47 protein-coding genes (1 of these 47 only partly in view) are annotated in these 57671 nt (G+C 69.6%); 25 read left to right on the top strand and 22 right to left on the bottom strand.

The features are described 5' to 3' along the window. The first annotated feature begins 130 nt into the window (after positions 1–130). The gene (locus tag ACIQ7Q_RS26290) at positions 131–1048 is read left to right on the top strand and encodes an endonuclease/exonuclease/phosphatase family protein (RefSeq protein ID WP_403866911.1); all 918 of its coding nucleotides are present in this window, start codon (positions 131–133) and stop codon (positions 1046–1048) included. A 142-nt stretch (positions 1049–1190) separates the two neighbouring features. Here the strand turns inward: ACIQ7Q_RS26290 and ACIQ7Q_RS26285 are convergent, their stop codons facing one another. The 3 genes from ACIQ7Q_RS26285 to galU all read right to left on the bottom strand — a co-directional run bounded on the left by ACIQ7Q_RS26285 (position 1191) and on the right by galU (position 7665). Next, a complete protein-coding gene (locus ACIQ7Q_RS26285) occupies positions 1191–5132 on the bottom strand; it encodes a CDP-glycerol glycerophosphotransferase family protein (RefSeq protein ID WP_403866908.1) in 3942 nt (1313 codons plus the stop codon). A 331-nt stretch (positions 5133–5463) separates the two neighbouring features. Continuing rightward, positions 5464–6621: a hypothetical protein gene (locus ACIQ7Q_RS26280; protein WP_403866905.1), complete on the bottom strand. Its 1158-nt coding sequence runs from the start codon at positions 6619–6621 to the stop codon at positions 5464–5466. A gap of 141 nt (positions 6622–6762) precedes the next feature. Further along, a complete protein-coding gene (gene galU, locus ACIQ7Q_RS26275; RefSeq protein WP_403866902.1) occupies positions 6763–7665 on the bottom strand; it encodes a UTP--glucose-1-phosphate uridylyltransferase GalU in 903 nt (300 codons plus the stop codon). A gap of 213 nt (positions 7666–7878) precedes the next feature. Here galU and ACIQ7Q_RS26270 point away from each other — a divergent pair, with 213 nt between their 5' ends. Then, a complete protein-coding gene (locus ACIQ7Q_RS26270) occupies positions 7879–8976 on the top strand; it encodes an LCP family protein (protein ID WP_403866900.1) in 1098 nt (365 codons plus the stop codon). Positions 8977–9063: 87 nt separating this feature from the next. On the opposite strand, the gene ACIQ7Q_RS26265 is transcribed toward ACIQ7Q_RS26270, so the two are convergent. Next, positions 9064–10137, bottom strand: a complete 1074-nt coding sequence (locus tag ACIQ7Q_RS26265; protein ID WP_403866897.1) for a hypothetical protein — start codon at positions 10135–10137, stop codon at positions 9064–9066. Between the two features lie 113 nt (positions 10138–10250). Here ACIQ7Q_RS26265 and ACIQ7Q_RS26260 point away from each other — a divergent pair, with 113 nt between their 5' ends. After that, on the top strand, positions 10251–10637 hold the full coding sequence (locus tag ACIQ7Q_RS26260; RefSeq protein ID WP_403866894.1) for an NTP pyrophosphohydrolase: 387 nt from the start codon (positions 10251–10253) through the stop codon (positions 10635–10637). Positions 10638–10642: 5 nt separating this feature from the next. Here the strand turns inward: ACIQ7Q_RS26260 and ACIQ7Q_RS26255 are convergent, their stop codons facing one another. The 9 genes from ACIQ7Q_RS26255 to ngcE form a co-directional block, all read right to left on the bottom strand. Then, positions 10643–12160 (bottom strand): amino acid permease, encoded by a 1518-nt coding sequence (locus ACIQ7Q_RS26255; protein WP_403866892.1) that lies wholly within the window; start codon positions 12158–12160, stop codon positions 10643–10645. 193 nt (positions 12161–12353) lie between these two features. Continuing rightward, complete coding sequence (dxs, locus tag ACIQ7Q_RS26250; RefSeq protein ID WP_403866889.1) at positions 12354–14267, bottom strand: 1-deoxy-D-xylulose-5-phosphate synthase; 1914 nt, start codon at positions 14265–14267, stop codon at positions 12354–12356. A gap of 199 nt (positions 14268–14466) precedes the next feature. After that, a complete protein-coding gene (locus ACIQ7Q_RS26245; RefSeq protein ID WP_403866886.1) occupies positions 14467–15756 on the bottom strand; it encodes a sugar ABC transporter permease in 1290 nt (429 codons plus the stop codon). Further along, positions 15753–16541, bottom strand: a complete 789-nt coding sequence (locus tag ACIQ7Q_RS26240; RefSeq protein ID WP_403866883.1) for an ATP-binding cassette domain-containing protein — start codon at positions 16539–16541, stop codon at positions 15753–15755. The genes ACIQ7Q_RS26245 and ACIQ7Q_RS26240 overlap by 4 nt, the downstream gene beginning before the upstream one ends. 213 nt (positions 16542–16754) lie before the next feature. Next, entirely contained in the window at positions 16755–17867 is a 1113-nt protein-coding gene (locus ACIQ7Q_RS26235; RefSeq protein WP_403866880.1) for a substrate-binding domain-containing protein, read from the bottom strand. Positions 17868–17989: 122 nt separating this feature from the next. Then, on the bottom strand, positions 17990–19198 hold the full coding sequence (locus ACIQ7Q_RS26230; protein ID WP_403866877.1) for an ROK family protein: 1209 nt from the start codon (positions 19196–19198) through the stop codon (positions 17990–17992). 267 nt (positions 19199–19465) lie between these two features. After that, a complete protein-coding gene (locus ACIQ7Q_RS26225) occupies positions 19466–20398 on the bottom strand; it encodes a carbohydrate ABC transporter permease (protein WP_403866874.1) in 933 nt (310 codons plus the stop codon). Between the two features lies 1 nt (position 20399). Then, complete coding sequence (locus tag ACIQ7Q_RS26220) at positions 20400–21341, bottom strand: carbohydrate ABC transporter permease (RefSeq protein WP_403866871.1); 942 nt, start codon at positions 21339–21341, stop codon at positions 20400–20402. A 49-nt stretch (positions 21342–21390) separates the two neighbouring features. Continuing rightward, positions 21391–22839 (bottom strand): N-acetylglucosamine/diacetylchitobiose ABC transporter substrate-binding protein, encoded by a 1449-nt coding sequence (gene ngcE, locus ACIQ7Q_RS26215; protein ID WP_403866869.1) that lies wholly within the window; start codon positions 22837–22839, stop codon positions 21391–21393. Positions 22840–23416: 577 nt separating this feature from the next. Between ngcE and ACIQ7Q_RS26210 the strand changes: the two genes are divergently transcribed. From ACIQ7Q_RS26210 to ACIQ7Q_RS26195, 4 genes are all read left to right on the top strand, one after another. Next, positions 23417–27190 (top strand): GH92 family glycosyl hydrolase, encoded by a 3774-nt coding sequence (locus ACIQ7Q_RS26210; RefSeq protein ID WP_403866866.1) that lies wholly within the window; start codon positions 23417–23419, stop codon positions 27188–27190. A gap of 194 nt (positions 27191–27384) precedes the next feature. Next, on the top strand, positions 27385–27648 hold the full coding sequence (locus tag ACIQ7Q_RS26205; RefSeq protein WP_403866863.1) for a CopG family transcriptional regulator: 264 nt from the start codon (positions 27385–27387) through the stop codon (positions 27646–27648). Continuing rightward, positions 27645–28058 (top strand): type II toxin-antitoxin system VapC family toxin, encoded by a 414-nt coding sequence (locus ACIQ7Q_RS26200; RefSeq protein WP_403866860.1) that lies wholly within the window; start codon positions 27645–27647, stop codon positions 28056–28058. The genes ACIQ7Q_RS26205 and ACIQ7Q_RS26200 overlap by 4 nt, the downstream gene beginning before the upstream one ends. A 223-nt stretch (positions 28059–28281) precedes the next feature. Then, positions 28282–29214: an FG-GAP repeat domain-containing protein gene (locus ACIQ7Q_RS26195; protein ID WP_403866857.1), complete on the top strand. Its 933-nt coding sequence runs from the start codon at positions 28282–28284 to the stop codon at positions 29212–29214. Between the two features lie 86 nt (positions 29215–29300). Here ACIQ7Q_RS26195 and acnA read toward each other — a convergent pair whose 3' ends face one another. Continuing rightward, positions 29301–32015 carry an aconitate hydratase AcnA gene (gene acnA / locus ACIQ7Q_RS26190; RefSeq protein WP_403866854.1) on the bottom strand — a complete coding sequence of 905 codons (2715 nt, stop codon included), beginning with the start codon at positions 32013–32015 and terminating at the stop codon, positions 29301–29303. A gap of 255 nt (positions 32016–32270) precedes the next feature. Between acnA and ACIQ7Q_RS26185 the strand changes: the two genes are divergently transcribed. Further along, positions 32271–33149 (top strand): aminoglycoside phosphotransferase family protein, encoded by an 879-nt coding sequence (locus ACIQ7Q_RS26185; protein ID WP_403866851.1) that lies wholly within the window; start codon positions 32271–32273, stop codon positions 33147–33149. A 148-nt stretch (positions 33150–33297) separates the two neighbouring features. On the opposite strand, the gene ACIQ7Q_RS26180 is transcribed toward ACIQ7Q_RS26185, so the two are convergent. Then, positions 33298–33957 carry a response regulator gene (locus tag ACIQ7Q_RS26180; protein WP_403866847.1) on the bottom strand — a complete coding sequence of 220 codons (660 nt, stop codon included), beginning with the start codon at positions 33955–33957 and terminating at the stop codon, positions 33298–33300. Then, complete coding sequence (locus ACIQ7Q_RS26175) at positions 33930–35219, bottom strand: sensor domain-containing protein (protein ID WP_403866845.1); 1290 nt, start codon at positions 35217–35219, stop codon at positions 33930–33932. Before ACIQ7Q_RS26175 ends, ACIQ7Q_RS26180 begins: the two co-directional genes overlap by 28 nt. A gap of 221 nt (positions 35220–35440) precedes the next feature. On the opposite strand from ACIQ7Q_RS26175, the gene ACIQ7Q_RS26170 reads away from it, so the two are divergent. Further along, a complete protein-coding gene (locus tag ACIQ7Q_RS26170) occupies positions 35441–36970 on the top strand; it encodes a helix-turn-helix domain-containing protein (RefSeq protein WP_403866842.1) in 1530 nt (509 codons plus the stop codon). A 708-nt stretch (positions 36971–37678) separates the two neighbouring features. On the opposite strand, the gene ACIQ7Q_RS26165 is transcribed toward ACIQ7Q_RS26170, so the two are convergent. Beyond that, on the bottom strand, positions 37679–38110 hold the full coding sequence (locus tag ACIQ7Q_RS26165; protein ID WP_403866839.1) for a Tn3 family transposase: 432 nt from the start codon (positions 38108–38110) through the stop codon (positions 37679–37681). 58 nt (positions 38111–38168) lie between these two features. After that, the gene (locus ACIQ7Q_RS26160) at positions 38169–39116 is read right to left on the bottom strand and encodes a DUF5937 family protein (protein WP_403867147.1); all 948 of its coding nucleotides are present in this window, start codon (positions 39114–39116) and stop codon (positions 38169–38171) included. Between the two features lie 112 nt (positions 39117–39228). On the opposite strand from ACIQ7Q_RS26160, the gene ACIQ7Q_RS26155 reads away from it, so the two are divergent. Further along, positions 39229–40140: an oxidoreductase gene (locus ACIQ7Q_RS26155; RefSeq protein ID WP_403866836.1), complete on the top strand. Its 912-nt coding sequence runs from the start codon at positions 39229–39231 to the stop codon at positions 40138–40140. A 576-nt stretch (positions 40141–40716) separates the two neighbouring features. On the opposite strand, the gene ACIQ7Q_RS26150 is transcribed toward ACIQ7Q_RS26155, so the two are convergent. Beyond that, positions 40717–41097: a winged helix-turn-helix transcriptional regulator gene (locus tag ACIQ7Q_RS26150; RefSeq protein WP_403866834.1), complete on the bottom strand. Its 381-nt coding sequence runs from the start codon at positions 41095–41097 to the stop codon at positions 40717–40719. Between the two features lie 121 nt (positions 41098–41218). Between ACIQ7Q_RS26150 and ACIQ7Q_RS26145 the strand changes: the two genes are divergently transcribed. From ACIQ7Q_RS26145 to ACIQ7Q_RS26100, 10 genes are all read left to right on the top strand, one after another. Beyond that, positions 41219–41626 carry a RidA family protein gene (locus ACIQ7Q_RS26145; RefSeq protein ID WP_403866831.1) on the top strand — a complete coding sequence of 136 codons (408 nt, stop codon included), beginning with the start codon at positions 41219–41221 and terminating at the stop codon, positions 41624–41626. 753 nt (positions 41627–42379) lie between these two features. Further along, positions 42380–42901, top strand: a complete 522-nt coding sequence (locus ACIQ7Q_RS26140) for a hypothetical protein (protein ID WP_403866828.1) — start codon at positions 42380–42382, stop codon at positions 42899–42901. A 507-nt stretch (positions 42902–43408) separates the two neighbouring features. Then, entirely contained in the window at positions 43409–44236 is an 828-nt protein-coding gene (locus ACIQ7Q_RS26135) for a serine hydrolase (RefSeq protein ID WP_403866826.1), read from the top strand. Between the two features lie 57 nt (positions 44237–44293). Next, on the top strand, positions 44294–44596 hold the full coding sequence (locus ACIQ7Q_RS26130; RefSeq protein ID WP_403866823.1) for a hypothetical protein: 303 nt from the start codon (positions 44294–44296) through the stop codon (positions 44594–44596). Positions 44597–44693: 97 nt separating this feature from the next. Beyond that, positions 44694–45302, top strand: a complete 609-nt coding sequence (locus tag ACIQ7Q_RS26125; RefSeq protein ID WP_403866820.1) for a helix-turn-helix domain-containing protein — start codon at positions 44694–44696, stop codon at positions 45300–45302. 118 nt (positions 45303–45420) lie between these two features. Further along, positions 45421–46626, top strand: coding sequence for an NAD(P)/FAD-dependent oxidoreductase (locus ACIQ7Q_RS26120; protein WP_403866818.1), 1206 nt, complete (start codon positions 45421–45423; stop codon positions 46624–46626). A 24-nt stretch (positions 46627–46650) separates the two neighbouring features. After that, positions 46651–47127, top strand: coding sequence for a (2Fe-2S)-binding protein (locus ACIQ7Q_RS26115; protein ID WP_403866815.1), 477 nt, complete (start codon positions 46651–46653; stop codon positions 47125–47127). Further along, positions 47124–48686, top strand: a complete 1563-nt coding sequence (locus ACIQ7Q_RS26110; RefSeq protein WP_403866813.1) for an FAD-dependent oxidoreductase — start codon at positions 47124–47126, stop codon at positions 48684–48686. The genes ACIQ7Q_RS26115 and ACIQ7Q_RS26110 overlap by 4 nt, the downstream gene beginning before the upstream one ends. Continuing rightward, the gene (locus tag ACIQ7Q_RS26105) at positions 48683–49615 is read left to right on the top strand and encodes a dihydrodipicolinate synthase family protein (RefSeq protein ID WP_403866810.1); all 933 of its coding nucleotides are present in this window, start codon (positions 48683–48685) and stop codon (positions 49613–49615) included. The genes ACIQ7Q_RS26110 and ACIQ7Q_RS26105 overlap by 4 nt, the downstream gene beginning before the upstream one ends. After that, entirely contained in the window at positions 49615–50616 is a 1002-nt protein-coding gene (locus tag ACIQ7Q_RS26100; RefSeq protein WP_403866807.1) for a proline racemase family protein, read from the top strand. The genes ACIQ7Q_RS26105 and ACIQ7Q_RS26100 overlap by 1 nt, the downstream gene beginning before the upstream one ends. A 53-nt stretch (positions 50617–50669) precedes the next feature. Here the strand turns inward: ACIQ7Q_RS26100 and ACIQ7Q_RS26095 are convergent, their stop codons facing one another. Beyond that, positions 50670–51584: a serine/threonine dehydratase gene (locus ACIQ7Q_RS26095; RefSeq protein ID WP_403866804.1), complete on the bottom strand. Its 915-nt coding sequence runs from the start codon at positions 51582–51584 to the stop codon at positions 50670–50672. Between the two features lie 78 nt (positions 51585–51662). Between ACIQ7Q_RS26095 and ACIQ7Q_RS26090 the strand changes: the two genes are divergently transcribed. Both ACIQ7Q_RS26090 and ACIQ7Q_RS26085 read left to right on the top strand, forming a co-directional pair. After that, the gene (locus ACIQ7Q_RS26090; protein ID WP_403866801.1) at positions 51663–52604 is read left to right on the top strand and encodes a LysR family transcriptional regulator; all 942 of its coding nucleotides are present in this window, start codon (positions 51663–51665) and stop codon (positions 52602–52604) included. A 231-nt stretch (positions 52605–52835) separates the two neighbouring features. After that, positions 52836–53297 carry an SPW repeat protein gene (locus ACIQ7Q_RS26085; RefSeq protein WP_403866798.1) on the top strand — a complete coding sequence of 154 codons (462 nt, stop codon included), beginning with the start codon at positions 52836–52838 and terminating at the stop codon, positions 53295–53297. Positions 53298–53391: 94 nt separating this feature from the next. On the opposite strand, the gene ACIQ7Q_RS26080 is transcribed toward ACIQ7Q_RS26085, so the two are convergent. Together ACIQ7Q_RS26080 and ACIQ7Q_RS26075 are read right to left on the bottom strand one after the other, a co-directional pair. Beyond that, the gene (locus tag ACIQ7Q_RS26080) at positions 53392–53790 is read right to left on the bottom strand and encodes a RidA family protein (RefSeq protein ID WP_403866796.1); all 399 of its coding nucleotides are present in this window, start codon (positions 53788–53790) and stop codon (positions 53392–53394) included. Beyond that, positions 53787–54911, bottom strand: a complete 1125-nt coding sequence (locus ACIQ7Q_RS26075) for an acyl-CoA dehydrogenase family protein (RefSeq protein ID WP_403866793.1) — start codon at positions 54909–54911, stop codon at positions 53787–53789. Before ACIQ7Q_RS26075 ends, ACIQ7Q_RS26080 begins: the two co-directional genes overlap by 4 nt. 99 nt (positions 54912–55010) lie before the next feature. Here ACIQ7Q_RS26075 and ACIQ7Q_RS26070 point away from each other — a divergent pair, with 99 nt between their 5' ends. The 3 genes in view from ACIQ7Q_RS26070 to ACIQ7Q_RS26060 are tightly spaced (at most 4 nt apart) and all read left to right on the top strand, a layout consistent with a single transcriptional unit that may run on beyond the window. Then, complete coding sequence (locus ACIQ7Q_RS26070) at positions 55011–56627, top strand: AMP-binding protein (RefSeq protein ID WP_403866790.1); 1617 nt, start codon at positions 55011–55013, stop codon at positions 56625–56627. A 4-nt stretch (positions 56628–56631) separates the two neighbouring features. Further along, entirely contained in the window at positions 56632–57450 is an 819-nt protein-coding gene (locus ACIQ7Q_RS26065) for a PaaX family transcriptional regulator C-terminal domain-containing protein (protein WP_403866787.1), read from the top strand. Further along, positions 57447–57671, top strand: partial view of a hypothetical protein gene (locus tag ACIQ7Q_RS26060; protein WP_403866784.1) — the 5' portion only. Its footprint extends 210 nt past the window's final position; the window shows 225 of its 435 coding nt (coding positions 1–225); it begins with the start codon at positions 57447–57449; its stop codon lies beyond the right edge, outside the window. The genes ACIQ7Q_RS26065 and ACIQ7Q_RS26060 overlap by 4 nt, the downstream gene beginning before the upstream one ends.

Below are 57671 nucleotides of genomic sequence, written 5' to 3'. Positions count from 1 at the left end.
ATGACGGTTCTTCGGAGCCGGCCGGGCGGGCACAGCCAGGGCGCAGGCGCTTCGTGGACGGGGGCGGGGCGAAGACAGGGGCGGATCGGCACATTTGCGGCCGGATCAGCGGATCGGACATGATGTCGGGATGCTTCTGGTGGCCTCCCCGCTCCAGGCCGCCCTGCGCCGGCACCGCCGCCTGCTCACCGCGGCCTCGACTCTCGCCCTGTCGGTGGCCCTCGCCGCCGTGACGTATGTGCGAAGCGCCGCCGATCCGACGGGAACCCTCTCCACGAGCCGCACCCTGACGGTGGCGACGTGGAACATGTGCGGCGTCCAGCGGTGGGGCTGCGCGGACACGGGAAGCGACGACGCCAAGAGGCAGGCGGTGCAGCGGCTCGCCGACGCCGGGGCCCACGTCGTCCTTCTCCAGGAGGCCTGCGCCGATCAGATCGAGGCGGTACGCCGGGAACTCGGCCGGTCCTGGCACGTGTCCTTCCGGCCCTACGCCTGGCGGGACGGCACCGGGCGCTCCAGCACGGCCCGGTGCGACGGACGCGGCGCGGGCGCGGCCGGCTTCGCGATTCTCTCGGCCCACCCGCTGTCCTCGGTACGCGTGGTGCCCGCGCCGCAGCCCCTGGTGGGGCTCCAGCGCGGCATCCTGTGCGCGACGGTCGAGGCCCACGACGTCCGGGTGTGCAACGCCCACCTGAGTGTGCCGGACAGCGACAAGGCCCATCCCGGTCGTGAGTACCGCGACGACCAGTTGAGGGCGCTGATGGCGGCGGTGCCGAAGCGGCGCACCGTGTTCGGCGGCGATTTCAACGTCACACCGCCGGGGGGCCGCAAGCCCTCCGCCTGGGTGTGGCCGGCCGACGCCTACCGCACCCACCGGGAGTGCGCCCAGGATTCCGGCTCCGACCGGTCCGGGCGCCCGACCCACGTGTCCGGCCACAAGCTCGACTATCTGTTCACCGGACTGCGTACGACCCAGTGCTCGGTTCGTGACACGGGCGCCTCGGACCATCGGGCGTTGCTGATCAGCGTGGACGCGGGCACCGGCTGAGGCGACACCGAAGGGACGCCCGGCCGTTCCGCCGGGAGCGGGACGCGGGCCGAGTGCCCGGGGCTTGACCGGCGGCGCGCTCATGGGGTGCCGGGGCCGTCCGACACGGCCGGGCACACCGACGGCCGGGCTGCCTGCGGGGTCACGCGATCACGCCTTCGTGGGTCCGGTCCTCGGTGGGCGGCGTCTGCCCGGCCCGGTCGGTCGGCTGCTGAGCCCGCACCGGCACGATGTGCGGAACCAGCGCGCGCTGCTGCTGCGCCACCGGCTGCCCGGCCGTCTTCTGCCGCTGCGGAGCGGCATCGTGCGCCGGGGCGGGCTGCGTGAACGCCGAACCGGCGAGCGCCGCGGGTGAACGCCTCGCGGTGAACCACGGCCCGGCGCTCGGCCGGATCGGGGTCATGGCCCGCCCCGTGTGCCGGCTGTCGACGCGGCCGACGGCCGGTGCCTGCGCCTGCTCCGGCGCGAGGTCACCGCCCGCGACCAGCAGCCGGTCCGCGAGCCGCGCGGCGGCGTAGCCGTCGTCCAGGTCGCAGAACTCCTCCTGGAACCAGCGGTACCGCTCGGCGTAGCGCTGCTGGATCCCTTCGATGTCGCGGATGGCCGCCACCAGGTCCTCCGAGCTGTAGAGCAGAGGGCCGGGGGCGCTGCGCTCGAAGTCGAAGTAGAAGCCGCGCAGAGTGTCGCGGTAGTGGTCCAGGTCGTATGTGAAGAACAGGATGGGCCGCCCCGTGTTGACGTAGTCGAACATCAGGGAGGAGTAGTCCGTGATCATCACGTCGGTGATCAGGGAGAGGTCGGCCATGTCCGGGTAGTCGGACACGTCGAAGACGAAGCCGTCGCCGGCGCCCGGCACCGGGTCCACGACATTGGGGTGGCGGCGCACCATGAGGACGTGGTCGGGTCCCAGGCGGGCCCGGGCGTCCTCGAGGTCGATACGGAAGTCGAGCTTGTACTTGCCGGGGGCGTAGAACTGGTCATCGCGCCAGGTCGGCGCGTACAGGACGACCCGCTTGCCCTCGGGCAGCCCGATGCGACGGCGGATCTCCTGCTCCCGGCGTTCCATGCCCGGTCGGCGCAGCATGTCGTTGCGCGGGTAGCCGCACTCCACCATCTCGCCGGGGAAGCCGAAGGCGCGCTGGAGGATCGGGGTGGAGAAGCTGTTGGGCGAGACCAGCATGTCCCAGTTCTGCACCTCCTTCTCGACGCGCTCCAGGTAGCGCTGGTCGGCGAAGTGGATGGCCTCGATGTCGTGGCCGATCTTCTTCAGCGGTGTGCCGTGCCACGTCTGCACGACGACCTGTCCGTCCCGCTTGTGGAACCAGTCGGGGAGGTGATTGTTGGCGACGACGTACCGGCTGGAGGCGAGGGCTTCGTACCACTCGGGTGACCACATGCGCACGGGCCTCGCGGTGGGCGGCACCTGGACCTGGTCGTCACGGACCACCCACAGGTGTTCCAGGCCGGCCTGACGCCGCACGAGTTCCTCGTGCAGGGCGCGGGGGCTGTCGGAGTACTGGGTGCCCTTGAAGGCGTCGAAGAGCACGGCCTGGCGGACCGGCTGCCGGCGGGCCGCGGGGTAGGCCTTGGTGCGCAGCAGCTTCTGCCGGTACGGGCCGCGGGCGTCGTCGGGCATCGCCGAGTGGACGAGGAGGGACAGCCGGTCGTAGGCCTCGGCCTGTAGGTCGTAGCGCCGCTCGCCGAGCTCGACTTCTTGGGGCAGCTCCGGGATGACCTCCTGCTCGAGCTTGATCATCAGGTCTTCCTGACGTTCCTCCGGCCGGACCGCGGAGAGGTCCTGCCGGCGCAGGAAGAAGTCCCAGCGCCCGGCGGCGAGCGGGATGCTGCCGGCGACCGTATGTACGGCGGCCGGGGTGACCACGCACCGGAACGTGTCGCCGTTCCACTCGATCGGGAACTCGCGCTCGGCTCCGTGCGCGCGCGAGCGGACGATCATGTGGGCGGCCCGGTATTCCTCCGCCGACAGCCGGTCGGCTGCCGTGTACGTGCCGTGGATCTCCAGCGAGCCGTCCTCGAGCCACGCGACGTCGGTTGCCGTGGGCAGCGTGGCCCGTTCGAAGAGGACCACATAGCCGGAGCCGTTGCGGTGGACGACCACCTCGCGGTCGCCCTCGGGCGCCTGGAGTGCCTGGGGCATCCGGTAGCGGCCGTCCGGGGTCTCCTCCGCCATGACGGGGTAGATGGGGGCCTTGCGGCCCTCGACGTGCAGAGTGGTCTTCCAGCCGTTGCTTCCCATGCCCCAGGAGCGGGGGATGTTGGCGTCCTCGTCGCTGCGTGAACCGGGGACGAGACCGCTGAGGGGGATGCTGGTGGTGAAGGTGCACCAGCCGTCGCCGCCGCGGGTGAAGTGGACCCACGAGTCGTGCTGTGCGGCGCCGCTGAGGCTGCGCACCCGGAACTTGCCCCACTCGGGGACGGTGGGACCGAGGTAGACACCGCCGAGCTCGAGCTGGCTTCCGACGACACGATGACGGGTGATACGGCACCGGACGACTTCCACACGGAGCTTGAGCGTTCCCTGGAGGAACAGCGGCACGATGCGGGTGTTCTTGTCGACGTAGCGATACGGCGGATTGGAGGCGCTGCCCGCGCTTCCGCGAGCCAGCCCCTTGTAGCGGAACAGACCACGGCTCAGCACCCCGGCGGCAACGTCCCAGGTGCCCTCGACCCACTGCCCCTTGCGCTTGAGCCGTGTGGCGTCGAAACGGGTTTCGAAGCCGGACCAGTCGTAGCAGTAGCGGTTCTGGTTCGAGTGCTCGGTGGCCGGCGGGTAGTAGGTGGTCTTCGCCGTGGTGACGAGGGTCCGCCCCTGCTTCTTGTTCCGCAGGGCGAGGGCCTTCACGGACATCCGGCGCTTGTGGACGTTGATGAAGCGGATGTACGCGGCACCTGAGAGGTGCAGCCAGTCGCCCGACCACTGTGCGTCGGCGACCGAGCCGTGCAGGGACAGCTCCTTGTCGAGCCGGTACGCCTTCTTGTCGACGCCGACCTCGCGGTCTCCGAGATAGGGGTAGTTGAGGTAGCGGTGGAAGCGGCGGCGCACCGGAATGGGGCCGCCCTTGCGCTCGAAGGCGATGACTTCGAGGAGTTCGTCGAGCTTCCAGGCGCGGACCAGGTGCCATTTGACCCGGGCTTCGGCCGTGAGGTCGTCGACGATGTCCGGGTCGGCTTCGTCGAGGAACTGGTTGGCCCACTCCAAGAAGGCATGCTGGTACTCCTCGTCCGCGTCGGGCAGCACCTTCAGATGCAGCATGAGGTCCGACTTCAGGCAGGCGAGGTCGTACTTGCGCTTGTGCTCGAGGAAGGCACGGGAGCGGTGGCTGCCCAGGAACCGGCTGACCGACTGCACGGCCGCCACCCGATCGCGGAGGTTGCTCAGCTCGGTGTGCCGCTGAGTGATCGAGGGCGCGGCGGCGCCGTCGCGGCGCCGCCAGAAGTAGACGAAGTCATGGATGACGTCGACCTTGTCCGCCCGGAAGTGGGCGACCATGTTCACCCAGGAGTCCTCGTACAGGACACCTTCGGGGAAGGCGATGAAGTGGTGATCCCAGAACGAGCGCCGGAATACTTTGTTCCATACCGTGCGGTCGTAGATCAACGCCTCGAACCGGGTGATGTGGGTATGCCGCTTGTCCTTCGCCATCGGACCCTTGTGCAGCGGTGACTGCCACTTCGTGGTCGAGTTCATCATCTGCACATTGCCGGAGACGAAGTCCGACTCCGAACCCTCGAGCCGGCGTACGAGCAGTTCGTAGGCATACTCGGGAATGACGTCGTCGCCGTCCACGAAGGCGAGGAACTCGGCCTCCGGGTGAGCGGCGCGGATTCCGGTGTTGCGAGCGTGACCGGGGCCGTGCGACTCCTGCCGGATCAGTTTGAAGCGGGAGTCCCGGGCACAGAACTCCTCCGCGATCCGGGTCGAGGAGTCCGTCGAACCGTCGTCGACGAGAATGACTTCGAGGTCCTTGAACGTCTGCCGCGCGATCGACTCCAGGCACTCGTCCAGGTACTGCTCGACGTCCATGAAGGGCACGACGACGCTCAGCCGAGGTCCACCGGACAAATCGCGCTCCTCCGTTGATTCATGTGCGACGGCCCACGGGCGACGTCGGCCGTCGGCAGACGTCCCCCAACCGGCGCCTCTGCCAACAGCCCCGTAAATAACACGTTGTCCGTCGTTGAACGGAAGTGAACGCTTATCTGTCCTTCACAGGGCCTGCACATAGTAGGACACGATCAGATTCGATAACAGCCTTGGGCCATTACGTGCGATTACAGGAAGGACCTGGTCAACTTCGCAATAAAGCACGGTCATTGAGTGTCCCGGGGCCGCCTCGCCGGGCAGGTCGGAAGCCGGTACGTGAGGCATCCCACTCTCCACCGGACGGTCGCGGTCAGCCGACCTCACGCCACGGCTCGAAGGCCAGGCCCGGATCGAGCATGTCCTGACGGGCCACCCAAAGGGTTCCATCGGGACGAATCACTGCAAGCACGACACGTCCCATGCCGTCGACCTGCACGGCGGGTCGGCCGATGCACGGTTCGCCGACCGGCGCCCACCAAGTGCCGTACACCTCTCCCTCGGTGGGATAGGCCGCGACCTCAGGGGCACCGTCCGCGCCACGCTGGGCCAGGACCGTGCAGTCGTACCCGTTGACCGACGCCCGCACCGCGGCGACGGGCCCTTCGCCCGAACCTCCGCCCAGGGACGTCAGCACGCCCGAAGGACCCGACCTGTCCGTCTGGAGGCGATATGCGACGACTGTGCCGTCGGCCGCGTGACGCCAGTAGAACGTGACACTTCCCGGGCCTGTCTCCAGCCCGGTGTGGGTCAGGTCAACAGCCGGCTGGGCGGGTCGGCCCAGCAGGCGAAACGCCGTGTCCGACGCGTCCCGAGCCCAGTGCACGGCCCCCTTGCTGAACATCGCGAGGGCCTGGACCGAACCCGTGGACGTGGGCACCGCCACCAGGGGCGTACGCACCCATCTGTTGTCCAGGCCCGCCCACGGCTCCCAGTTGCCCTCGGCGTCACGCCTCCGGGTGCGGACCGAGTGCCCGAAACAGTGAATGAAAAGATGGAGCGCACCGGAGGTGTCAGCAGCGACGAACGGGTCTCCGAGCCTTTCGGGCGGAACGTCGTCTCCCCGGAAGGGGTTGCCCAGCACACGCCACTCACTGAGCGGGCGCCCGGTCTGGAACTGCGTGGCGAGGACGATCTCACGGCCGCCCGTGGCGTCTTCGCGGTATCGCATCCCTGCGAAGTAGACATAGCCGTCAGGGCCCTGGCTGAAGGCGGCGCGGCCCGCCCAGTCCTCCACGGGGAAGAGCTCGGGGCCGATCCACCGCGTGGACCCGGGTTCGGTCTCGGTCCATCGGGCTACGCCCTGCGGCACGGAGCAGTACGCGGTCAGCCGGCCGTCGCGGCCGAGGAACAGCCACCGGGCGGCGGGCGTGGATCCCGAAGCGACGGCAGCGGCGATCTCGGCCGGGGACAGGTCCCGGCCGAGGGCAGGAGAACCGGCGCCCACCACCGCACGCCTGCGTCGTGCCATGTCCTCGGACCCACCTCTCCTGCATGAACTGGCAGACAATAACACCGCGTGAAGCCTTACCCTCACGCAGCCGACCAGGGAGTGACGGAAGGGCAAACATGCCTGAATAGCCGCAAATAGACCTTCTGTCGGGCGGCTCGATCAGAGCTCGTCGCGCACCCAGTCCCGCAGCCACGCCCGGAAGTCAGGACCGAGGTCCTCGCGCTCACAAGCGAGACGAACGATGGCCCGCAGGTAGTCCCCACGGTCACCCGTGTCGTATCGCCGCCCCCGGAAGACGACGCCGTGCACCGGCCCGCCCAAGGACGGGTCCAGAGCCAACTCCTCGAGAGCGTCTGTGAGTTGGATCTCACCACCGCGCCCCGGAGCGGTGCGGCGCAGCACGTCGAAGACGGCCGGGTCGAGCACATAGCGGCCGATGACCGCGTAGGAGCTGGGGGCCTCACCCGGTGCGGGCTTCTCGACAAGTCCTGTGATGAGCACCACGTCGTCGTCCGCCGTCGTCTCGACAGCGGCACAACCGTAGAGATGGATCTGGGCCGCCGGCACCTCCATGAGCGCGACGACACTGCCCCCGAGCGCCTTCTGCACCTCGACCATCCGGGCGAGCAGCGGATCGCGGGGGTCGATGAGGTCGTCACCCAGGAGCACCGCGAAGGGCTCGTCACCGACATGAGCGGCGGCCGACAGCACCGCGTGCCCCAGCCCCCTCGGGTCGCCCTGGCGCACGTAATGCACCGTCGCCAGGTCCGCCGACTCCCTGACCATGGACAGGCGTTGGTCGTCGCCCTTGCGGCTGAGCGCGTGCTCGAGCTCGTAGTTGCGGTCGAAGTGATCCTCGAGCGCCCGCTTGTTGCGGCCGGTCACCAGCAGGACGTCGTCCAGTCCGGCCGCCACGGCCTCCTCGACGACGTACTGGATGGCCGGCTTGTCGACGACCGGGAGCATCTCCTTGGGGGTCGCCTTCGTCGCAGGCAGGAACCTGGTGCCCAGACCGGCCGCGGGGATGACGGCCTTGACCACTCCAGGGTTCGCTTCATTCACAGAAGTGTCCTGCTCCTTGTGCGGGTTGTGCGATGCGGCGGCATCGTGAGGGCGATGTGCCCTTCCGGTGAACGCGAAGAATGTAACCGGCGACGGCGCCAAGTCGAAAATTTGTCTATAGTGCACGGTCAGCCACTTGTTTACCGTGGACCGGCGCCCCCCACCCGAGTCCCGACCCGCCCGGCGGACTTCTGAACAGAGGACTCGAGGAGCATGACCGACACCGTGACGACTCCTGCCGCGCGCCCGAGCAGGCGTGCCAAGCCGAGCGGCAGGAAGCGCAAGGAGCGCACCCGCGCGCAGCGTATCCGCCGGGGCATCCTGTGGACGCTGCTCGTCCTGATCCTGGCGGCTGCCGGAACCGGCTACTGGCTCTACAGCCGCCTCGACAGCAACATCGAGTCCATCGACCTCGAGGACGCGATCAACGGCGAGCGGCCCGAGAAGCTCGCGACCGGCGCCAAGGACATCCTCGTGCTCGGGTCCGACTCGCGCTCGGGTGACAACAAGGACCTGGCCGGCGGCAACGTCGGTGGCACCGCCCGGTCCGACACGGCGATGGTGGTGCACATACCCGAGGGCCGGGAGAAGGCCGTCGCGGTCAGCATTCCGCGCGACACCCTGGTGACCCGGCCCGAGTGCACCAAGAAGGACGGCTCCACGCTCGCGCCCGCCGAGCGTGTGATGTTCAACTCCGTCTACACCAGCGCCGGACCGGCGTGTGTGATCAAGACCGTCGAGAAGATGTCCGGCGTCCGGATCGACCACTACATGGAGATCGACTTCTCCGGCTTCAAGGAGCTGGTGGACGCGATCGGCGGCGTGACCGTCAAGGTCGAAGAGCCCATTCACGACAAGGAGTCAGGGCTCGACCTCACGGCCGGCTCCCACAAGCTCAACGGCACCGAGTCGTTGGCGTTCGTGCGGACGCGGCACGGCGTCGGCGACGGCAGTGACCTCGGGCGGATCGGTCTGCAGCAGCAGTTCATGATGGCGCTGCTCACCGAGGTGAAGTCGCAGGATCTGCTGGGCAGTCCGGCCAAGTCGTTCAAGATCGCGGACTCGCTCACCAAGTCGCTGACGACCGACTCCGGTCTCGACTCGCTCACCAAGCTCGGCGAGTTCGCCCGCAGCATGGACGGCGTCGACCCCGCCTCGATGGAAACGATCATGCTGCCGGTCGCCTACGACAAGGTGGACCCGAACCGCGTCGTGGCCGCCGAGCCGCAGGCGGGGCAGCTGTGGAAGGCACTTCGGGACGACACGGAGATCCCGGCCTCCGCGAAGAAGTCACCGGCCACCGGCGGCTGACGGACCAGACGGAAGGAAGCCCCGGCACAACGGTGCCGGGGCTTCTCGCGTCGCTCCCCTCCCCGGCGGCCGTGACCGGCCGCTCCCTCACGTCAGGGGCTTCCAGCGGCCCACTGCGAAGCCGCCTGCCTCCGTCTTCTGACGGGTGGCTATCGGGCGGCCGTCGTCATCGAGGGCAAGAGCGATCAGCCCGCCGTGTGCCTGTTCCCGAAGGACAAGCGGCACCCGCCTCGCGCCGGTCGACGTGTGGGTCCACCAACTGCCCGCCGATTCCACCTCGGTGGGGTAGGCGGCGAAGGCGACCCGACCCTGATCCGCTTCCTGGGCCAGGATCGTGCAGTCGTACCCGTCGATCATCATGCGCGTGATCGCCAAGGACCCGGACCCGGCCGCTTCCATCAGCGGACGGGGGTCCGGCTCCCGCTGCGGCGCCCATACCTGGATGGCCCCGTCCTCGTCGGTGAAGAACAGCGCCACGGAACCGGACGTCGTGGCCAGCGCGGAGAAGGCGCCGGGAGCGGGCCGTACGTCGAGGCGGTCCGCCAGGAAGAACGGGGCGCCCGGCTTCTCCTGGGTGTACCGGGCGATCGACTTCTGGTCCGGTACGAAGACCTCGACGAGCCCCCCGCCGTCCGCGGCGGCCGCCAGGGTCTCCCCCACACCGGAGCCGCCCAGGTCCTGCCAGCGGCCCCAGCCGCCGCGCTCCCCCTGGATCCGGCAACTCACACCGGTGCCTCCGTTGCGCAGGAACAGGCAGAGGCGGCCCGCTCCGTCGACCGCGGTGGCCGGGTGGCCGGTGAAGCGCGCGACCTTGTTGGGGTGGCCGAGCGAGTGCCAGCCGAGCAGCGGGCGGCCCGTCTGGAACTGGACCGCGTGCACCAGTTCGACCTCGTCGCCCTCGCCGAGCCGGCGCATGCCCACGAGGTGGACGTACCCGTCCGCTCCTTGGGCCACGGTGAGCAGCGGCAACAGCCCGGGCGCGGACAGCCGCTCCGGACCGCTCCATCCGGAGGCGGACTCGGTCCAGCGCAGGACGGCACCGTCCCCGGGTGCCCAGACGGTGAGCAAGCCGTCCTTGCCACGGGTCAGCCAGTCGCCGAAGAGCCCTTCGGGGCCCGTCCGATCTTGGTCTCGCGGCGTGGTCGCGCGCGCAGTTGCCATGGGAAATCCAGTGCGTCAGAACGGGTCGGGTGACGATCGTTCAACCCCTGAGCATTCTTTCAGCATAGTGGTGCTGGGCTCCCATGGCCCCCGGCACCTGCGACGCTGATCCCATGGACACACTTCTTGTCGTCGACGGCGCCAACGTCGTCGGTTCGACCCCCGACGGCTGGTGGCGCGACCGGCGCGGGGCCGCGGAGCGGTTGCGTGACCGGTTGGTCGCGGTGGCCCCGGTCGGGGTGGACGGTTGGCCCGGGCCACTGGAGATCGTGCTCGTGGTGGAGGGCGCTGCCCGCGGGGTGAGCTCGGTGCCGGGCGTCAGGGTGGAGGCGGCGGACGGCAGCGGCGACGACCTGATCGTCGAGACCGTGCGGGCGGCGGCGGGCCGTACGTGCGTGGTCGTCACCGCGGACCGGGAGCTGCGGCGGCGTGCCGAGGCGCACGGCGCGCGGTGCGTGGGCCCGCGCGCCGTGCGCCCACCGGACAGCGAGGGGGCATAAGGGCCCTAGAACTCGGCGTCGGCTCCCTGGCGGCCGAGACGGCTGTGGCTGCGGCCATAGATGTAGTACACGACGACGCCGATCAGCATCCAGGTGCCGAACCGGATCCAGGTCTCGGTCGGCAGGTTGAGCATGAGCCAGAGCGAGGCCGCGATCGACAGGATCGGGATCGCCGGTACCCACGGGGTACGGAAGGCGCGGTGCAGGTCGGGCCGGGTGCGGCGGAGGATGATGACGCCCAGCGCCACGACGACGAAGGCGAAGAGCGTTCCGATGTTCACCAGTTCCGCGAGCTTCTCGAGGCTGGTGAAGCCCGCCACGACGGCGATCACCACTCCGAGCACAAGGGTCGCCCGGTAGGGAGTGCGGAACTTCGGGTGGGTGACGGAGAAGAAGCGCGGCAGCAGTCCGTCACGGCTCATCGCGAAGAACACCCGGGTCTGGCCGAGCAGCAGGATCATGGAGACGGTGATGAGGCCGACGGCCGCGCCGACGCTGATGGCACCCGCGAAGAAGGGTTGGTCCACGGACTTGAAGGCGTCGGCGAGCGGGGCGGTCGCCGACATCTCCCTGTAGTGCTGCATACCGGTGACCACCAGCGTCACCGCCACGTAGAGCACCGTGCAGATCAACAGCGAGCCGAGGATGCCGCGCGGCATGTCCCGCTGGGGGTTCCTCGTCTCCTCGGCGGCGGTGGCGACGACATCGAAGCCGATGAAGGCGAAGAAGACGAGGGAGGCCGCGGTGAAGATGCCCATGACGCCGAAGTTGGTGGGCTCGTAGCCGAAGAGCACCTGGATCAGCGGCGCGTGGAGACCGCCGCCGGCGGGCTGCGGCTCGGCCGGGGGAACGAACGGGGAGTAGTTGTCGGCCTTGATGAAGAACAGACCGGCGACGATGACCATGAGCACCACGGTGACCTTGACCGCGACCACGATCGCCGTGATCCGGGCCGAGAGCTTCGTCCCGACGACCAGGATGGCGGTCAGCGCGAGGACGAGCAGGAAGGCCAGCAGGTCGAAGGTTCCGCCTTCGTCGGGCCCCGACAGCGCGACCGGCATGTCCCAGCCGAGGTTGGTCGCCATGAGGTGGCGCACGTACCCGGACCAGCCGACAGCTACCACGGCCGTGCCGAGAGCGAATTCGAGGACCAGGTCCCAGCCGATGATCCAGGCGGGCAATTCGCCGATCGAGGCGTACGAGAACGTGTACGCCGAACCGGCCACCGGCACGGTGGACGCGAACTCCGCGTAGCAGAGTGCGGCGAGGGCGCAGACGACGCCCGCTGCCACGAAGGAGAGGGCGGTGGCCGGTCCGGCGTTGTTCCGGGCCGCGATACCCGTCAGGACGAAGATGCCGGTGCCGATGATGACACCCACGCCGAAGACCGTGAGGTCGACGGCGGAGAGGGATTTCTTGAGTGCGTGCTCCGGCTCCTCCGTGTCCCTGATCGACTGCTCGACAGTTTTGGTACGGAAGACGCCGCCCTTACCGCCCGGGGGCTCTGTATCTGTGCTCACCATTGCACCTCCACGCTTGTCGTCCCCGCAATGATCGGGACGGTAAGTGGTCCATGGGGTGCCGTAACGGATGGGGTTCAACCGAATGGGCCGGAGGGACCACCCTTACAGGGTGACCCTCCGGCCCGGTGTCGGCACTTTCTGCACACGATCGGCCCCCTTTGTTCACGGGGCGCTCGCGTGGGGTGTCGGTGGTTCAGTCGCGCGCGGGCTCGACCGCTTCGCTGTCGATACGGCCGTCGAGCTTGGAGACCAGGCCGGTGACCTGACGGGCGATGTCCGGCGCGGTCAGACCGATCTCCGCCATGACCTCCTTGCGGGAGGCATGGTCGAGGAAACGCGGCGGGATACCGAAGTCCCGCAGCGGCACGTCGACGCCCGCGTCGCGCAGCGCCTGGGCGATCGTGGAGCCCACGCCGCCGACCCTGCTGTTGTCCTCGACCGTGACGACGACGCGGTGCCGCTCGGCGAGCGGCACGAGTGCCTCGTCGACGGGCTTGACCCATCGGGGGTCGACAACCGTGGTCGAGATGCCCTGGGCGTCCAGCAGATCCGCGATCTCGAGGCACATGGGCGCAAGGGCGCCGACGGAGACGAGCAGAACGTCGGGGCGCTCGGCCTCCGCGTGACGCAGGACGTCCATGCCGCCGGCCTTGCCGACGGCCTTGACGGCGGGTCCGACCGCACCCTTGGAGAAGCGGACCACGGTCGGCGCGTCATCGACGTCGACGGCCTCGCGCAGTTGGGCGCGGACCTGGTCGGCGTCGCGCGGCGCGGCAATCCGCAGGCCCGGGACGACCTGAAGGATCGACATGTCCCACATACCGTTGTGCGACGCGCCGTCGGTGCCGGTCACGCCGGCCCGGTCCAGTACGAAGGTCACCCCACACTTGTGCAGGGCCACGTCCATGAGGACCTGGTCGAAGGCGCGGTTGAGGAACGTCGCGTAGACGGCGAACACCGGGTGCACCCCGCCGGTGGCAAGACCGGCCGCGGAGACCGCGCCGTGCTGCTCGGCGATGCCGACGTCGTAGACCCGGTCGGGGAAGGCCTTGGCGAATTTGTCGAGGCCGACGGGCTGGAGCATCGCGGCCGTGATGGCGACGATGTCCTCGCGCTCCTTGCCGAGCTTGACCATCTCCTCGCCGAACACGGAGGTCCAGTCGAGACCGGAGCTGGAGATCGGCAGGCCCGTGTCGGGGTGGATCTTGCCGACGGCGTGGAAGCGGTCCGCGTCGTCCTGCAGGGCCGGCTGGTAGCCACGGCCCTTCTCGGTGAGGCAGTGCACGATGACCGGGCCGCCGAAGCGCTTGGCGCGGGCGAGAGCCGACTCGAGCGCCTCGATGTCGTGGCCGTCGATGGGGCCGACGTACTTCAGGCCGAGGTCCTCGAACATGCCCTGCGGGGCGATGAAGTCCTTCAGGCCCTTCTTGGCGCCGTGCAGGGTGCCGTAGAGCGGCTTCCCTACGACGGGGGTGCGCTCGAGGATGTCCTTGCCGCGGGCGAGGAAGCGCTCGTAGCCGTCGGTGGTGCGCAGGGTGGCGAGGTGGTTGGCCAGGCCTCCGATGGTGGGGGCGTACGAGCGCTCGTTGTCGTTGACGACGATGACGAGCGGGCGGTCCTTGGCGGCCGCGATGTTGTTGAGCGCCTCCCAAGCCATGCCGCCGGTGAGAGCGCCGTCGCCGATGACGGCGACGACGTGGTCGTCCTTCTCCAGCACCTCGTTGGCCTTGGCGAGGCCGTCGGCCCAGCCGAGCACGGTGGAGGCGTGCGAGTTCTCGATGATGTCGTGCTCGGACTCGGCCTGCGAGGGGTAGCCGGAGAGGCCGCCCTTCATCTTGAGCTTGGAGAAGTCCTGGCGGCCGGTGAGCAGCTTGTGGACGTAGCTCTGGTGCCCGGTGTCCCAGAGGACCTTGTCCTTGGGGGAGTCGAAGACACGGTGGAGCGCGATGGTCAGCTCGACCACGCCGAGATTGGGTCCGAGGTGTCCGCCGGTCTTGGAGACGGCGTCCACCAGGAAGGTCCGGATCTCTGCTGCCAGCTGCTCCAACTGCTCCGGGCCGAGCCGGTCCAGGTCGCGCGGTCCCCTGATACGGGAAAGCAGTGCCACCCGTGCCTCCTTGCATTCGAGCTGCATTCGAGCTGATCGAGTCTGAGCTGATCCCGCCCGAGTCTAATGTTCCTCGAGCGCGCTCGGTCATCGGGCGGTGCGTCTTGTGTCACGCCCATTACGCGTCACGGGTCGCCCCATGACACGGACGCAGCAGTGCCCGGCACCGTCGAGCGGCGCCGGGCACTGCGTGGTCGTACTATGCGCGACCTGCGGTCTTCTGCGTCTTGCGGGTGACGGAGTCGATGACGACGGTCGCCAGCAGGACACCACCGGTGATCATGTACTGGATCGGTGTGGCAATGCCCTCAAGGGCCAGGCCGTACTGGATCGAGACGATCACCATGACGCCCAGCAGGGCGTTCCAGGTGCGGCCCCGGCCGCCGAAGAGGCTGGTGCCGCCGATGACGGCCGCGGCGATGACGTTCATCAGCAGGTCGCCCGCGCCGGCGCTCTGGTTGGCCGCCGCGATCTTGGACGCCCAGAACAGACCGCCGACGGCCGCGAACAGGCCCGCCAGCGCGAAGACCGAGATCCGTACCGCGGTGACGTTGATACCAGCGCGGCGGGAGGCCTCGACGCTGCCGCCGAGCGCGAAGATCTTGCGGCCGTACGCGGTACGGCGGAGCACGAAGTCGGTGATCACGAGGACCACCAGGAACAGCACCAGCGCCAGGGGCAGGCCCTTGTACTGGTTGAACATGGCCGCGGCGGCGAAGGCGATGACGCCGAGGATCACCGTGCGCATCACGGTGTCGGACAGCGGCCGGGACGGGATGCCGGCGGCGGCGCGACGGCGGTTGTCGAAGAAGGACGACAGGAAGAACGCGGCCACGGCGACGGCGGCGAGCCCGTAGGCGGCCGCGATGTCCGAGAAGTAGTACGTCGTCAGCTGACCGACGACACCCTCGCCGTCCAGGTTGATGGTGCCGTTCTCACCGAGCAGCTGGAGCATGAAGCCCAGCCAGAACAGCAGGCCGGCCAGGGTCACGGCGAACGCGGGGGCGCCGATCTTGGCGAAGAAGAAACCGTGCAGCGCGCCGATGGCCGCGCCGCTGACGAGGGCGACGACCAGGGCGAGCCATTCGTTCATCCCGTGCGTGACGCTCAGGACGGCGACGAGCGCACCGGAGACACCACTGACCGAGCCGACCGACAGGTCGATCTCGCCGAGCAGCAGCACGAAGATGATGCCGACGGCCATCATGCCGGTGGCGACCATGGTGACGGCGATGTTGTTGAGGTTCTCAGCCGAGAGGAACTGCGAGTTCATGCTCTGGAAGATCACCGCGATGACGATCAGTCCGACGACGACCGGGATCGACCCGAGGTCACCGGCGTGCATCTTGCGCCTGAACTCGGCCAGGTAACCCTTGAGGCCCTGCTCGCGTACCAGCAGCCGGGGGTCGACCGCGGTCACCGCGTCGTGCGCGGCGTCCGGGTTGCCGACCGGGGTCTCGACTGGGGCGGAGGTCTTGTCGATGCTCACTTGGAAACCTCCGCGTTGCGCGCCGCACGGCGGGTCACGGCGTTGTCCGTGGCACCGGTGATGGCGGAGATGATTTCTTCCTGCGAGGTCGACTTGACCTCGAAGACACCGTTGTTCCGGCCCAGCCGGAGCACGGCGACCTTGTCCGCGACCGCCTTGACGTCGGCCATGTTGTGGCTGATGAGGATGACGGCGTGGCCTCGCTCCCGCAGCCGCTCCACGAGGTCGAGCACCTGTGCGGTCTGCTCGACACCGAGAGCGGCGGTGGGCTCGTCGAGAATGACGAGCTTGGGCTCGCCGAGCATCGACCGGGCGATGGCCACGGTCTGACGCTGACCGCCGGAGAGCGAGGCGATCGGGATACGGACACTCGGGATCCGGATCGACAGCGTCTTCAGCAGTTCGAGGGCTCGTCGCTCCATCTCGACCTCGTCGAGGACACCGCGCTTGCGCAGCTCCCGGCCGAGGTAGAGGTTGCCGACGACGTCGATGTTGTCGCACAGCGCGAGGTCCTGGTAGACCGTCGCGATGCCGAGGTTCTGGGCATCGTGCGGCCGGTTGATCGAGACCTTCTTGCCCTCCCACTCGATGGCGCCTTCATCGATGGGATGCACGCCGGCGATCGTCTTGACCAGCGTGGACTTTCCGGCGCCGTTGTCGCCGACCAGGGCGACCACCTCACCGGCGTGGACCTCAAGCTCTACGTCGGTGAGCGCCTGGACGGCACCGAACCGCTTGGAGACCCCGCGCAACGCCAACACGGGCGTAGCGGACACGTGAACCATCTCCTTCGCCGCCTGACCGGCGGGGATGCCGCGCCGGGGGAAGGTGGCGCGGAAGGTTGAGCAGACTGGACTTGCGCGAGTGTTCCGACCGGTGCCCCGCCCTGCGGCGGGGGCTGGATGGCGGGGTGGGGCACCGGAAGGTTTCTGTGGGGACGGGAACCGTCCCGGACAGAGGCCGGAGCGCCGGGGGGACCGGGGCTCCGGCATGCGGCCTTACTTCAGGCCCAACTGGTCACACGCGGCCTTGAACTTCGGGGTGCAGATCTCGGCGACCGTGTAGACGCCGTCCTTGACGACAGTGTCCTGGATGTTGTCCTTGGTCAGCGAGACGACCGGGACGAGGACCGACGGGATGCCCTTCGTGGTGGGGCTGTCGACCTTCTCCTTGGCGATCGAGTCGAGCGACTCGCCCTTGGCGAGCGCGACGGCCATCTCGGCGGCGGCGGCGGCCTCCGGCGCGTACGGCTTGTAGACGCTCATGAACTGCTCGCCGGCGACGATGCGCTGCACGCCCGCGATCTCGGCGTCCTGGCCGGTGACCGGGGGGAGCTTGGAGAAGCCGGCCGACTTCAGGGCGGTGATGATGCCGCCCGCCATGCCGTCGTTGGCGGAGTAGACGCCGATGATCTTGTCCTTGCCGAGGGCCGAGATCGCGGCCTCCATGTTGGCGTTGGCGTTCTCCGGCTTCCACTCCTTGGTGTCGTACTCCTTCCCGATGGTGACCTTGCCGTCGAGCTCGGCCTTCGCGCCCTTCTTGAACAGGGCGGCGTTCGGGTCGGTGATGGCACCGTTCATCATGACGATCTGGCCGTCCTTGGCCTTGTCGCCGAGGGCCTCGAGCAGGGCCTTGCCCTGGACGTGGCCCACCTCTTCGTTGTCGAACGAGGTGTAGGCGTCGATCGGGCCTTCGGCGAGGCGGTCGAAGGCCACGACCGGGATACCGGCCTCCTTGGCCTTCTTCACACCGCCCGCGATGGCCTTGGAGTCGACCGCGTCCACGATCAGGGCGTCCACCTTGTTGGTGATCATGGTGTCCACCTGCTGCGTCTGCAGCGTGGCGTCCTGCTTGGCGTTGGCGTAGACGACCTTGGCCTTGCCGTCCGTGAGCTCGCTGATCTTCTTCTCGATGAGCGGCTTGTCGAACTTCTCGTAACGAGCGGTCTGGTTCTCCGGAAGGAGCAGGCCGATCGTGATGTCGTTGCCCTTCTTGGGGCTGGACTCACTGGTGCTCTCGCCCGCGTCCCCGGCCTTGCCGCACGCGGCAAGCGAGACAGCCATCGCAGAGGCAGCGACAGCAACGGCGGCACGACGCAGATGTGCGTTCACGATGAGAAACCTCCCTGACGAGGCCGCGTCGTTGCGGCCGAGGTGGCTGGAAGTCAACTCGGCCCCGCAGCCAGCGTCAAGGAGTAAATCCTTAACGAGATGACAACGGTGCCATTCGTTATCTAAGTGAAGGCGGGTGCGCCGACCGGCAACGCCCCGTCAAGCCCCTGCAAAAGCGTCGAATCGCCCATCTCGCTGAGTACGAGAGCGAGCGCTCCCAGCACCTCGGCGCGTCCGCCGAGGGCACCCGGAGCCACCGAGAGCTGCCTCGCCGCGCTGGGGATGGCGTAACGCGAAACGGACTCGCGGATGGGCCCGAGTACCAACTCTCCAGCTTCCGCCAGATCGCCGCCGAGGACCACCCGGCTGGGGTTCAGGAGATTGCAGAGGTTCGCCACGCCGCTGCCGATGTGGCGGCCCACGTCGGCCACCACACGGCGGCAGCCGGGGTCTCCCTCGCGGGCGAGCTGCACGACGCGCTCCATGGTCAGTTCGGCCCCGTGGCTGGACTGCAGCAGCGGGAGCACGTACCGGGCGGCGGCGAAGGTCTCCAGGCAGCCGCGGTTGCCGCAGCGGCAGACAGGGCCCGACTCGTCCAGCGTGATGTGCCCGATCTCCCCGGCCGTGCCGCCGGGACCCCGGTAGATCTGCCCGTCTATCACGAGGCCGGCGCCGACACCGCTGGCCACCTTGATGTACGCGAGGTCCTTGACCCCGCGGCCGCTGCCCCAGACCAGCTCGCCGAGGGCACCGAGGTTGGCGTCGTTGTCGACGTACACCGGCACGCCCAGACGGGCGGAGAGCTCCTTGCTGGGGTTGATGCCGGTCCAGCCCGGCAGGATCGCCGTGGAGCCCAGCGTGCCGGACTCCACGTCGATGGGGCCCGGCACGCCGAGCCCCACGCCGATGACCTTGTCCGGGCCGATCCCCGTCGCCTCGATCAGCCGGTTGACCAGCGCTTCCGCCCGGCCGAAGCCCTGCGCGGAGGAGGCGTCCACATCGAGCGGCTCCGCCTCTTCCGCGAGCACCTGGTGGGCGAGGTTGCCGATGGCTACGCGCAGGTGGGTGTGGCCGAAGTCGACGCCGATCACGATGCCGGCGTCGCCGCTGAGGGAGACGCTGCGGGCCCGCCGGCCGCCCGCCGAGGTGGGTGTCACCTCGACCGTGCCGCCGTCCTTCAGCTCACGCACGATGTTGGAGACGGTGGCCGCGGAGAGGCCGGTGCTCCGCGCGATCTCCGCCTGCGTGAGCGAGCCGGCCATGCGCACCGCGCGCACGACCCGCTCGAGATTGGCCCGGTGCAGAGATGTCTGCGATCCCGGAGTCTCCATTGACCCATCCACTCCTGCCCCCGGTGGGCGGCGCGACGACCGCCCCCGGCCGGAGCATCCAGGGCCCCGGCTTCTCTCCAACTTATGAACCCTAAGCTGACCCTTTTGGGGCTTATCCCGTCAAGACCTTGAGCGGGGTGAAACTCTGTTGAGCGCCGCGCCTCCCCGGGGTGAAACCGCACAGCCATTACGGGAAACGCCCGTCCGTCGCGCGGCTGCGCGACGGACGGGCGTCCGGTAGCGGTGCCCCTTGCTTTGAGGCCCCCTTTACTTGAGCGCCCCCGCGGTGAGCCCGGCGACCACCTGCCGCTGGAAGATGATGTACGCGGCAAGCACCGGGAGCATCGCCATCACCAGGCCGGCGAAGAGGCCCGACCAGTCGCCCTTGTAGCCCTGGCTCACCGCCAGCTGCACCAGGCCCTGGGAGAGCACCTTCTTGCTCTCGTCGGTGTTGAGCACCGTCGGCAGCATGTACTGGTTCCACTGGCCGAGGAAATTGAAGATGGCGACGCTGATCAGCCCCGGCTTGGCCATCGGGAGCATCACCTGGAAGTAGGTCCTGGTGTGCGAGGCGCCGTCCATGAACGCCGCTTCCGCCACCGAGGTCGGCAGGGTGCGGAAGAAGGCGGTCAGGAAGAAGACGGTGAACGGCAGCGAGTAGGCGATGTAGACCAGGATCAGCCCGTGGATCGTGTTCAGCAGCGCCATGTTGTTCATGACGTAGAACAGCGGGACCAGCGCCAGGATGATCGGGAAGCTCATTCCTCCGATGAAGAGGAAGTAGATGAACCGGTTCCCGGGGAAGTCGAAGCGCGCGAGCACATAGGCCGCCATGGAGCCCAGCAGCAGGGTGCCCACCAGCGAGCCGCCGACCACCAGAACGGTGTTCAGGAAGTAGTCGCTCATGTGCGCCTCGGTCCAGGCGCGCGACCAGTTCTCGAAGTGCAGCTTGTCCGGCAGCGCCCACGGCGAGGTGAAGATGGACCGGTCGTCCTTGAAGGACGTCATCACCGCCCACAGCAGCGGCATGACGACCATGAACGCCCAGAGGATCAGGATGCCGTGCGAGAAGGCGTTGAGAACCCGGCCCTGACCGCCACTCCTGCGACGCGGCTGTGGTTCGGTGCCGGCCGTCTTGGCCACGGGACCGTCGCCGCCGCCTTCGGAGATGCCGACCGGAGGGGATTGGGTGGTCTTCATGTCAGTACTCCAGCCGCTCGCGCCGGCCCAGCCGCATCACGACCGCCGCGAAGAGCAGCGTGACGATGAGCAGGGCGACACCGATCGTCGTTGCGTAGGCGGCCTGACCGTCGCGGAAGGCCTTCTGGTACACGTACAGCGGCATCACGATGGTCGAGTAGTCGGGGCCGCCGCCGTTCGGGCCGACGGTCATGATCTGTACGACCGCGAAGGACTCGGCGCCGAGCGCCAGGATGCCCATGTAGACCCAGCCGGACTGCACCGTGTCCCACAGCAGCGGCAGGGTGATCTTGAAGAAGGTGGTGATGCGGCTGGCGCCGTCGAGCAGCGCGGCCTCGTAGAAGTCGTTCGGGATGGAGGCCATTCCGGCGGAGAACAGCACCACGAAGAATCCGACGGTGCTCCAGATCAGGACCGCCATCACACACCACAGGGCCAGATCGGGGTCACCCAGCCAGACCGGCTGGATGCTGTCCAGACCGACCGCATTGAGGGCCGAGTTGATCGCGCCGCTGTTCGGGTTGTAGGCGAACTGGAAGAGCAGCGCGACGATCGCGATCGAGAGCACCTGCGGGAAGAAGTAAACGATCTTGTAGAAGGACGATCCCCGGACACCGCTCACGGCGCCGGCGGCCTTGCCGTTCCTACGGTGCCGGCCGCCGACGTTGAGCATGAAGGCGAAGAACAGTGCCAGGCTGAGCGTCACCAGCGGCAGCAGCAGGGCGAAGGTCAGGCTGTGTTGCAGCGACTTCCAGAAGATGTCGTCCTCCAGCATCCTGCTGAAGTTGTCGAAACCGACCATCTTGAAGTCGGGGCTCAGTCCCGTCCAGTCCGTGAACGAGTAGTAGATGGACTGGATGAACGGCCAGATGACGAAGAGTGCGTACAACGCCAGGGGCATGGCCAGGAACCCCACGATGAAACGGTACTTGCCGTGCTGCATGCCTACCGACCCCGATCCTGTCGTCGCAGCCGCCGCTGGTGACGCGTGCTCACTGGTGCTTGTAGTGCTTGATGGAGTCGTCCTTGGCGGCCTCGTCGGCGAAGGCCTGGATCTTCTTGATCGCCTCGGCCGGGGTGAGGCGGCCTGCCATCATCTCACCGAGACCGGCCACGCCGATCTTCTCCTTCTGGAGGGCGACGTACCAGTCCTGGAGACGCGGGTTCACCACGTTCTCGCCGGCCTTCTCGAGCGCGGCGACACCCGACTTCAGACCCGGCGTCAGCTCGATGCCGTCGGTGCCTCCGTTGAACGCCGTCAGCGACTTGACCTGTGAGGTGAAGTTCTTCGACGACGCCTCGCTGAGCATGATGCGCAGCTGCTCCATGCCGCCGTCGGGGTTCTTGGCCTTCGCCGGGACGATGAAGGGCTCACCGCCGGACGCCCACATGGTGCCGAACGGCATCTTGTCCGAGCTGTCGAGGCCGCTGGGCGCGGAGACCGCGAGGTTGAAGTCCTTCGGCATGGTCTTCGCCGCCTCGTTCTCCACCCACGAGCCGTTGGGGATGAAGAGCGCCTTGCCCTCGGTCCAGGCGGTCTGGGACTGGATGTGGTCCAGGCCCGGAGTGCCCTTGAGGATGTAGCCCTTCTTGTAGAGCTCGTAGTAGGCCTCGAAGCAGGCCTTGACCGCCGGGTGCTTCCAGGCGTTGGGCTCGAGGTTGTCGATGGCGTCCATGACTTCGCGGCCGCCGACCTTGGCGATCATCGGGTAGAGCGAGAAGGGGATGTAGTACGGGTGCTTGCCCGCGTACGTCCAGCCCGCGATGCCCTTCTTCTTGGCCTTCTCGCAGACGGCCAGCATGTCGTCCCAGGTCTCCGGGTACGTGGCGTCCAGGCTGTCGAGGGCCTTCTGGGAGTACCACACGCCGTACACGGTGTACGCGTAGTAGAAGATCCAGACGGGGTCGCCGTCGAACTGGCCCATCTCGACGATGCCGGGGCGCAGCGTGTCGCGGACCTTCTTGCCCGGGTCGTCGACCGACGGGGCGTCGAGCAGCGGGGTGAGGTCGGCGAGCTGCTTCTTGCCGACCAGGACGCCCATGTCCATCTGCTCCGCGCCGGAGTTGTCGATCAGGTCCGGCGGGCTGCCCTGATTGAAGCGCGGCTGCAGGACGGACTGGATCTTCTGCGTCGCGGAGAACTTGACCTTGGGGGCCTTGGGGAAGTTCTTCTGGTAGACCGCGACGGCGTCCTTGGCGTACTGCGTGCCGAAGCCGCCGTCGAAGATGACGACTTCCAGCTGGGCCGTGTCATTGACGCCGAGCGGGTTCTTGGCGGTCTTCTCGCCCTTCTCGACCTTTTTGTCCGTGCCGCCGTCGCCGCTCGCGCAGGCGGACAGGAAGCTCATCGTCGGAATCGTGAGCAGGCCGAGCGCGGCAGAACGCTTGATCAGCGCGCGACGGCCGACACCCTCGTTGTTGTGGGCGGAGGTGGATCCCATGCTCAAGTCCTCGCCTTCTCCAGGACTCAGGCGGTGTACCGGTCGCCCGTAACCTTCTCGCCTCAGGCGAAGGGCCCCGCCACCGCGTTCAGTTGCTGTGTTTCCCGAAGGGAAACTCAATTGGAAGCTTGGGTCGTGCACGGCTGACAGCGGGAACGGTGTTTCTGCGGTCGGCGGCCACGTGCTCGGCACGCGTCCGTCGCCCCCGTCCCCCCTGGCCCGCAGCCACGTGGAACGGCTATGCGGACCCGACAGGTATAGTCCACTTCCGGTCGTGTGAGCAAGATCAAATGCAAGGTTGGGTGGCCATCTTTCCCGAGTTGAGACCTCGCGGACCCATGAGCCCCGAAAGCACCCTTACGGCCACCGCATTGTTCGCGGAATACCGGATTCCGGCCGTGCCACTGCGTCAACACCCTTGACACCGTATGACACTTGCCTCCCTACTGGAGCCTGCGCTTCGCGTCTGACAACGTTGTCCAACCTGACTTCCCCTGGAGGAAGACCCGGGATGCAGCCCAGAACGAGACCCCGGCCCAGACAATTCAGCGCGGTCACCCTCGTGGTGACCGCTTCCATGCTCGTGTTGACGGCCCCTTCCGCCGCCGTCGCCCTGCCCTCCGAGCCCGGCCAGAAGCCCTCGGCAGACCGGGAATTCAGGTCGTCCTTCGAATCGGACGAAGCCCAGCCGGACTGGCGTAATGCCGTGGAAGTCGGCACCGACGGAAAGAAGCGGTCATCGGGCGTCGATGGCGGCTTCTCCAGCGGAATTCCGGGCAATGTCACCGACAAAGTGACCGAGTTGCGCGCCAGTGGCGAGAACACCGGCGGAGGTGAGACCAAGGAGAACCTCGTCGATCTGCTGTCCACCAGCAAGTGGCTCGCATTCGAGCCGACCGCCTGGATCGAGTTCGACACCGACGAACCCGTCAAGGTCGCCACCTACGCGATGACGTCGGCCAACGACCACGCCGAGCGCGACCCCGAGGACTGGACGCTCAAGGGCTCCACCGACGGCAGGACATGGACCGTTCTCGACTCCCGCTCGGGCGAGACGTTCGCCAAGCGCTTCGAGACGAAGACGTACGACATCGGCTCCCCCGCCGAGGTGACCGCGTACGCGCATTACCGACTGGAGATCACCAAGAACAACGGCGCCTCCGACGCCACCCAGCTGGCCGACGTCCAGTTCTCCAACGGTGACACCAGCACCCCCGTCGCCGACGACATGCGCTCCCAGGTCGATCGCGGCCCGAGCGGCTCGCCCACGGCCAAGGCGGGCGCCGGCTTCACCGGCAGGCGCGCCCTGAAGTACGCGGGCAACCACAAGCCGAACGGCCGGGCCTACTCGTACAACAAGGTCTTCGACGTCGATGTGGCCGTGCACCGGGACACCGAGCTGTCGTACAAGATCTTCCCCGGCATGGCGGAGACGGATCTCCACTACCCCGCGACCAACGTGTCCGTCGACCTCGCCTTCACCGACGGCACCTACCTCAGCGACCTGCACGCGACCGACTCGCACGGCGGGCTGCTCACGCCCGAGGGCCAGGGCGCCGCCAAGCGGCTCTACGTCAACCAGTGGAACGCCGTCGCCTCCGGCGTCGGCACGGTCGCCGCCGGCAAGACGGTCGACCGCATCCTGGTGGCGTACGACTCCCCCAAGGGTCCGGCGAAGTTCCAGGGCTGGATCGACGACGTCACGATCGCGCCCAAGGCACCCGAAAGGCAGCTCGCCCATTTCTCCGACTACGCCTCCACGACCCGGGGCACCAACTCCAGCGGCTCGTTCTCCCGGGGCAACACCTTCCCCGCCACCGCCGTCCCGCACGGCTTCAACTTCTGGACACCGGTCACCAACTCCGCGTCCAAGAGCTGGCTGTACGAATACTCCCGCGGCAACAACGCGGACAACCTGCCGACCGTGCAGGCCTTCAGCACCAGCCATGAACCGAGCCCGTGGATGGGCGACCGGCAGACCTTCCAGGTGATGCCGTCGGCCGCGGCCGGCGTCCCGGACACCTCGCGCACCGCGAGAGCCCTGCCCTTCCGGCACGAGAACGAGACCGCCCGTCCCCACCACTACGGCGTCACCTTCGAGAACGGCCTCAAGGCCGAGATGACGCCCACCGACCACGCGGCGATGATGCGCTTCACCTACCCCGGTGACGACGCGAGCATCATCTTCGACAACGTCACCAAGGAGGGCGGCCTCACCCTCGACCCGGCGACGCGCTCCTTCACCGGGTACTCGGACGTCAAGAGCGGCCTGTCCACGGGCGCCACGCGGCTGTTCGTGTACGGCGTCTTCGACGCGCCGGTGACCGACTCGGCCTCCGAAGGCGTCACCGGCAGGCTCCGCTTCGACGCCGGCAAGGACCGCACCGTCACGCTGCGGATTGCGACCTCGCTGATCGGCGTCGACCAGGCCAGGAAGAACCTCGCCGACGAGATCCCGGCCGGCACCCGCTTCGAGCGCGTACGCGACAAGGCGCAGCACGCGTGGGACGGGCTGCTCGGCAAGGTCGAGGTCGAGGGAGCCACCCGCGACCAGCTGACCACGCTCTACTCCAGCCTGTACCGGCTGTACCTCTACCCGAACTCGGGCTTCGAGAACACCGGCACCAAGGCGCGTCCGAAGCACCAGTACGCGAGCCCGTTCTCGCCGATGGCCGGCCCCGACACCCCGACCCGTACCGGCGCGAAGATCGTCGACGGCAAGGTGTACGTCAACAACGGCTTCTGGGACACGTACCGCACCACCTGGCCCGCGTACTCCTTCCTCACCCCGAAGAAGGCGGGCGAGTTGGTCGACGGCTTCGTCCAGCAGTACAAGGACGGCGGCTGGATCTCCCGCTGGTCCTCACCCGGTTACGCCGACCTGATGACCGGCACCAGCTCGGACGTGGCCTTCGCCGACGCGCACGTCAAGGGCGTCGACTTCGACGCGAAGGCGGCGTACGAGGCGGCGCTGAAGAACGCGACGGTCGTACCGCCGTCGTCCGGCGTGGGACGCAAGGGCATGGAGACCTCGCCGTTCCTCGGCTACGCCTCCACCTCGACCCACGAGGGCCTGTCCTGGTCGCTCGAGGGCTACCTGAACGACTACGGGCTCGCCGAGATGGGCCAGTCGCTCTACAAGAAGACGAAGAAGGAGCGCTACAAGGAGGAGTCCGAGTACTTCCGGGGCAGGGCGCGCAACTACGTCACCCTCTTCGACTCCAAGGCCGGCTTCTTCCAGGGCCGGAACCTCAAGGGCGACTGGCGGGTGGAGAGCTCGAAGTACGACCCCCGGGTATGGGGTTACGACTACACGGAGACCAACGGCTGGGGCTACGCCTTCACCGCCCCGCAGGACAGCCGCGGCCTCGCCAACCTCTACGGTGGCCGCGCCGGCCTCGGCGAGAAGCTCGACACCTACTTCTCCACCCCCGAGACCGCGGGCCCCGAGTTCGTCGGCTCGTACGGAGGCGTCATCCACGAGATGACGGAGGCGCGTGACGTACGGATGGGCATGTACGGCCACTCCAACCAGGTCGCCCACCACGCCACCTACATGTACAACGCAGCCTCCCAGCCGTGGAAGACGCAGGAGAAGGTGCGCGAGGTCCTCTCCCGCCTCTACACCGGCAGCGAGATCGGCCAGGGCTACCACGGCGACGAGGACAACGGCGAGCAGTCGGCGTGGTACCTCTTCTCCGCGCTCGGCTTCTACCCGCTGGTGATGGGCAGCGGCGAGTACGCCATCGGCTCGCCCCTGTTCACCAAGGCGACGGTGCACCTGGAGAACGGCCGGGAGCTGATCGTCAAAGCCCCGCAGAACAGCGCGAAGAACATCTACGTGCAGGGTCTGAAGGTCAACGGCAAGAAGTGGAACTCCACGGCCCTGCCGCACGAGATCGTGGCCAAGGGCGGCACCCTGGAGTTCGCGATGGGGCCGAAGCCCTCCGCCTGGGGCACGGGCAAGGACGCGGCTCCCGTGTCCATCACCCAGGACGACAAGGCACCCACGCCGCGGCACGACGTGACCGTCCCTGGCGGGCCGCTGCTGGACAACACCTCGGGTACGGCGGCCGAGTTCACGTCGGTCGAACTGCCGGTGTCCAAGGGGACGGAGGCGGCGCAGTACACGCTCACCTCCGCCACGAAGGACAAGGCCCCGTCGGGCTGGGTGCTGCAGGGCTCCAAGGACGGCCAGTCGTGGACGGACCTGGACAAGCGGTCCGGCCAGTCCTTCCAGTGGGACAAGCAGACCCGCGTCTTCGACGTGGACAAGCCGGGCGCCTACGAGCACTACCGCATGGTGGCGAGCGGAGCGGCGACGCTGGCGGAGGTCGAACTGCTGGGGTAGCGCGCGCAGCCTTGCGATCCTGATGGATCGAGGCACGGAAAGCGGCCGCCCCACCGGAGAGATCTCCGGTGGGCGGCCGTCTTCACCTTGAGACGTCCCGCAGGGACAGTCACCGGCGGGCCGGCACCTGCTGACCTGGGATGAGCGGGCTCGAGTTCCGCTCGCCTGGGAGGATCAGCGGTAGGATACGTAGCATGAGCGAGCCTACCGGCAAGTACTCGATCACCATGCCACGCGACATCGCCGAAGCCGCCAAGGCCCGCAGCGGCCCCTCCGGCCTGTCCGCCTACGTCGCCGCAGCCGTCGCCCGCCAGATCGAGCGCGACAACCTCAACGAACTCATCCAGGTTGCCGAAGCCGAACACGGTCCCGTCACGGACGAGGAGATCCAGGCCCTGCGCGACCAGCTCCACCAGGCCCGGAACGACCAGGCGGCGGGCGGAGCGAAGGCCGCATGAGCCGCTCCCCAGCCGTCCCCGGAGGCACCCTCGTGCTGGACAGCGAGGGACTGGCCAAGGCCGTCCTTCGCGACCGCACAGTCACCGCCTGGCTCGCCCTGGCCCGCGCCGACGACCTACGGGTGATCACCTCCGCAGCCACCCTGGTGGAAGTCGTTCACCCGAGGATCAACCTCCCAGCCCTGGAGTGGACCCTCTCCCGCCTCGTCGTCGAACCCGTGACCGAGCCCATCGCCCGCCACGCCGCCGTCCTGCTTGCCGACGCGGGCCTGCACGGCCACAAGTACGCCATCGACGCCATGCTCAGCGCCACCGCACTCGCCGCCCCGGGACCGATCACGATCATGACCTCCGACCCGGAGGACCTCACGGCGCTGTGCGGCGGGCGCGCCACCGTCGTGAAGATCTGATAGCGCGCGACAAGGCGGGCACGCCGCACCTCCACAACGTCCGACTTGCCCTGGTACGCGGCGTCGGGGACCAACGACGGGGAAATTCCTGCCGGTTGTAGCGATTCCGGTACAGGAAAACATGTTCGATCCGTGAAGATCCTATGTAAGGATTCGGCTGAAACTGTGGCTCGCCTCGCCTCGCGAGGCGAGCCACGTCGTCAACACCCTTACGGAGACTTACGTGGCCGAACTCTCTGGCCTCAAGCGGGGCCGGGCGCGTGCCCGCCTCGCTGCCGCGGCGACCGCTGCCGCACTGCTCGTCACGGGCATGGGCGCCGGCTCGGCGTCCGCCGCGGACCCGGTCCCGTCCGCGCCCACCGCGAACGAGGCCCGCACGCCCGCCTCGGGCGGCAGCTTCGGCATCCAGGCCGAGCCCGGCGACGCGCCGATCAACGCGCTGTACGGCCTCAACAGCGCCGGTGACCTGTACGGCTACCCGCCGAACGGCTCCGGCGGTCTCGACAGCCGGATACAGGTCGGCTGGGACTGGGACAACGTCAAGCACGCCACCCAGGTGGACAACGACGCCGACGGGAACTCCGACGGCATCTGGCAGATCACCAGCACCGGCGGCGTGTACTACGGCGCTTGGGGCGAGGACCCGTTCTCGATCGGCTCCGGCTGGCACATCTACAACAAAATCGTCTCGCCCGGGAACCTCGCCGGCGGCGTCGCCGACGACCTGATCGCCCGTGACTCCGCCGGTTCGCTGTGGATCTACCTCGGCTACGGCAACGGCAAGGTCAACGCCCGCAAGAAGGTCGGCGGCGGCTGGCAGGCCTACAACCAGATCGCCGGCAAGGGCGACCTGACGGGCGACGGCAAGGCCGACATCGTGGCCCGGGACGGCGGCGGCACGCTGTGGCTCTACAAGGGAACCGGCAGCCACTCGGCGCCGTTCGCCACGCGCACCAAGATCGGTGCGGGGTGGAACCAGTTCAACGCCCTGACCGCCGTCGGTGACATCGACATCGACGGCAAGGCCGACCTGATCACGCGTGACACGGCCGGCGCGCTGTACCTCTACAAGGGCACGGGCAACGCCGCCGCGCCGTTCAAGCCGCGCGTCAAGATCGGCAACAGCGGCTGGAACACCTACCGCCTGCTTTTCTGACCTGAGGTGAAAACGCCGGGGCCGCACTCCCTTGCCGGGAGTGCGGCCCCTTCGCGTTGCGCTCGGTCCGTCAGCCGCGGCTGTGCTTATCCACGAATGAGGTTGCGCAGCACGTACTGCATGATGCCGCCGTTGCGGTAGTAGTCCGCCTCGCCGGGGGTGTCGATACGGACGACCGCGTCGAACTCCACACCGGTGTCGGTGCTGACCTTGACCGTGCGCGGCGTGGTGCCGTCGTTCAGCTCGGTGACGCCGGAGAAGGAGAAGGTCTCCTCACCGGTCAGGCCGAGGGCCTCGGCCGAGGCGCCCTCCGGGAACTGGAGCGGCAGGACGCCCATACCGATGAGGTTCGAGCGGTGGATGCGCTCGTACGACTCGGCGATGACGGCCTTGACGCCGAGGAGCGCGGTGCCCTTGGCGGCCCAGTCGCGGGAGGAGCCGGAGCCGTACTCCTTGCCGGCCAGGATCACCAGCGGGATGCCGGCGGCCTGGTAGTTCTGCGAGGCGTCGTAGATGAACGACACGGGGCCGTCCGCCTGCGTGAAGTCGCGGGTGAAGCCGCCCTCGGTGCCCGGCGCGATCTGGTTGCGCAGGCGGATGTTGGCGAACGTCCCGCGGATCATGACCTCGTGGTTGCCGCGGCGCGAGCCGTAGCTGTTGAAGTCACGGCGCTCGACGCCGTGCTCCGTGAGGTACTTGCCGGCCGGGGTGTCGGCCTTGATCGCACCGGCCGGGGAGATGTGGTCGGTGGTGACGGAGTCGCCGAGCTTGGCCAGCACACGGGCGCCGGAGATGTCGGAGACCGGGGTGGTCTCCATCGTCATGCCCTCGAAGTAAGGGGGCTTGCGCACGTAGGTCGACTGCGGGTCCCACTCGAAGGTGTTGCCGGTCGGGATCGGCAGCGCCTGCCACTGGGCGTCACCCGCGAAGACGTCCTGGTAGGACTTGTTGAACATGTCCTCCCCGATGGCGTTGGCGACGACGTCGTTGACCTCGGCCTCGGTCGGCCAGATGTCCTGCAGGTAGACCGGCTTGCCGTCGGTGTCGATGCCGAGGGCGTCCTTGGTGATGTCCACCTTCATCGAGCCGGCGAGGGCGTACGCGACGACCAGCGGCGGGGACGCCAGGTAGTTCATCTTGACGTCGGGGTTGATCCGGCCCTCGAAGTTGCGGTTGCCGGAGAGGACCGAGGTGACGGCCAGGTCGTGGTCGTTGACCGCCTTGGAGACCTCCTCCGGCAGCGGGCCGGAGTTGCCGATGCAGGTGGTGCAGCCGTAACCGACCAGGTTGAAGCCGACCTTGTCGAGGTACGGGGTCAGACCGGCCTTGTCGAAGTAGTCCGTGACGACCTTCGAGCCCGGGGCGAGCGTGGTCTTGACCCACGGCTTGCGGGTCAGGCCCTTCTCGACCGCCTTCTTGGCCACCAGCGCGGCGGCGACCATGACGTACGGGTTCGAGGTGTTGGTGCAGGACGTGATCGCGGCGACGGTGACCGCGCCGTGGTCCAGCTCGTAGGTCGAACCGTCGGGGGCGGTGACGGTGACCGGGTTGGACGGGACGCCGTTGGTCACGGCCGGGGCGTCGGAGGCCGGGAAGGACTCCATGCCCGCCTCGTCGACGGAGTCGACGTAGTTGCGCACGTCCTGCTTGAACTGCTCGGCGGCGTTCGCGAGGACGATGCGGTCCTGCGGGCGCTTCGGGCCGGCGATCGAGGGGACGACCGTCGAGAGGTCCAGCTCGAGCTTCTCGGAGAAGTCGGGCTCGGCGGCCGGGTCGAGCCAGAGGCCCTGCTCCTTGGCGTAGGCCTCGACGAGCGCGACCTGCTGCTCGGAACGGCCGGTCAGCTTCAGGTAGTTCAGGGTCTCGCCGTCGATCGGGAAGATCGCGGCGGTGGAGCCGAACTCCGGCGACATGTTGCCGATGGTGGCGCGGTTGGCGAGGGAGGTGGCGGCGACGCCCTCTCCGTAGAACTCGACGAACTTGCCGACGACGCCGTGCTTGCGCAGCATCTCGGTGATCGTGAGGACCAGGTCGGTGGCGGTGGTGCCGGGCTTGAGCTCACCGGTCAGCTTGAAGCCGACGACGCGCGGGATGAGCATGGAGACCGGCTGGCCGAGCATCGCGGCCTCGGCCTCGATGCCGCCGACACCCCAGCCGAGCACGCCGAGGCCGTTGACCATGGTGGTGTGCGAGTCGGTGCCGACGAGGGTGTCGGGGTACGCCTGGCCGCCTCGGACCATGACGGTGCGGGCCAGGTGCTCGATGTTCACCTGGTGGACGATGCCGGTGCCGGGCGGGACGACCTTGAACTCGTCGAAGGCGGTCTGGCCCCAGCGCAGGAACTGGTAGCGCTCCTTGTTGCGGCCGTACTCCAGCTCGACGTTCTGGCCGAAGGCTTCCTTCGTGCCGAACTTGTCGGCGATGACGGAGTGGTCGATGACCAGCTCGGCCGGGGCCAGCGGGTTGATCTTCGCCGGGTCGCCGCCGAGTTCCTTGACGGCCTCGCGCATGGTGGCGAGGTCGACGACACAGGGAACGCCGGTGAAGTCCTGCATGATCACGCGGGCCGGCGTGAACTGGATCTCCTGGCTGGGCTGGGCCTGGGAGTCCCACTCACCGAGCGCCCGGATGTGGTCGGCGGTGATGTTCGCGCCGTCCTCGGTACGGAGCAGGTTCTCCAGCAGGACCTTGAGGCTGTAGGGGAGGCGCGCGGCGCCTTCGACCTTGTCCAGCCTGAAGATCTCGTAGGACTCGTCGCCCACGCGCAGCGTGCTGCGGGCGTCGAAGCTGTTCGCCGACACGACAGTCTCCTTCATCAATGTGCGCGTACTACCTCAATGCTGCCGCCACGACTCCTCGCCGATCCGCTAAGGTAAGGCTTAGTTAGGTAAGCCTTACTGACTGGCGGCTTGCGGTACGCCTTCGGCAGATATCTCGATGTCGAGATAACTCTAGTACATGAACCGCTGAGAGGTCATGCCCGGACACCCGTGAGCGGCCCTCACGGGCCCGATAAACCGTTGACGGGCGGCGCGGCGTGCCGGTTGGCTCGCCGGATGCGATCCGACCGACCCGACCACATGGGCAGTGGCGTATCCCTCGTGAACTCACTGCTCGCCGCGCAGTTCCCGCAGTGGGCGCAGCTGCCCGTCAAGGCGATCGACTCCGCGGGCACCTCCAACGACATGTACCGGCTCGGAGACGACATGGTCGTCCGGCTCCCCCGCACCGACGGCTCGGCGAACGACGTCGCGAAGGAGCACCGGTGGCTGCCGAGGCTCGCCCCGGTGCTGCCTGCCGCCGTCCCCGAGCCGCTGGGCCAGGGCAGCCCGGCGGAGGTCTTCCCCCGGGTGTGGTCCGTCTACCGGTGGCTCGAGGGCGCGAACCCCGCCGTCGGGCGCATCGCGCAACCCGGTCCGCTCGCACGGGACCTGGCGGAGTTCGCCGTGGCGCTGCACCGGATCGATCCCGCGGGCGCGCCGACCTCCTACCGGAGCGAACCCCTTGCCGCGAGAGACGCCGTCACGCGCGGGGCCCTCGCGGATCTTGCCGGCATCGTCGACACCGGCCCCGCGCTCGCCGTGTGGGAAGCGGCGCTCGCGGCGCCCGTCTGGGACGGCCCTCAGGTGTGGATCCACGCGGACCTGCAGCCCGGGAACCTGCTGATCGACAACCGGGGTCGGCTGAGTGCCGTCATCGACTTCGGCTGCCTGGGCCTGGGCGAGCCCGCCGTCGACATGATCGCGGCGTGGTACGTGATCCCGGCCGAGGCGCGCGACGTCTTCCGCGGCGCCGTCGGAGCCGACGACGCCACCTGGGCGCGGGGGCGCGGCTGGGCCCTGTCGGTCGCGCTGCTGGAGCTCCAGCACTACCGGGAGACGAACCCGCGCATGGCCGACATCGCGCGGCACGTCATCGCCGAGGTGCTGAGCTGAGGAGTGGTCGCGCGGCGGGTGCGTAGGCGGCAGGGGCCGGCACCTCGCCGAAGTGAAGGGGCTTGCACCTCACAGAGGTGAAGGGCCCAGCACCGCGCGCGCCTGGCCTTGCCCGACGGCCCAGGCGGCGGGCCGTCGAAGCCGCCGCTCAGGCGCGGAGGTACGTGAGCACCGCCAGCACACGCCGGTGCGTCGCGTCCGCCGGCGGCAGGTCGAGCTTGGCCAGGATGGAGCCGATGTGCTTGCCCACGGCCGCTTCGGAGACGACCAGTTGACGTGCGATGGCGTTGTTGGACCGGCCCTCCGCCACCAGCGCGAGCACCTCCCGCTCACGCGGTGTCAGCCGCTCCAGCGGATCCCGGCGGCGGCGTATCAGCTGCCGTACGACCTCGGGGTCGACGACCGTGCCGCCCGCGGCGACCTCCTGCAGGGCGGCCTGGAACTCCTCGACCTGCCCGACCCGGTCCTTCAGGAGGTACCCCACGGCGGAGCCGTCCCCCGAGTCGAGCAACTCGGAGGCGTAGGTGCGCTGGACGTACTGGCTGAGGACGAGCACCGGGAGGGACGGCCTGTCGGCACGGAGGCGGACGGCCGCCTGCATGCCCTCGTCCTGGAAGCCGGGCGGCATCCGGACGTCGGTGACGACGATGTCCGGGGTGTGCTCCGCGACGGCGGCGACCAGGGCCTCGGCGTCACCGACCGCGGCCACGGCCTCGTGGCCGAACCGGTCCAGCAGGGCGATCAGCCCTTCCCGCAGCAGCACGCTGTCCTCTGCCAGGACTACGCGAAGCGCTCGGTCCACTCGCAAGGGATCTCCACACGCAGCAGGGTCGGCCCCCCGGGAGGGCTGGAAAGGGAAATTCTGCCATCGAGCACCGACACCCTGTCCGCGAGTCCGGTCAGCCCGCTGCCCTTGCCGGCCTCCGCGCCGCCGCTGCCGTCGTCGCGGATCTCCAGTGCCAGCCGTCCTGACTCGAGCCTGCCGGTCACTCCCGCACGGCTCGCCCCGCTGTGCTTGCCGATGTTCGCGAGCGCCTCGCAGACCACGAAGTACGCGGCCGCCTCGACGGCTTCGGGGAGTCGCCCGGGCAGATCGACGGTGACGTCGACGGGGACGGCGGAACGGTCGGCAGCGTCGGCGACGGCCGCGCCGAGGCCGTAGTCGGCGAGCACCTTGGGGTGGATGCCCTGGATGAGTTCGCGCAGTTCGGCAAGGGCTCGGCCCGCCTCGTCGTGGGCCTTGGCGAGTTGGTCGGCGAGGGGCCCTGGCGGGGCGTCGAGACGGGCCATGCCGAGGGTCATGGTGAGCGCGACCAGGCGCTGCTGAGCGCCGTCGTGGAGGTCGCGTTCGATACGGCGCCGCTCAGCCTCGAAAGCGTCCACCAACCGGACCCGGGAGCGAACGAGTTCGGTGAGCCGCTCCCCCGCTTCCGGCTCCACGGGGGCGATGAGGAGACGGGTCAGTTCGACGCGTGCCGCGGCCACGGCGCCGAGGACGTAGCCGGCGACAGCGAGCGCGAGCAGTCCGAGCGCCGCGGCGCCGGACACCTCGAGCCAGGACGTCGCCGTCCAGAGCTTGATGACGGGGGCTTCCTGGCCGTCGCCCACCGTCCCCATCACAACGGGCGCGCCCAGCAGGCCGAGCGGCACACCGAGCGCCACCACCGCCGTGAGCAGGTCCAGCGGCCCCAGCAGGACGGCGAAGACGAGCGTGAACCCCAGCTCCCGCCAGGTCGCCTGCTCGCGGAACCGGGTGCGCGCCCAGGCCGCGAGGCCCGGCGCGTCCGGCGGGCGGTGCGCGGTCGGCGCGGGCCTGCGGTCGACGAGCCGCAGTCGGCGGCGCTCGAGCGCTCCCACGGGCAGGCCGGAGAACGCGAGCAGCGCCAGCAGCGGCAGCCCGACCAGGACGACCGCGAGGACACCGCCCACCGCCACGCCCAGCAGCAGCACCACCAGCACCGCGCAGCCGACCGGCGCGCTGCTGAGCAGATAGCCGGCCGCCCGCCACGGCCAGGCGGAGAGCAGGTATCCGGCTCGCGGCAGGGCCTGCCACAGGTGGAGTGGGCGCATGCGGATCACCGTAGAAGCCGGGGCGCGTCCGGGACCATCCGCCCTGACGGAGGGACGAGGGTATGGCCTGCCCCACCCCCTTCCCCTGCCCTCCCCTCCCCGCGGTTGCCGGTGCCGGGCGGTGCGCCGACCATCGAGGCAGAGTCTGCGTATGACCGGGTGTCACCCGAACGGCCCACCCCGGCTCAGCCGCATCTCATATGTGAGATAGCCTTCCAGTCATGGCAGACGACTACCTCGCACGCATCGGCCAGCTCATCCGTGACGCCCGCCAGCATCGTGGCTGGACACAGACGCAACTCGCCGACGCGCTCGGCACCAGCCAGAGTGCGGTGAACCGTATTGAGCGCGGTAATCAGAACATCAGCCTTGAGATGATCGCCCGCATCGGTGAAGCGCTGGACAGTGAGATCGTCTCTCTCGGTTACGCGGGCCCCATGCATCTGCGAGTGGTCGGCAGGCGCCGGCTCTCCGGCTCCATCGACGTCAAGACGAGCAAGAACGCCTGCGTGGCGCTGCTGTGCGGCTCGCTGCTCAACAAGGGTCGTACGGTGCTGCGTCGCGTCGCTCGTATCGAAGAGGTCTACCGGCTGCTGGAGGTACTCAACTCCGTCGGCGTACGCACCCGTTGGATCAACGAGGGCCGCGACCTGGAGATCGTGCCGCCGGCCGGGCTCGACATGGACGCGATGGACGCGGAAGCCGCTCGCCGGACCCGTTCCATCATCATGTTCCTCGGCCCTCTGCTGCACCGGATGGACAACTTCCGGCTGCCGTACGCCGGAGGCTGCGACCTCGGGACGCGGACCATCGAACCGCACATGATCGCGCTGCGCCGCTTCGGCCTGGACATCACCGCCACCGAGGGCATCTACCACGCGGTGGTGGACCGTTCCGTCTCGCCCACCCGCCCGATCGTGCTGACCGAGCGCGGCGACACCGTCACCGAGAACGCGCTGCTGGCCGCCGCCCGGCACGACGGCGTGACCGTCATCCGTAACGCGTCCTCCAACTACATGGTCCAGGACCTGTGCTTCTTCCTCGAGGCACTCGGGGTCAAGGTCGAGGGCGTCGGCTCGACGACACTGACGGTGCACGGCGTGCCCAACATCGATGTGGACGTCGACTACTCCCCCTCCGAGGACCCGGTCGAGGCGATGAGCCTGCTCGCCGCGGCGGTCGTCACCGAGTCGGAGCTGACGATCCGCCGGGTGCCGATCGAGTTCCTCGAGATCGAGCTGTCGGTGCTCGAGGAGATGGGCCTCGACCACGACCGCACCCCCGAGTACGCCGCGGACAACGGCCGGACCCGGCTGGTGGACCTGACGGTACGGCCCTCGAAACTCGAGGCCCCGATCGACAAGATCCACCCGATGCCGTTCCCCGGCCTGAACATCGACAACGTGCCGTTCTTCGCGGCGATCGCGGCCGTCGCCCAGGGCCAGACCCTGATCCACGACTGGGTCTACGACAACCGTGCGATCTACCTGACGGACCTCAACCGCCTCGGCGGCCGCCTCCAGCTGCTCGACCCCCACCGCGTCCTGGTCGAGGGCCCGACGCGCTGGCGCGCCGCGGAGATGATGTGCCCGCCGGCTCTGCGCCCGGCGGTGGTCGTCCTGCTGGCGATGATGGCGGCGGAGGGCACCTCGGTCCTGCGCAACGTGTACGTCATCAATCGCGGTTACGAGGACCTGGCGGAGCGGCTGAACTCGGTGGGGGCGCAGATCGAGATCTTCCGCGACATTTAATGTGCGGATGCCGCCGTTCCCCGTCTGACCTGCTGCTTTGCGGGTTAGGGAGGGGTGCGGCGGCATCTCTGGGACTTCTCTGGGACTTTGGCCCCTCGGCGGGCTACGGGCCACGCTCCACAGGCTCTGCCGACCGGCTACGGCTCCGCGAAGATCGCGTCGATGGCGGCACTTCCTCGTGCGCCTCCAGGGCGAGCCCGAGCGCCTCCCCTTGCCGGAGCCCCAGGCCCGCACCGATCACGAGGAGGAGCCGATAGCGGTCGGGCAGTGCCTCCCGTACCGCCAGCACCCGTTCGGGCGACCACGCCTCGACCCTGCCGGGTGTGGCGGCCGGAGGACCGACTGTGCTGGACCGACATGCATTGCGTTCGAGACGACGGTCCTCAACGGCGGCCTGGAGGACGCTGGAGAGCGTCGCGCGCGTCGTGGTCGCGGAGAGGTAGCGAGTGAGGCCGCGTTCGCGGCCGTGCCTCGGCCTGACCGCGATCTCCTCGGCGTTATCGCCGCCCGCCGGGCCCGTCAGGGCAGGGCTGGCGACGGCACGACGGCGATCGCTCCGGTGGTGCTCGGACCCGTTCCCCAGTAGTGCGGCGTACCTGCCGTCGCAGATGAACGCCGTACGTGCCGCGCGGGCCCAGTTCCTCGATCGCCCGATGCATCGGGTGCTTGGGCCCGCCGCGGGTGAAGCGGCGCAGGACCTGCTCGGCCTCAGCGGTGCCCAGACGCAGGGGCGGTGGTGTACTTCACGATCTGGTCGTACTGCTGGCGGATCAGGTCCCAGTCGATCGTCTTGGTCGACAGCACCGGCGCCAGGTTCGGCCACGTCTCGTCCTCCCCGGCCGCCGGCCGGTACAGACGCGCGGAGCCGACGTTCTTCGGTCGGGGCAGCAAGTTGAAGCCAAGCATGTGGGCGAAGGCGAATCCGACGATGGAGGCGCCGTGCCCGTCGGTGTACTGCCGGTCGATCTCCACGTCCGTGCAGTGCCGCAGCACGCCCTCGATCATCGCGGCGACATCAGAGGCCGAGCAGGACTTGAGCCGGCTGTAGACGCACAGCGAGGCCCTCAGATACCGGCCGATCACCCTGTGAACGGCCAGGTGGGTCAGCCGACGGCTGCCTGCTGTTCGGCTACTGACCATGTAGGACACGGCCTTAGTGGTCTGCGCCGGAAGTCCTTCGGGGGTTGGCTTCGGAGTCTCAGCCGGAAGCAGCTTCGAGGAGGGTCTCGGCGGCGGCGGTGCGGGCGTAGAGGACGGAACGGCCGACGCGGTGGGCGCTGACCAGACCCGCCTCGCGCAGCGCGGTCAGACACTGGGATACCCCGGCTGCGGAGAGCCCGGTACGGCGCGCCAGCTCGGTGGTGGAGGCCGGAGTCTCCAGTTCAGTCAGCAGCAGGGTCCGCGAGCGGCCGAGTACGCCGGCCAACGCGTCGTTCCTGGCCGCGGGCCGGGATTCCCACAGCGAGCCGACGCCCCGTGCCGGATAGGCGAGTTGCGGCGGGTCGGGCAGTGCCACGCGGGTGCCCAGGCCCGGTCCGGCGAAGGCCGATGGAATCAGTACCAGCCCCGCGCCTGCCGTCTTGCGGGACAGCGGTTGCTTGCGGCGGGCCAGCCGCAATGCGTTGTCGTCCCAGACCACCGTGGTGTGCAGGTCGTTGAAGAGGTGGCTGGTGCCGTGCTCGGCGACTTGGCGGGCGCGGTAGTAGACGTCGGCGTTGAGCACGGTGCGGATCCGGGCCCAGTAGGGGGCGAGTGCCAGCTCCCAGTAGGTCTCGATTGCTTCGGTGACCTTGGCCAGGCGGGCCTGCGGGTCGGCATACAGAGCTCGCATACGAGGGCCGAGACGCCCCTGGTGACGGGCCAGGTGGTCGAGGTCGCGGCGTACCCGGTCAACGGGAGCAGCCTGGATCGCAGCCAGCTCCGTCGCCAACGTGGGGGCCGGGCCGGCGGGCGCGGGGTTGAGGAAGTCGGGAACGTATCCCGAGGGCGGGATCAGCTCGGCGAGCCAGCCCCGGGCCGCCCCGGCGGCCGCCGACCGTGGCCGTACCTGCTCCACCCAGATGTGGTGCACGGGATGCGTGGCGGCGGAGTTCAGCAGCCGGAAGCTGGGCACGACCTCCCACATCGGCGAGACGGCGAACCGCATCTGCGCCAGATCGCTCGTCGAGAACGCCAGCTCCGCCACGGCAGCTACTCCACGGATTCATACATGCCTTAATCATTGGTGCGCCAGCTTATGGTGCAGGGATCATCCCGGCATGACAACAGAGACGATCACCGCGGCGGCATCAGGCAGTTGGACACTCGGCGACCTGGTGGTCAACCGGATCGGGTTCGGCGCGATGCGCCTGACGCAGAACGGCGAGGCGTTCGCGGCGGACGCTTGTCCGAGCGATCGTGGGCGGGCGATCAGTGTGCTGCGCCGTGCGGTCGAGCTCGGGGTGAACCACATCGACACCGCCGCGTTCTACTTCTCGTCCCTACGGTCGGCCAACGAGCTGATCAACCAGGCGCTGGCGCCCTACCCGGATGATCTCGTCATCGCCACCAAGGTCGGTCCGGGCCGGGACCCGTCGGGCGCATGGCTGCCCCATGCAACCCCGGAGCAGTTGCGCGGCCAGGTCGAGGAGAACCTGCGCCAGCTCGGCCGCGACCACCTGGACGTGGTGAACCTGCGCATTGTGGGAACCGATTCGATCGCCGAGCGTTTCGGTGCCCTGGCTGAACTGCGCGAGGCCGGGCTCATCCGGCATCTGGGGTTGTCGAACATCCGCCCCCATCATCTCGCCGAGGCCCAGGCCATCGCCCCGGTGGTCTGCGTCCAGAACATGTACGGCATCGGCGCCTCGCCCGAGCAGGAGGCGTTCCTGCGCACCTGCGGTGAACAAGGCGTCGCCTTCGTGCCGTTCTACTCGATCGCCGGCACCGGACGCGATGCCGGCGCGACGACGACCACCAATAACAGTCAGGTGCACGCCATCGCCCGTGTCCACGGGGTGAGCGCGGCGCAGATCCGGCTGGCGTGGACGCTGCACCGTGGCCCTCATGTGCTGGCCATCCCCGGCACAGGCAACCCCGACCACCTCACCCAGAACGTAGCCGCTGGCACCCTGCGCCTGTCCGAGGACGAACTCGCCGCCCTGGACGGTCTCCAGCACGAGACAGCATGAAGACGACTCTCCGACGTCTGCACACGGCTCTGCTGTTCGGTCTGTCCTGCCTGTTGCTGCCGCGCGCCCGATAGTCCTGACTGCCCAACGGCCTGACCTTGGACATGCCCACCGGGCCCCTGCCCGGGATGTACGACCCGAGCGGCCCGGCCGGCTGCTGTGCGCGCTCTTCGCGACGATGGCGGAGACAGGGGCGGGACAACATCCGCGAGTCGACGCTCGCAGGGCTCGATACCGCGGCTCCTAAGGGCGAGCACGGCGGCCGGCCACCCGTCAGCCGCGTCAACAACGCTTCAGGTCAATACGGCTAGGTCGTGTCGTCAAAGTCCCCTCTGGCCGCCGACGCCCGGCACGCTCCCCCTGAGCTGCGCCAGGGGGTACCCCCACCCCCAGAGGGGGACTCCAGCCGCGTTGTCGTCAGTCGCCCATGTCCCCCGTAGCCCTTCGGGCACGGGGGCGCCCCCACCGCAGTGGCTCCTTCCTCCGCCTTGCGATCGCACGCACCAGACGCCGCCGGCCCCGCCCTTCGGGCGGACGACGCTACCTCGACGACACTCCCTAGGAGCGCTCCACGTGTCAGGAGTCGAAACGGCGGCGGGAGGACTCGATGTGGCCGAGGTACCGGTGGGTCCAGTCACACAGGCCGTCGATCGTCACGCGCAGGGCCTGGCCCGGTTCGGTCAGGGTGTACTCGACTCGCGGCGGCACGGTGGGGTGCACGGTCCGTTCCAGCAGCCCGTAGCGCTCCAGCATGCGCAGGTTCTGGGTGAGCATCTTGTGGCTGATGCCCTCGATCTCGTTCCGCAGCTCGCTGAAGCGCAGGGTGCGTTCACCAAGCGCCTCGATGATCAGCAACGCCCACTTATTGGCAACGTCGGAGAAGATCTCCCGCGCCAAGGAGTCCGCGCGCCTCAGGTCGGCTTGGTCGGCTGGGCCCCTGAACTGCTTGGTCACCATGAGGTTCCCCAGTCACTGAAAAGTGCGTTCTTCCATGTCAACGGTCACTCTCCTACGGTTTCTGAGTAACCACAAGAGACCGCGAGAGTCCACGGACTCTCCCGACGAGGAGGCGGACAATATGGCCATCACCCTGGTGAACCCCAGCGGATTGCCCGAGATCGATGTCTACCGGCAGGTGTCGATCGCGACGGGCTCGAAGCAGGTCTTCATCGCCGGGCAGGTCGCCTGGGATGCCGATGGGGCAACGGTCGGCGAAGGCAACCTCGCCGCGCAGGTCGAGCAGTGCTACCTCAACATCGCCACCGCCCTGGCCGAGGCCGGCGGCTCCTTCGACGACGTGGCGAAACTGACCGTCTACGTCGTCGACTGGACCCCCGACAAGATGCCCCTCCTCCTGGAGGGGATCACCCGGGCGGCCGCGAACCTGGGCGTCACCCCGGTCCCGCCGGCCACACTGCTGGGCGTTGCGGCACTGGACGTACCCGACCACCTGGTCGAGATCGAAGCCACCGCGATCCTCGACTGAACAGAGGTTCTCCGCCTGGGCTTGTCCAAATGGAGTCCGCCCTCGCGAGTCGAGTGGCGCACCGCGGCGCGGGGAGCCGCTCGGCCAGTGCGTCGAACGGTGCCGGCAAGCGCTGCAGGGCCGCGTAGCCGAGCGCAACCTCTGCTCGCGGCCCGGGACAACCTCAGCACCCTCGCGTACGGCCGCGTCCTATCCGCCAGATGCTCGAGCAGCGCGCTCATGCCGATGCCCGCATCGCCGCGCAACCCACTTGCATCCGATGGTGGCTGCACTGGGCGACCGAGGCTTGGCAGGCTCCGCCGGCTCACAGCCGCCGGCGACCGCAGCTCAGCAGGCACCACGCACCCATGACGGCAGGTCACAGCGCTCGCTCGTCTCTTCCGCGATATCTGAACGGCCGTCACGTGTACGCCGACGCATCCCCGTCCGACTGCCAGAAGCGGTCGAGGAGGGGGTGCGGATGCGGCCGTGGGACTTCTCACCTCCGGCGGGCGGGCTCCGACGGGCCGCGGTCCCGGCGACTGCCGGCCGGCCGAGGCTGCGCGAGGGTCGCATCAATGGCGGTGTTGCCCCCGCGCCCCCGCCTGGAGCAGGAAGTGGCGCGCTTCCGCACCGGGTCCGTGCGCTCGCGGCGTCGTGCCGAAACCACCGCCCGTACGGCCGAAAACAGAACCGGACACGGCCGCCTGTCGGAGACTGGCAGGATAACGATCACCGGGTGAACAGGAGAGAAGGGCGTCGATGGACCCGTTGATGCACGTGCCTGCCGATGATCCGCTCTTCGGCGTGGTCGACAGCGAACTCGACCACGAGGCCGGGACCCTGGTCGTGAGCGGCGGCGCTCTTCCGCGGGCCGAGATCCGACGGACCACCGGTACGCCACCGCAGAGTCACGTGCCGATCGGTACGCGCGACCCGGAGCGTCTCACCCTGAGGATTGACGGCATCGACGAAGCCCTGCGCCCCGCCAAGGGCTTTCTGACCCGGCGGTCGTACCGGGTGGAGGTCGTGTCCGGGGTGCAGGGGTGCCGTTACCTGTTGGTGCCCGATTCCCTCGACACCAGCCGTCTGTTGCGGGACGGCAGAGTTCTCGGCGTCTTCACTTCGACCGGGGACGGGAGCGTGACAGCCGAGTGGAGGGCGGAGGCCGGCTCCGGGCGCGGCGCGGGGCTCTACGACGCGTCGGTCGGGTACGCGCTTGCCGCCGCGTTCGGCACGGGTGCCGAACCGATGTGGAAGCTGACGCTGGACGCCGTACTCGACCTGTGGCCGTGAGGCCGGACGTCCGTCACCCCTCCGACCGCGGCAGCAGGTGTGAGCAGGTGGAGCGGGCGACGAAGGCGATGCCGTCGTAGTCCTGCACCCACGAGCGGGTGCGCCACGTGGAAGCGGTGGCCCGAACCGCGGCACTCCTGTCACCTCATCAGCCGCTCGCCGCATGCCCGCCTAGACCTATCGGCCGACCGAACAGGCCAGGCGAATGCCCCACTTGTAGCGTCGATTCGAGGGCGCCACACGGCGCGCGCACCGCATCGATGCCTGCCGAATGCGCAGAGGCGGGCTGACGGTCGAAAGGGCGACGAGCTGATGGTCCGTGAGACGACGCCGAAAGTGACCTGGGTGACGATTTCCATCGCGGTCTCCCTTGCCTTCGCCATATCCGTCTCGGCGCCCTCGCGGGAACCCTCCGCCCCCGCGCCCGCCCCGCATCCGGCTTCCGCCGCCCCTACCGTTTCGGCCTCGGCGGCCCACGCTCCCCCGGCCTCCCGCCAGAAGGGGAAGGTGGAAACCACCGCACAGCCGTTCAAGGGCGGGCTCATCGAATGCGCCTCCAGGAAACCCCGGCTCGCCCACGACCTGACCCGCGCCATAGCCCGGACGCTGGCCAGTCGCGACAGCCGGGTCTCCATAGCGCTGTACGACCGGACGACGCGCACTTCCTGCACGTACCGCGCCGACAAGCGCTTCGACTCGGCGAGCATTGTGAAGCCGACGATCCTGGGTGCGCTGCTCCACATCAGAGACGGGTATTTGACAGACGAGGAGCAGTATCTCGCCAGAAAAATGATCGTGAATTCGGACAACCAGTCGACGTACATGCTGTGGGACACCGTAGGCCCCGACAACATCCAGCATTTTCTGGACGAGGCCGGAATGACGAACACCGCCATTAACGAAGCCGGGTTCATGGGCCTGACGCAGGTCACCGCCAGGGACCAGGCCACTCTGCTCGCCCTGCTGACCGGGGAGGACGACACGGTTCTGGACGAGGAAGAGCGCGCCTACATCCTCGGGCTGATGCGTGACGTGCAGGACGATCAGCGGTGGGGAGCGCCCGCCGGGGCGCCCTCCGACGCCGCCGTGCAGGTCAAGAACGGATGGCTTCAGCGTTCCGACGCGAACCTCAGGAACCCGTGGGACCGCGGGGACTGGAAGGTCCACAGCATGGGCGCGTTCACCGGCCGTGCGTACGACTACGGCCTGGTGGTGCTCACCGAGAACAACCGGGTTCCCGCACACGGGCATCCGGATGCGGGATGGGACTACGGCATGGACACGATCGAGAGTGTGGCGAGTGCCATTCACCGGAACCTGCACCCCGACCGGTGACGCAGGGGCGGCTCCGTGCATCGCCGCGCGCGGCAGTCGCCTCGACGGAGACTGCCGGTGCTCGTCACAGGTGTAAGGGCCCGGATCGGCGTACGCCGATCCGGGCCCTCGCACGTGGGTGCCCGCACTCACCCCCTTGACCGCTCCGGCGGTGAGCCCCTGGACGATGTGCCGGAAGGCGGGGAGTTCAAGCGCGCCGGCGACGAGGACCACCGTGCCATCGGCACCGCGCCGGCGAACCGCGACCCTGCCGCGAGCGCCGCGGCCGCGCACACCGCCCGCAGCAGAACCCCGGCTCAACGCCTGGCCCCGCCCGTGACCGAGGACGCCGTGGACGAGCAGCCGAACGCACTCGGCTGACGGCGGCATTTGCCGGGCCCTCCGACGAGCCGCGATGATCGGCGGACCGAACGACAGATCGTTCGATATACAGAACGATGGCGACGGAGGGGCGGACGTGAGCGACCACGGTGGTTCGATCCAGGAGATGCTGGCGACCAACCTCAGACGGGCGAGAACCCAGCGCGGGCTCTCGATCTCCGAGCTGTCCCGGCGCTCCAGGATCGGCAAGGCGACGCTGTCTCAGCTGGAGTCCGGAAACGGCAACCCGACCATCGAGACGGTGTTCAGCCTGTCCCGCGCCCTGGGGTTGCCGGTGTCGGACCTGCTGGACACCCGTCCCCCGGGCGGTCCGACCGTGGTGCGCGCCGCAGACGTGGAGGTGCTCAGCGGCGAGGGCGTCGATCTGCGCGCGCTCCGGCGGATCGAGACGGGCGACACCATCCTCGAGGTCTACGACCAGCAGTTCCGTGCGGATCGCCGACAGGAGTCGCTCGGCCACGCCGGCACCGAACACACCGTCGTACAGTCCGGAAGGCTGAGCGTGGACGTCGGCGGACACGAGGTGGAACTGGGGCCGGGCGACTACGTGTACTTCGACGCCTCTCTGCCGCACCGGTACCTGGCGATCGAGGGCACCGTGCGCTCCGTACTGCTGCTGCAGCACCGGTCGGACCAGCAGCCGCACCCGCAGACACCGCACTCCGCGCCGCGGCCCCCGTCCTGAGGGAGGCGCACGCGCCGGCGGCTCTCGTGCCCCAGCTGCCGTTCGCTTGGCCGTTGACACGTCCCCGACTCCGACCTAGCCTCGATCTCGTTCGGTAGAGCGAACGGTTGGGGGCTCGGTGAACGGGACGCGTGTGGCAGTGCTGGGCGCCGGGATCGTCGGTGCCGCCTGCGCCCGCGAACTCGCCTTGGCCGGCTTCGCCGTCACCGTCGTCGACCGCGGCGGCCCCGCCGCGGCGACCACGTCGCACGGCGAGGGCAACGTGCTGATCTCCGACAAGGGTCCCGGCCCCGAGCTGCGGCTCGCCCAACTGTCCCGCGCCCTGTGGCCCGAGGTGCTCGAGGCCGTCGCCGAACGGTCGTCGCACGGCGCCGAGGCGGTCGCGGCCGTCGAGTGGGAGCCCAAGGGCGGCATCGTCGTCGCGACCACCGCCACCGGAGCCAGTGAGCTGTCCCGTTTCGCCGCCACCCAGCGCGAGGCCGGAGTACGGGCGGAGGCCCTCGACGCGGACGCACTCGCAGAGGCCGAGCCCTACGTCACCCGTGACCACACCGCGGCGCTGCACTACCCCGACGACGCGCAGGTCCAGCCCGCCGGCGCGGCCGTCGCCCTGCTGACGGACGCGCTCACGGCGGGCGCGGTGCTGCGGACCGGCTGCGAGGTGCTGGGTGCGGTCACCCGCGGGGGTCGTCTCACCGGGATCCGCACATCGGCGGGCCTCCTCGACGCGGATGTGTGCGTCAACGCCGCCGGCCCGTGGTCCGGTGAACTGGCCGCCCGCCTCGGAGCGCCTGTCGACGTCAGGCCCCGGCGCGGCGACATCCTCGTGACCACGCCGTTGCCGCCCATGGTCTTCCACAAGGTCTACGACGCCGACTACGTGGGCGCCGTCGGCAGCAGCGCGGAGGACCTGCAGACATCGGCGGTGGTGGAGTCGACACGGGCGGGCAGCGTGCTTCTGGGTTCCTCGCGCCGCCGGGTCGGCTTCGACGACCGGCTGCGGCCCGAGGTGCTCTCCGCGATCGCAGTCAAGGCGCTGCGGCTGTTCCCGGGCCTGGCGGACGTCCCGGTGATGCGCGCCTACGGAGGGTTCCGCCCGTACGTGCCCGACCACCTGCCGGTCATCGGCCCCGACCCCCGTCTCCCGGGACTGTGGCACGCAACCGGCCACGAAGGCGCCGGCATCGGGTTGTCGCTCGGCACCGCGCTGCTCCTGCGGAACCTGATGCTGGGCCGCCCGACGGACATCGACGCGACAGCCTTCCGGGTGGACCGGCCGGCGGTGCTGGGCGCGGCGTCCACCGTGAACGAGGAGTCGGCATGAGGGAGACGACATGAGGGAGACGGGATGAGCCCCCGGATTGTCCCCACGGGATCCGACGCCGTCGGCCGGCGTGACCGGCCCTTGCGGATCACCGTCGACGGCGAACCCATGGAAGGTGTCGACGGTCAGACTCTGGCGGGGGTGATGCTCGCCGCCGGCCGTCTGTCCTGGCGGCGCGGGCCCTCCGGCGCCCCCCGCGGAGTGTTCTGCGGAATCGGCGTCTGCTTCGACTGCCTGGTGACGGTGGGGCAGGAGCGCGACGTGCGCGCCTGCCGCCGCCGCGCCCGAGAGGGCGATGTGGTGAGCACCCAGTCCCGGTTGCCGGACCCGCCTGTGGTGGCCGAGTCGACGGCGTCGGTCGAGGCCCGGGGACGGACGTCGACGGAAGGGTCCGGGGCAGCGGACGCGCCCACGGCGCCGACCACGGCGGGCGGGCCGACCGGGGCTTCCGGGCATACGGGGCCGACCGGGGCTTCCGGGCAGACGGGGGCGCAGAGTTGACGGGCCGCCATGTCGTCGTCGTCGGCGCGGGCCCCGCGGGCCTCGCCGCCGCCGAGGCGGCGCTCCGCGCGGGCGCCGAAGTGACGCTGATCGACACCGCCGAGCAGCCCGGCGGCCAGTACCACCGAATGCTGCCCGACGCCTATGAGGCCGCCCACCCCGGACGGCTCCAGCACGGGCGGCGCGCCTTCGACCGCCGGCGCCGGCACGTGCTGACGCACCCTCACTGCACCTGGCTGCCCGGGACATCGGTGTGGGCGCTGGAGCGGCCCGCTCCCGGCGAGCCGGGGCCGCCGCGGGTGCACGTGCTGCGCGGACCCTGCGACGGCGCCGGGCGGCCCCGTCATGTACTCGCCCCGGACGCGCTGGTGCTGGCCACGGGAGCACACGACCGTGTGCTCCCGTTCCCCGGCTGGGACCTTCCCGGCGTGTTCACGGCCGGCGCGGCGCAGGCACTGGCCAAGGGGGAAAGGGTCGTCGTCGGGGACCGTGTGGTCGTCGCCGGCACGGGACCGTTCCTGCTGCCGGTGGCCGCGTCGCTGCTGGAGGCCGGCTCCCAGGTGCTCGAGGTGCTCGAGGCCAACGTGCCCGGCACCGTGGCGCGCGGATGGTCGCACCGGCCCTGGGACCTGACCGCTCAGGCGGGCAAGGCCGGCGAACTCCTCCGCTACGGGGCCGTCCTGATCCGCCATCGGGTGCCCTGGAGATCGGGCCGGGCCGTCGTCGAGGCACGCGGTGACGGCCGGGTGGAGGAGGTCGTCACCGCACGGCTTCGCCCGGACTGGTCGGTGGTGCCGGGCACCTGCCGGACCACAGCGGTGGACGCGCTGTGCGTCACCCACGGCTTCACCCCGCAACTCGAGTTGGCCCTTGCCGCCGGCTGCGCACTGCGCGCCGCGGCGGGGGCCGAGTTCGTCGAGGTCGACGACGACCAGCGCACCAGCAGCGCCGCCGTGTACGCCGCCGGTGAGATCACCGGTATCGCGGGCGCCCCGGCGGCGCGGGCCGAGGGGCTGCTCGCCGGGTGGATCGCCGGCGGCGGCCGGGCATCCCCCGCCCTGCGCCGGCTCCGCCGGCAGAGGGACCAGGGGCGAGCGTTCGCCGACCGGCTGGACCGGGCGCATCCCGTCGGCGCGGCCTGGCCCGGATGGCTGCGGCCGGAGACGGTCGTCTGCCGCTGTGAGGAGACCGACTACGCCGCCCTGTGCCGGGCCGCCGCCGATGCGGCCGGCGGGGCCGCCCGGGTCGCCAAACTGACGACCCGCGCAGGCCTCGGCCCGTGCCAGGCCCGTATCTGCGGCCCCACCGTGGCCGCACTCGCCGAGCGACTGCGCGCCGCACCGCCCCCGCACGACTCTGTCGACGGACAGCCCGTCGACGGCCCTGTCGACGGGCTGCCGCCCGCCTCCCCGCACCGCCGGCCGATCGCCCAGCCCATCCGTCTCGGCGACCTGGCACGGCCACCCGACCCGATCCCCGACGACCCCTACCGCACGGCCCCCGCGGCCCCCGCGAGGCGTCCGGCCCGTCCCGCCCGTACGAAGGAGAACGATTCGTGAGCGTCAGCACGCAGCAGGTCGCAGGGCTCGGCGGCGTGGTCGTGGCCACCGCCCTCCCCTATTTCGAGCAGGCGTCGGCACCCGCCGGCCTGGCGGTGGACCTCGACCGGTACGCGGAGCACTGCAAGTGGCTGGTCGACAACGGCTGTCACGGCGTCGGGCCGAACGGCTCCCTGGGCGAGTACTCGTCGCTGACCGACGACGAACGGCGGGCCGTGGCCCGTACCGCGATCGAGGCGGTCGACGGCTCGGGCAAGGTCGTCGTGGGAGTGCACGGCGCCGGATCGCACCAGGCGAGGCACTGGGCCGAACTGGCGGCCGAGGACGGCGCCGACGGGCTGCTGTGCCTGCCGCCGACGATGTACCGCGCCAACAGGGCGGAGGTTCTCGCCCACTTCGAGACCGTGGCGTCCGTAGGCCTGCCGGTGATGGTCTACAACAACCCCATCGACACCAAGGTGGACCTCACCCCCGACCTGCTCGCCGAGATCGCCTGCATCGACAACGTCGTGGCGGTGAAGGAGTTCTCCGGCGACGTGCGACGGGTGCTGGAGATCAGGGAGACCGCGCCGGGCCTGGACGTGATCAGCGGCGCCGACGACGTGGTGCTGGAGAGCCTGCTGATGGGTGCCACCGGCTGGTTCGCCGGGTTTCCGAACGTCTTCCCCGCCGAGTCGGTGCGGCTGTTCGAGCTCGCCACGGCCGGGCGGCTGGAGGAGGCACGCGCGCTGTACGAACCGCTGGTCGCGGCCTTCCGCTGGGACTCGCGCACCGAGTTCGTGCAGGCCATCAAGCTCGGCATGGAGCATGTCGGCCGGTTCGGCGGCGCCTGCCGCCCGCCCCGCGGTCCGCTGACGCCGGCTCAGCGCGAACAGGTGGAGGCCGACATGGCCCGGGCGGTCGCGGCACTCGGGAAGGGGGTGCTCTGATGCGTTCCGTCCGCACTATCAGTGCCGTCGACTCCCACACCGAGGGCATGCCCACTCGGGTCGTCACCGGTGGAGTCGGACCCGTCCCCGGCGCCACCATGGCAGAGCGCCGGCGTCACGCCGTGGAGCACCTCGACCCGCTGCGCCGCTATCTGGTCGACGAGCCGCGCGGGCACTCGGCGATGAGCGGCGCGATCCTCCAACCGCCGACCCGGCCGGACGCCGACTGGGGCGTGCTGTACGTCGAGGTCAGCGGATTCCTGCCGATGTGCGGACACGGCACCATCGGGGTGGCGACCGTGCTGGTCGAGACGGGGATGGTCACGGTGACCGAGCCGGAGACTGTCGTACGCCTCGACACGCCCGCCGGCCTGATCGAGGCGCGCGTCACCGTACGCGACGGCGTCGCGGAACAGGTCACGCTGCGCAATGTGAAGTCGTTCGTCACCGAGCTGAACGCTGCCGTGGAGGTTCCGGGCCTCGGCGTCGTCCGCTACGACATGGCCTACGGCGGGAACTTCTACGCCATCACCGAACTGGACCGGCTGGGGCTGCCGTTCGACCGTGCGCGCAAGGACGACATTCTCGCCGCCGGTCTGTCGGTCATGCGGGCGGTGAACGAACAGAGGCGTCCGGTGCATCCGGAAGATCCGCTCATCGGCGGCTGCAAGCATGTGCAGTTCCTGGCCCCCGGCTCCGACGCCAAGCACTCCCGGAACGCCATGGCCATCCATCCCGGCTGGTTCGACCGGTCGCCGTGCGGCACGGGCACCTCGGCGCGGATGGCACAGCTGTATGCGCGCGGCGAGCTGCCGCTGGACACCGAGTTCGTCAACGAGTCGTTCATCGGCACTCGCTTCACCGGCCGCCTGGTCGGCACGGCCGAGGTCGGCGGGCTGCCCGCCGTCGTGCCCGAATTCTCCGGCCGGGCGTGGATCACCGGCACGGCGAACTACCTCCTCGATCCGGACGATCCGTTCCCGCACGGGTTCGTGCTCTAGGGAGAGAGGCGCCGGCGAGTACCGGCGCCCCCGTCGGTCGATGTGACAGGGCGTCACTCGCCGGCCCAGGCGACGTTGGCTCCGCAGATCACCAGACACGGCCTCTCACCCGGGACCTCTCCCGCCAGCCACGCGGCGAGCGGTGCCGCCGCTGCCGGTTCCGCGGCGATCCGGCACTCGTCCCACAGCCGGTCGCGCGCCCGCAGAATCCGGTCGTCGCCGACGAGAAGGGACGTCACCCCGTGCGCGGCGAGGATGCCGAACGGGATCTCGCCCACCCTGGTCGCGCCCGTCGCGGAAGCGGCGACGGAGTCCACGGCGGAGTCCACCGGCTTCCCGGCGGCCAGCGCGTCGTGCAGGCACCGGCAGTGTTCCGGTTCGACGGCCACGACGCCGCGCCCACCGCTCGCGAGGGCGGTGCCGGCGGCGAGCCCGCCGCCCCCGGCCGCCACGACGAGCGCGTCGACATCGGGAGCGTCGGCCACGATCTCGGCCGCCACGGTTCCCTGTCCGGCGACGACCATCGGGTCGTCGTAGGCGTGGAGGAACCGGTACCCCGACCGCGCCGCCGCCTCCGAGGCGGCCGAGGCCGCCTCGGCGAAGGTGGCGCCGTGCCGGACGAGTCGCGCGCCCGCGGTCACGATGCGCAGCGCCTTCGCCTCCGGCACCGTCTCGGGGACGTACACCGTCGCCGGGACATCGAGCAGCGCGGCGGCCGTCGCGACCGCCAGCCCGTGGTTGCCGCCGGACGCCGCCACCACGTGATCGGCCGATGGTCCGGAGAGGATCGCGTTGAGCGCGCCGCGCAGTTTGAACGAACCGCTGCGCTGCAGGTACTCCAGTTTCAGCAGGACGCGCCGGCCGTCCATCTCCACTTCCAGCAGCGGCGTACGGCGGGCGTAGGGACGGATCCTGTCGGCGGCCCGACGGACATCGGTGGCCGAGAGCGTCTGCATGAGGCTGTCCATGCGTCCATCCTGCGCACCCGGCGCGTGAAGCACCAGCAACGATCAGTGGCCCGTCATTAGCTGTGCTTACGATGAGGCATGGTGCGAGAGCTGGACGTCGGTCGGCTGCGGGTCCTGGTGGAGGTGGCACACGCCAGGTCCATCGCCGAAGCGGCGCGCAACCTGGCCTTCACTCCGTCCGCGCTCTCACAGCAGATCTCCAAACTCGAGTCGGAGCTCGGCGCACGTCTCTTGGAGCGCCGCCCCACCGGCGTCACGCTGACTCCGGTCGGCGCTGTCCTGGTCGAGCACGGGGAGCGGGTGATCGGGGAGCTGCGGCAGGCACGTGCCGCGGTCGATGCGGCCATGGGGGTCCAGCCGGAACGTCTCGCGCTGGGGTCCTTCGCCACCGCGGGCCAGGTGCTGGTGCCCGCCGCGCTCGCCACACTCCGGGGCAGGCATCCCGGGGCGGAGCTGTCGCTCGTCGACATCGAGCCGCCCGACGGCTACGGCCTGGTGACGTCCGGCGATCTGGACGCGTTGATCACCCACCGCTACCCCGGTGTGCCGCAACGACCCCATCCCGGGCTGGACCGCAGTCCTCTCCTCCACGATCCGCTGCGGCTGGTGCTTCCCGCCGGGCATCGGCTCGTGGCCGGCACGGCACGCCGCAGTGTCGGCCTCGGCCGGCTCAGGGACGAGACCTGGATCTCGGGCGCACCGGGCGTCCCGAACCGGATCTGTCTCGACGCTCTCGCTCGTGCCGCGGACATCCGTCTGCGCGTCGCCTACGAGTCCGCCGACTACCACGTCATCCTGGCGCTGGTCGGTGCCGGGCTGGGTGTCGCGCTCGTCCCCGCGAGCGTGCTGACCGGCGCGGAGCGCCACCGGATTTCGGTCCGCCGCCTGCACGGAGTGGCACCGGCACGCGAGATCAGCATCGTGCACCGCCGTAGGCCGGCCGACCTCGTGCGCGAGTTCATCGGCTTCCTGCAGGTCGCCGCGGACAGGATCGGCGCTGCCGAGAAGGGCCGTACGTAGCGTCCGGGGTGCGCGGCCGACGGCGGTGGACACCTCCCGGACGGGCCCCTCCCGCGCCGGGCGCGGCTTGCGGTTGACGACGCCGGACCCAAGAGGATGTTCCCGAGTCACTGGCGCAGCCATGCGCTTGACACGGCCGAGCAGCCGTGATTCTCCGGTTGACCGACCGCCCGGACAGGCGTTCCATGGACATAAAGGACACATAAGGCTGCTGACAGGAGGCGGCCCACCATGACCACCCACGCAGACATCGCGCAACACCCGGACCTGGCCGAGATGCGTTCCCGCTTCGAGCGGGCGACCATTACGCCGCGCGCCCAGGCCGTTGAAACACTGGCCCTTCTCACGGGCCTCTACCTGGCGGCCTCGCCCTGGATCGTCGGCTTCAGCGGGCTGACCAACCTGGCCGTGTGCAATCTGATCACAGGAATCGCCTTCGCCCTGTGCCTGGGCGGATTCAGCCCCGCATACGATCGCACCCACGCCATGGCGTGGGCCGCGTGCGCCATCGGTGCATGGACGATCATTTCCCCATGGGTCGTCTCCGGCAACATGGCCACCACCCGTAGCGTCGTCAGCAACATCATCGTCGGCGTGGTCGCGCTGCTCTGTGGCCTGGCGATGGCCGCGGCGGCCGGCAGCCGGGGCGGAGGCGGCCGCAGTCGGCCGGCCGCCCCCGGACCGCTCAGGTGACCGCCCCGTAACCGAGCGCACCGAAGGCCTCGGCGACAGGAGCGCCGGGGCCTTCTCCCTGTCTGCCGGCGACCGCTGGGACCGTGGCGCCGGCTCAGGGCAGCACGGCCACCCCGTCCACTTCCACCAGGCACTGCTCGTCCCAGAGCCGGACCACTCCGATGACCGCCATGGCCGGGTAGTCCCGGCCCGCCAGCCGGCGCCAGATGCGGCCGAGTTCGCCGGCATGGGCGCGGTAGTCGGCGACGTCGGTGGCGTAGATCGTGACGCGCGCCAGGTGCTGCGGGGTGCCGTCGGCGGCCGAGAGGGCGGCGAGCAGGTTCGTCAGCGCCGTCTCGAACTGCTCGGTGAGCGTCTCGCCCACGACTTTGCCGTCGCCGTCGAGCGCCGTCTGGCCGGCGAGGAACACCAGCCGGGTTCCTGAAGCGGTGACGGCGTGGGAGAAGCCGGTCGGCGGGGAGAGCTCGGCCGGATTGTGGCGGGACAGGCTCATGCGGGGGTCTCCTCGGCGTAGAGCTCCTTGGCGATGATCGTGCGCTGGACCTCGGTGGCGCCCTCGTAGATCCGGGGTGCGCGGACCTCTCGATAGAGGTGTTCGAGGAGGTGCCCGCGCTGGAGGGCGCGGGCGCCGTGCAGTTGGACGGCCGAATCGACGACGTACTGGGCGCTCTCCGTGGCCAGCAGCTTGGCCATCGCCGAACGCTTCGGCACGTCGACGGCACCGGCGTCGTACGCGGACGCAGCGGCGTACACGAGCAGCCGGGCGGCTTCGGTACGGGTGGCCATCTCGGCGACCCGGTGGGCAACCGCCTGGAGGTCCTGGAGATGGCCGCCGAAGGCGCGGCGGCGCGCGGTGTGGGTGATCGTCGCGTCCAGGGCGGCCTGGGCCATCCCGACGGCGAAGGCGCCGACGCTGGGGCGGAAGAGGTTGAGCGTACTCATGGCGACACGGAATCCCTGGTCGTGCTCGCCGACCGTGTCGTCCGCGGTGACCGGTACGTCGTCGAAGCAGAGCGAGCCGATCGGGTGTGGGGACAGCATTTCCAGCGCCCTGCCGGTCAGGCCCGGCCGGTCGGCCGGAACGAGGAAGGCGGTCACGCCGCGTGCTCCCGCCCCTTGCGTGGTCCGGGCGAAGACGGTGTAGAAGTCGGCTTCCGGGGCGTTGGAGATCCAGCGTTTCTCACCGCTCAGCCGCCAGCCGCGGCCGTCCGACACCGCCTTGAGCGCCAGGGCGGCGGCGTCCGAGCCCGCGTCGGGCTCGGAGAGCGCGAACGCGGCGACGGCACGGCCCGAGACGACCTCAGGGAGCCAGCGTTCCCGCTGCGCATCGGTACCCGCCTGGACGAGCGGCGAGGTGCCGAGGCCCTGGAGGGCGAGGGCGGTCTCGGCCTCGGTGCAGCCGTACGCCAGGGACTCGCGGAGCAGGCAGAGTTCGAGCGCACCGGCCGTGAAGAGGCGCTTCAACAGGCCCAGTTCGCCGAGCGCTGCCAGCAAGGGCCGGTTGACGCGGCCCGGTTCGCCTTTCTCCGCGAGGGGCCGGAGCCGTGCCTCGGCCTGGGTGCGCAGCTGGGCACACCAGGCGGTCTGTGCCGGATCGAGCGAAAATACGGGCATTCGTGCCCCCAGTTCAGACGCATCTATCGCGGACCGTTGACTGTCGTCACCATCACGATACGCTCGTTTCGCGACCCCAACACGAGAAGGGGGCGAACCATGGAGCTGTCACCCTCGGCCCACCTCGACACATTCGCGCGCGAGCAGCTGCCGCCCATCGGGCAGTGGCCGGACCTCCTCTTCGACCTGCCCTCGCTGCAGTACCCGCAGCGGCTCAACTGCGGCGTCGAACTGCTGGACCGCACCATCGAGCGCTTCGGCGCCGACCGCCCCGTCTTCCGCTCCGGCGGCGGCGAGATCTGGTCGTACGGGGACCTGCGGGATCAGGTCGACCGGATCGCGCACGTCCTCACCTCGGAGCTCGGGGTCGTCCCGGGCAACCGGGTGCTGCTGCGCGGGCCCACGACACCGTCCCTCGCGGCGTGCTGGCTCGCCGTGATGAAGGCGGGTGGCGTGGCGGTGACGGTCCTCGCCCAGCACCGCGCCAAGGAGCTGTCGACCGTCTGCGAGATCGCCGCGGTCTCCCACGCCCTGTGCGACATCCGCTCGGTCGACGACCTGGTCAAGGCGGAGGTACCGGGGCTGCGGACCACCTCGTTCGGCGGCGATGCGCCCGACGATCTGCTGCGCCTGGCCGCCGCCGGCACGGCGGAGCCGTACGAGGCGGTGCGCACCGCCGCCGACGACGTCGCGCTGATCGCATTCACCTCCGGCACGACGGGCCGTCCCAAGGGGTGCATGCACTTCCACCGGGACGTACTCGCGATCGCCGACACGTTCTCCGAGCATGTGCTGCGGCCGGAGCCGGACGACGTGTTCGCCGGCAGCCCGCCGCTCGGCTTCACCTTCGGACTGGGCGGTCTGGTCGTCTTCCCGATGCGTGTCGGAGCCTGCGCACTGCTGCTGGAACAGGCGGGGCCTGGGCAGCTGCTCCCCGCGATCGCCGAGCACCGGGTCTCCGTCCTGTTCACCGCGCCGACGGCGTACCGGGTGATGCTCGACCGGCTCGACGGCCACGACACCGGCTCGCTGCGGCGCTGTGTCTCGGCCGGGGAGAACCTGCCCGCCGCGACATGGCAGGCCTGGCACGAGCGGACCGGGCTGCGGATCATCAACGGCATCGGTGCGACCGAGCTGTTGCACATCTTCATCTCGGCCGCGGACGAGGCGATCCGACCGGGCACGACGGGCCTTCCGGTGCCCGGCTGGCAGGCGCGTGTCGTAGACGCCGAGGGCGTGCCGATGCCCGACGGCGAGCCGGGGCTGCTCGCGGTCCGCGGCCCCGTCGGCTGCCGCTACCTCGCCGACCCCCGGCAGGCGGAGTACGTCCGAGGCGGCTGGAATCTCACCGGCGACAGCTACGTACGCGAACCGGACGGCTGGTTCCGCTACGTCGCCCGCGCCGACGACATGATCATTTCCGCGGGCTACAACATCGCCGGCCCCGAGGTCGAGGACGCCCTGCTGCACCATCCGGACGTCGCGGAGGCCGCGGTCGTCGGGCGGCCGGACGAGGTGAGGGGACAGATCGTCGTGGCCTACGTCGTCCTGCGCGGCGGCGCCGCGACCGGGGACGACACGGCGGAGGCGCTGCGGGAATTCGTCAAGACACGGCTGACTCCTTTCAAGTGCCCGCGCGAGATCGTTTTCCTCGACGCACTGCCCCGCACACCGACCGGCAAGCTGCAACGGTTCCGGCTGCGCGCTCTAGAGTGATCACGTGGCCGAGCAGCACACCCCCAGATCCCTGATCGTCACCCTGTACGGCGCGTACGGACGCGAACGGCCGGGTCCTCTGGCCGTGGCCGAGCTGATCCGGTTGCTGGGCGCACTCGGTGTGGACGCGCCGTCGGTGCGTTCCTCCGTCTCCCGGCTCAAACGGCGCGGCCTGCTGGTCCCCGAGCGCACACCGGAGGGCACTGCGGGCTACGCGCTGTCCGCGGACGCCCGTCAGCTCCTCGACGACGGCGACCGCCGCATCTACGCCCCCTCGTCCGCCGACCTGGCCGACGGCTGGGTCATCGCGGTCTTCTCCGTACCGGAGTCCGAGCGCCACAAGCGCCATCTGCTGCGCTCCCGCCTGGTCAGGCTCGGGTTCGGGGCGGCGGCACCCGGGGTGTGGATCGCACCCGCCAGGCTTCGCGAGGAGACCGAGCACACGCTGCGGCGCCTGCAACTCGACACGTACGTGGACCTCTTCCGCGGCGAGCACCTCGGCTTCGCGGCGACGGCGGACTCGGTCGCGCGGTGGTGGGACTTGGCGGCGATCGCCAAGCAGCACGAGGAGTTCCTGGATCTGCACGAGCCCGTACTGCGGTCGTGGGAGGCACGCGACGGGACACCCGCCGAGGACGCCTACCGGGACTACCTGCCGGCCCTGGACTCGTGGCGTCGCCTGCCGTACGCCGATCCCGGGCTGCCCGCCGAGCTGCTGCCCCAGGGCTGGCCGGGCGGCCGTTCCGCCGAGGTCTTCGGCCGGCTGCACGCGCGACTGCGGGACGCGGGGGCGAAGTTCGTCACCGGAGAGCCGCAGCAGTGAGCGAGGAACCGGAGCCCCGCTGGGCCGTGGCCGCGAACGTGGTCCTGTGGCGGCGGTACGGGGACCTGGGGCAGGAGCTGCGGCCCGGAACGAAGGCCTACAAGGGCGGGGCGAAGGTGTTCGTCGCGGCCACGTACCCGGGCATGGGGCACGAGCAGCTGACCACGATCGGGCGCGGGCGGCACACCGGGCGGTGGATCACCATCGACACGGCCACCCGG

The sequence above is a fragment of the Streptomyces sp. NPDC096176 genome (assembly GCF_044763255.1).
GTDB lineage: Bacteria > Actinomycetota > Actinomycetes > Streptomycetales > Streptomycetaceae > Streptomyces.
The sequence above is the reverse complement of the archived record's forward strand: the minus strand, read 5'-3'. Positions and strand labels throughout refer to the sequence as shown.

Bases quoted from the DNA above. Each gene is read 5' to 3' on its own strand.
- ACIQ7Q_RS26290 (WP_403866911.1), top strand. From the start codon at position 131: ATGCTTCTGGTGGCCTCCCCGCTCCAGGCCGCCCTGCGCCGGCACCGC.
- ACIQ7Q_RS26280 (WP_403866905.1), bottom strand. From the start codon at position 6,621: ATGGCACGACGCAGGCGTGCGGTGGTGGGCGCCGGTTCTCCTGCCCTC.
- ACIQ7Q_RS26270 (WP_403866900.1), top strand. From the start codon at position 7,879: ATGACCGACACCGTGACGACTCCTGCCGCGCGCCCGAGCAGGCGTGCC.
- ACIQ7Q_RS26265 (WP_403866897.1), bottom strand. From the start codon at position 10,137: ATGGCAACTGCGCGCGCGACCACGCCGCGAGACCAAGATCGGACGGGC.
- ACIQ7Q_RS26260 (WP_403866894.1), top strand. From the start codon at position 10,251: ATGGACACACTTCTTGTCGTCGACGGCGCCAACGTCGTCGGTTCGACC.
- ACIQ7Q_RS26255 (WP_403866892.1), bottom strand. From the start codon at position 12,160: ATGGTGAGCACAGATACAGAGCCCCCGGGCGGTAAGGGCGGCGTCTTC.
- ACIQ7Q_RS26240 (WP_403866883.1), bottom strand. From the start codon at position 16,541: ATGGTTCACGTGTCCGCTACGCCCGTGTTGGCGTTGCGCGGGGTCTCC.
- ACIQ7Q_RS26230 (WP_403866877.1), bottom strand. From the start codon at position 19,198: ATGGAGACTCCGGGATCGCAGACATCTCTGCACCGGGCCAATCTCGAG.
- ACIQ7Q_RS26225 (WP_403866874.1), bottom strand. From the start codon at position 20,398: ATGAAGACCACCCAATCCCCTCCGGTCGGCATCTCCGAAGGCGGCGGC.
- ACIQ7Q_RS26220 (WP_403866871.1), bottom strand. From the start codon at position 21,341: ATGCAGCACGGCAAGTACCGTTTCATCGTGGGGTTCCTGGCCATGCCC.
- ngcE (WP_403866869.1), bottom strand. From the start codon at position 22,839: ATGGGATCCACCTCCGCCCACAACAACGAGGGTGTCGGCCGTCGCGCG.
- ACIQ7Q_RS26210 (WP_403866866.1), top strand. From the start codon at position 23,417: ATGCTCGTGTTGACGGCCCCTTCCGCCGCCGTCGCCCTGCCCTCCGAG.
- ACIQ7Q_RS26205 (WP_403866863.1), top strand. From the start codon at position 27,385: ATGAGCGAGCCTACCGGCAAGTACTCGATCACCATGCCACGCGACATC.
- ACIQ7Q_RS26200 (WP_403866860.1), top strand. From the start codon at position 27,645: ATGAGCCGCTCCCCAGCCGTCCCCGGAGGCACCCTCGTGCTGGACAGC.
- ACIQ7Q_RS26185 (WP_403866851.1), top strand. From the start codon at position 32,271: ATGCGATCCGACCGACCCGACCACATGGGCAGTGGCGTATCCCTCGTG.
- ACIQ7Q_RS26175 (WP_403866845.1), bottom strand. From the start codon at position 35,219: ATGCGCCCACTCCACCTGTGGCAGGCCCTGCCGCGAGCCGGATACCTG.
- ACIQ7Q_RS26170 (WP_403866842.1), top strand. From the start codon at position 35,441: ATGGCAGACGACTACCTCGCACGCATCGGCCAGCTCATCCGTGACGCC.
- ACIQ7Q_RS26165 (WP_403866839.1), bottom strand. From the start codon at position 38,110: ATGGTCAGTAGCCGAACAGCAGGCAGCCGTCGGCTGACCCACCTGGCC.
- ACIQ7Q_RS26160 (WP_403867147.1), bottom strand. From the start codon at position 39,116: ATGCGGTTCGCCGTCTCGCCGATGTGGGAGGTCGTGCCCAGCTTCCGG.
- ACIQ7Q_RS26155 (WP_403866836.1), top strand. From the start codon at position 39,229: ATGACAACAGAGACGATCACCGCGGCGGCATCAGGCAGTTGGACACTC.
- ACIQ7Q_RS26150 (WP_403866834.1), bottom strand. From the start codon at position 41,097: ATGGTGACCAAGCAGTTCAGGGGCCCAGCCGACCAAGCCGACCTGAGG.
- ACIQ7Q_RS26145 (WP_403866831.1), top strand. From the start codon at position 41,219: ATGGCCATCACCCTGGTGAACCCCAGCGGATTGCCCGAGATCGATGTC.
- ACIQ7Q_RS26140 (WP_403866828.1), top strand. From the start codon at position 42,380: ATGCACGTGCCTGCCGATGATCCGCTCTTCGGCGTGGTCGACAGCGAA.
- ACIQ7Q_RS26115 (WP_403866815.1), top strand. From the start codon at position 46,651: ATGAGCCCCCGGATTGTCCCCACGGGATCCGACGCCGTCGGCCGGCGT.
- ACIQ7Q_RS26100 (WP_403866807.1), top strand. From the start codon at position 49,615: ATGCGTTCCGTCCGCACTATCAGTGCCGTCGACTCCCACACCGAGGGC.
- ACIQ7Q_RS26095 (WP_403866804.1), bottom strand. From the start codon at position 51,584: ATGGACAGCCTCATGCAGACGCTCTCGGCCACCGATGTCCGTCGGGCC.
- ACIQ7Q_RS26090 (WP_403866801.1), top strand. From the start codon at position 51,663: ATGGTGCGAGAGCTGGACGTCGGTCGGCTGCGGGTCCTGGTGGAGGTG.
- ACIQ7Q_RS26085 (WP_403866798.1), top strand. From the start codon at position 52,836: ATGACCACCCACGCAGACATCGCGCAACACCCGGACCTGGCCGAGATG.
- ACIQ7Q_RS26080 (WP_403866796.1), bottom strand. From the start codon at position 53,790: ATGAGCCTGTCCCGCCACAATCCGGCCGAGCTCTCCCCGCCGACCGGC.
- ACIQ7Q_RS26075 (WP_403866793.1), bottom strand. From the start codon at position 54,911: ATGCCCGTATTTTCGCTCGATCCGGCACAGACCGCCTGGTGTGCCCAG.
- ACIQ7Q_RS26070 (WP_403866790.1), top strand. From the start codon at position 55,011: ATGGAGCTGTCACCCTCGGCCCACCTCGACACATTCGCGCGCGAGCAG.